Annotated in this window: 38 protein-coding genes (1 of these 38 cut by a window edge); 16 read left to right on the plus strand and 22 right to left on the minus strand. The window is 44.9% G+C overall.

From position 1 onward, the window contains the following. Both AC23P2_RS08740 and AC23P2_RS08745 read left to right on the plus strand, forming a co-directional pair. Positions 1-651 (plus strand): fibronectin type III domain-containing protein (locus tag AC23P2_RS08740; protein WP_487772837.1); only part of this gene is annotated, 651 nt, incomplete at its 5' end. Between the two features lie 12 nt (positions 652-663). Further along, on the plus strand, positions 664-1,104 hold the full coding sequence (locus tag AC23P2_RS08745) for a hypothetical protein (RefSeq protein WP_487772838.1): 441 nt from the start codon (positions 664-666) through the stop codon (positions 1,102-1,104). Here AC23P2_RS08745 and rdgB read toward each other — a convergent pair. From rdgB to AC23P2_RS08765, 4 genes are all read right to left on the minus strand, one after another. Continuing rightward, positions 1,083-1,670, minus strand: a complete 588-nt coding sequence (gene rdgB, locus AC23P2_RS08750) for an RdgB/HAM1 family non-canonical purine NTP pyrophosphatase (protein WP_487772839.1) — start codon at positions 1,668-1,670, stop codon at positions 1,083-1,085. The genes AC23P2_RS08745 and rdgB overlap by 22 nt on opposite strands. 66 nt (positions 1,671-1,736) lie before the next feature. After that, positions 1,737-2,672 (minus strand): FKBP-type peptidyl-prolyl cis-trans isomerase, encoded by a 936-nt coding sequence (locus AC23P2_RS08755; RefSeq protein ID WP_487772840.1) that lies wholly within the window; start codon positions 2,670-2,672, stop codon positions 1,737-1,739. 58 nt (positions 2,673-2,730) lie between these two features. Then, complete coding sequence (locus AC23P2_RS08760; RefSeq protein WP_487772841.1) at positions 2,731-3,642, minus strand: FKBP-type peptidyl-prolyl cis-trans isomerase; 912 nt, start codon at positions 3,640-3,642, stop codon at positions 2,731-2,733. 55 nt (positions 3,643-3,697) lie between these two features. Next, positions 3,698-4,726 (minus strand): DHH family phosphoesterase, encoded by a 1,029-nt coding sequence (locus AC23P2_RS08765; protein WP_487772842.1) that lies wholly within the window; start codon positions 4,724-4,726, stop codon positions 3,698-3,700. 121 nt (positions 4,727-4,847) lie between these two features. Here AC23P2_RS08765 and AC23P2_RS08770 point away from each other — a divergent pair, with 121 nt between their 5' ends. Together AC23P2_RS08770 and AC23P2_RS08775 are read left to right on the plus strand one after the other, a co-directional pair. Next, the gene (locus tag AC23P2_RS08770; RefSeq protein ID WP_028525028.1) at positions 4,848-5,267 is read left to right on the plus strand and encodes a nucleoside-diphosphate kinase; all 420 of its coding nucleotides are present in this window, start codon (positions 4,848-4,850) and stop codon (positions 5,265-5,267) included. Between the two features lie 199 nt (positions 5,268-5,466). Continuing rightward, a complete protein-coding gene (locus AC23P2_RS08775) occupies positions 5,467-6,147 on the plus strand; it encodes a response regulator transcription factor (RefSeq protein ID WP_037301114.1) in 681 nt (226 codons plus the stop codon). Here AC23P2_RS08775 and AC23P2_RS08780 read toward each other — a convergent pair. Continuing rightward, positions 6,142-6,876 (minus strand): LytTR family DNA-binding domain-containing protein, encoded by a 735-nt coding sequence (locus tag AC23P2_RS08780; protein ID WP_487772843.1) that lies wholly within the window; start codon positions 6,874-6,876, stop codon positions 6,142-6,144. The genes AC23P2_RS08775 and AC23P2_RS08780 overlap by 6 nt on opposite strands. A gap of 604 nt (positions 6,877-7,480) precedes the next feature. On the opposite strand from AC23P2_RS08780, the gene AC23P2_RS08785 reads away from it, so the two are divergent. Both AC23P2_RS08785 and AC23P2_RS08790 read left to right on the plus strand, forming a co-directional pair. Next, the gene (locus AC23P2_RS08785; protein WP_487772844.1) at positions 7,481-7,660 is read left to right on the plus strand and encodes a hypothetical protein; all 180 of its coding nucleotides are present in this window, start codon (positions 7,481-7,483) and stop codon (positions 7,658-7,660) included. A gap of 15 nt (positions 7,661-7,675) precedes the next feature. Beyond that, positions 7,676-8,785: an LpxL/LpxP family acyltransferase gene (locus AC23P2_RS08790; protein WP_487772845.1), complete on the plus strand. Its 1,110-nt coding sequence runs from the start codon at positions 7,676-7,678 to the stop codon at positions 8,783-8,785. On the opposite strand, the gene AC23P2_RS08795 is transcribed toward AC23P2_RS08790, so the two are convergent. Next, the gene (locus tag AC23P2_RS08795; RefSeq protein ID WP_487772846.1) at positions 8,775-8,990 is read right to left on the minus strand and encodes a hypothetical protein; all 216 of its coding nucleotides are present in this window, start codon (positions 8,988-8,990) and stop codon (positions 8,775-8,777) included. The two genes, AC23P2_RS08790 and AC23P2_RS08795, sit on opposite strands and share 11 nt — an antisense overlap. A 438-nt stretch (positions 8,991-9,428) precedes the next feature. Here AC23P2_RS08795 and AC23P2_RS08800 point away from each other — a divergent pair, with 438 nt between their 5' ends. The 5 genes from AC23P2_RS08800 (at position 9,429) to AC23P2_RS08820 (ending at position 33,972) form a co-directional block, all read left to right on the plus strand. Continuing rightward, positions 9,429-15,929 (plus strand): SdrD B-like domain-containing protein, encoded by a 6,501-nt coding sequence (locus AC23P2_RS08800; RefSeq protein WP_487772847.1) that lies wholly within the window; start codon positions 9,429-9,431, stop codon positions 15,927-15,929. A gap of 328 nt (positions 15,930-16,257) precedes the next feature. Continuing rightward, positions 16,258-19,035: an Ig-like domain-containing protein gene (locus AC23P2_RS08805; protein ID WP_487772848.1), complete on the plus strand. Its 2,778-nt coding sequence runs from the start codon at positions 16,258-16,260 to the stop codon at positions 19,033-19,035. Positions 19,036-19,264: 229 nt separating this feature from the next. After that, on the plus strand, positions 19,265-25,948 hold the full coding sequence (locus tag AC23P2_RS08810) for an SdrD B-like domain-containing protein (RefSeq protein ID WP_487772849.1): 6,684 nt from the start codon (positions 19,265-19,267) through the stop codon (positions 25,946-25,948). 299 nt (positions 25,949-26,247) lie between these two features. After that, complete coding sequence (locus AC23P2_RS08815; protein WP_487772850.1) at positions 26,248-33,207, plus strand: SdrD B-like domain-containing protein; 6,960 nt, start codon at positions 26,248-26,250, stop codon at positions 33,205-33,207. 336 nt (positions 33,208-33,543) lie between these two features. Further along, the gene (locus AC23P2_RS08820; protein ID WP_487772851.1) at positions 33,544-33,972 is read left to right on the plus strand and encodes a hypothetical protein; all 429 of its coding nucleotides are present in this window, start codon (positions 33,544-33,546) and stop codon (positions 33,970-33,972) included. A gap of 96 nt (positions 33,973-34,068) precedes the next feature. Here the strand turns inward: AC23P2_RS08820 and AC23P2_RS08825 are convergent, their stop codons facing one another. From AC23P2_RS08825 to AC23P2_RS08895, 15 genes are all read right to left on the minus strand, one after another. Further along, positions 34,069-34,638, minus strand: coding sequence for a DUF4833 domain-containing protein (locus tag AC23P2_RS08825; RefSeq protein WP_487772852.1), 570 nt, complete (start codon positions 34,636-34,638; stop codon positions 34,069-34,071). A gap of 10 nt (positions 34,639-34,648) precedes the next feature. Continuing rightward, positions 34,649-35,569: a PfkB family carbohydrate kinase gene (locus AC23P2_RS08830; protein ID WP_487772853.1), complete on the minus strand. Its 921-nt coding sequence runs from the start codon at positions 35,567-35,569 to the stop codon at positions 34,649-34,651. A gap of 68 nt (positions 35,570-35,637) precedes the next feature. Next, positions 35,638-36,336: an HAD family hydrolase gene (locus AC23P2_RS08835; RefSeq protein ID WP_487772854.1), complete on the minus strand. Its 699-nt coding sequence runs from the start codon at positions 36,334-36,336 to the stop codon at positions 35,638-35,640. A 105-nt stretch (positions 36,337-36,441) separates the two neighbouring features. Beyond that, positions 36,442-37,476, minus strand: coding sequence for a lysylphosphatidylglycerol synthase transmembrane domain-containing protein (locus tag AC23P2_RS08840; protein WP_487772855.1), 1,035 nt, complete (start codon positions 37,474-37,476; stop codon positions 36,442-36,444). 1 nt (position 37,477) lies between these two features. Then, a complete protein-coding gene (locus AC23P2_RS08845) occupies positions 37,478-38,410 on the minus strand; it encodes a CDP-alcohol phosphatidyltransferase family protein (protein ID WP_487772856.1) in 933 nt (310 codons plus the stop codon). 56 nt (positions 38,411-38,466) lie between these two features. Continuing rightward, entirely contained in the window at positions 38,467-39,348 is an 882-nt protein-coding gene (locus AC23P2_RS08850) for an ATP-grasp domain-containing protein (protein ID WP_487772857.1), read from the minus strand. A gap of 321 nt (positions 39,349-39,669) precedes the next feature. Further along, a complete protein-coding gene (locus AC23P2_RS08855) occupies positions 39,670-40,374 on the minus strand; it encodes a nucleotidyltransferase family protein (RefSeq protein WP_487772858.1) in 705 nt (234 codons plus the stop codon). 25 nt (positions 40,375-40,399) lie between these two features. Next, on the minus strand, positions 40,400-42,955 hold the full coding sequence (locus AC23P2_RS08860; protein WP_487772859.1) for a DUF5686 and carboxypeptidase-like regulatory domain-containing protein: 2,556 nt from the start codon (positions 42,953-42,955) through the stop codon (positions 40,400-40,402). A 65-nt stretch (positions 42,956-43,020) separates the two neighbouring features. Continuing rightward, the gene (locus AC23P2_RS08865) at positions 43,021-44,016 is read right to left on the minus strand and encodes an NAD-dependent epimerase/dehydratase family protein (protein WP_487772860.1); all 996 of its coding nucleotides are present in this window, start codon (positions 44,014-44,016) and stop codon (positions 43,021-43,023) included. Beyond that, the gene (locus tag AC23P2_RS08870) at positions 44,013-45,134 is read right to left on the minus strand and encodes a hypothetical protein (RefSeq protein ID WP_487772861.1); all 1,122 of its coding nucleotides are present in this window, start codon (positions 45,132-45,134) and stop codon (positions 44,013-44,015) included. Before AC23P2_RS08870 ends, AC23P2_RS08865 begins: the two co-directional genes overlap by 4 nt. After that, complete coding sequence (gene spt / locus AC23P2_RS08875) at positions 45,131-46,336, minus strand: serine palmitoyltransferase (RefSeq protein ID WP_487772862.1); 1,206 nt, start codon at positions 46,334-46,336, stop codon at positions 45,131-45,133. The genes AC23P2_RS08870 and spt overlap by 4 nt, the downstream gene beginning before the upstream one ends. A gap of 152 nt (positions 46,337-46,488) precedes the next feature. Continuing rightward, a complete protein-coding gene (locus AC23P2_RS08880) occupies positions 46,489-47,124 on the minus strand; it encodes a TetR/AcrR family transcriptional regulator (RefSeq protein ID WP_487772863.1) in 636 nt (211 codons plus the stop codon). 165 nt (positions 47,125-47,289) lie between these two features. Then, complete coding sequence (locus AC23P2_RS08885) at positions 47,290-48,198, minus strand: helix-turn-helix domain-containing protein (protein WP_487772864.1); 909 nt, start codon at positions 48,196-48,198, stop codon at positions 47,290-47,292. Positions 48,199-48,202: 4 nt separating this feature from the next. Further along, positions 48,203-48,547 carry a hypothetical protein gene (locus tag AC23P2_RS08890; protein ID WP_472493666.1) on the minus strand — a complete coding sequence of 115 codons (345 nt, stop codon included), beginning with the start codon at positions 48,545-48,547 and terminating at the stop codon, positions 48,203-48,205. Between the two features lie 181 nt (positions 48,548-48,728). After that, on the minus strand, positions 48,729-49,178 hold the full coding sequence (locus AC23P2_RS08895) for a hypothetical protein (RefSeq protein ID WP_487772865.1): 450 nt from the start codon (positions 49,176-49,178) through the stop codon (positions 48,729-48,731). Between the two features lie 183 nt (positions 49,179-49,361). Here AC23P2_RS08895 and AC23P2_RS08900 point away from each other — a divergent pair, with 183 nt between their 5' ends. Next, complete coding sequence (locus AC23P2_RS08900; protein WP_487772866.1) at positions 49,362-51,335, plus strand: ATP-binding protein; 1,974 nt, start codon at positions 49,362-49,364, stop codon at positions 51,333-51,335. 19 nt (positions 51,336-51,354) lie between these two features. Further along, entirely contained in the window at positions 51,355-51,969 is a 615-nt protein-coding gene (locus tag AC23P2_RS08905; protein WP_487772867.1) for a response regulator, read from the plus strand. Positions 51,970-52,065: 96 nt separating this feature from the next. On the opposite strand, the gene AC23P2_RS08910 is transcribed toward AC23P2_RS08905, so the two are convergent. Next, positions 52,066-52,791: an EcsC family protein gene (locus tag AC23P2_RS08910; protein ID WP_487772868.1), complete on the minus strand. Its 726-nt coding sequence runs from the start codon at positions 52,789-52,791 to the stop codon at positions 52,066-52,068. Positions 52,792-53,175: 384 nt separating this feature from the next. Here AC23P2_RS08910 and AC23P2_RS08915 point away from each other — a divergent pair, with 384 nt between their 5' ends. From AC23P2_RS08915 to AC23P2_RS08925, 3 genes are all read left to right on the plus strand, one after another. Further along, complete coding sequence (locus tag AC23P2_RS08915) at positions 53,176-53,760, plus strand: RNA polymerase sigma factor (protein ID WP_487772869.1); 585 nt, start codon at positions 53,176-53,178, stop codon at positions 53,758-53,760. A 51-nt stretch (positions 53,761-53,811) separates the two neighbouring features. Further along, positions 53,812-54,891 (plus strand): FecR family protein, encoded by a 1,080-nt coding sequence (locus AC23P2_RS08920; RefSeq protein WP_487772870.1) that lies wholly within the window; start codon positions 53,812-53,814, stop codon positions 54,889-54,891. Between the two features lie 276 nt (positions 54,892-55,167). Continuing rightward, positions 55,168-57,671, plus strand: the 5' portion of a protein-coding gene (locus AC23P2_RS08925; RefSeq protein WP_487772871.1) for a TonB-dependent receptor. Its footprint extends 883 nt past the window's final position; only the first 2,504 of its 3,387 coding nucleotides appear in the window; the start codon lies at positions 55,168-55,170; the stop codon falls past the right edge of the window.

Raw genomic sequence — 57,671 nt, forward strand, 5'->3', positions numbered from 1 at the left:
GGCTTGAACGCTTCGACGCGTTATTGGTACCGCGTTCGGGCCAATAATTCGGCAGGAGCAAGTAGTTATACCAACGTCGCAGACGCTACTACCTCATTGGCCGTTCCTGCGACTCCGACAAACCTTACGGCCGAACTTGCAGATTATGACCAAATTCGGTTGACGTGGGGAACGCTCTCGAACGCCACCAACGTCCTCGTTGAGCGTTCAACCAGTCCTAATACTGGGTTTATGCAAATTACGCAACAACCCGCCACAAGTACCTCGTACGTGGATCTTGGGCTCAACGAACAAACTACCTATTATTACCGCATTCGCCTTTCTAACGCCGCTGGGAACTCAGGATACAGCAACGTAGTGAGTGTCACTACGCCCGAAGTCGTGATTTCGGTGCGGCCGCAGTTGTCGGAAGTGGGTTTAACCATTATCGCGTACGGCCAGACGTTACGCATCCAAAACGAGCGTTTTCAGCCGTTAGAAATGGGCTGGAAACTCATGAGTCTAAACGGCCAACCGCTTAAAACCGATGCAGGCATCGTGGCAGGCAAGCAAGCATGGATACACGACCTAAGTGCGCTGAGAGGAGGCGTGTATGTGGTTATTGTCAATGCCGAAAATCGGGTTTTTTCAACCAAAATTGTGCTCAATTAATTCTCAAAGGATATGAAGACGTTAGCGATAGTTAGTTGTTGTTTGCTGCTGTTGGCAGGATGTACCCCCGAAAAAGTAGTTCCTATTACCGATTTGATTGGTAAAAAATGGAAAGCAAAATTGGTGAAAGAAGGAACTCAGGTAGTATTTAGCTTGGGAGGAGCCAGCAACGTGAAGCCAAGTTATGCCAATTTTCGGCTGGATTTGAGCGACCCTAAGCAAGTCACTTTCAAAGACATTGATGGTAGAACGCTGGTAGGAACGTGGACGGTTTCGACCGACAACCAGCGCCTTATTTTAGAAAACCTAGTTCCAAAGCCGACGGGCACCATTGGGACGGTGGAGTTTTTTATTACCGAAACCCCGACCGCCGATGTACTGAAATTAGAACGCACCGCCGAAAGCCGCAAAACGGGAAATAGTATCAATAGTTACGAATTGATACCCGAGTAATCCTGCAAAAAAGCAACCAGCTTGGCAAATGCGCGTGAACGGTGGCTGATTTTACTTTTTTCGGCCAGCGTCATTTCGGCAAACGTGAGCTGGCTACCCTCCGGAACAAAGATAGGGTCGTAGCCAAAGCCGTCGGTGCCGCGTGGGCTGTCGATGATAGTTCCCTCTACAATTCCTTCAAAAGAATAGCTTTTTCCCTCTAACGTAAGCGTAATAACGGTTTTGAAACGTGCTCGGCGGTTACTTTCATTGGCCAATTCGTTGAGAACACGCTCGATATTACGGGCGTGGTTGCGTTCACCGCTGTAGTACGCCGAATGAACGCCAGGAGCGCCGTTGAGTGCTTCTATTTCAAGGCCAGAGTCATCGGCGAAGCAGTTGACGTGGTAGTGCTCCCAGACGTATTCCGCTTTTTGCGCTGAATTGCCTTCAATGGTATCGGTGGTTTCGGGAAGCTCTTCGTTACAGCCGATTTCTTGGAGGGTTTTTAATTCAAAATTATCGCCCAAGAGTGCTTTGATTTCCTTGAGTTTGTGGGCGTTGTTAGTGGCAAAACAAAGTTGCATGATGTTAGAAAGATAAAAGAACAAAAAGCGGCCATTCGGCCGCTTTTTGTGGTATAAAAAATAAAGTTACTTGCGTTTCGCTTCGACCTCAAAGAGCAGCGGAGAGTAAGCGGGGATTTTCCCACCACTACCAGTAGCGCCGTACCCTAGGGTAGAAGGGAAGATGATGATGGCTTTTTCGCCGTAACGCATTTTGGCGATACCGTCATTAAATCCTTTCACCACGCCTCCCGATGCCGTACCTTTAGGGTCAACCACGTTTACGTCAGTCGTGCCGCTGTCAAACTCCTTCCCATTACGGATGAGCTTTCCAGTATAGACCACACTTACTGTTGTGCCAATTTCGATTTGGGCAGAATCAGGACGAGCCAAGGTCTTTACAAACCGAAGTCCATTTTCGTTGTTTCTCTCTAAGCCTAAAATCTTATTAGCAGCTACGTAATCGTTAATTTGTTCTTCCTGCGTACGTACTTTTAAGATATTTATATCGTAGCGAATGGGAATGTAGAGTGGCGCTAGCAATGAAACATCACCAGATCCACGCAACGACCATGGTACGAAGAGCGTTACTTTGTCAGTCTCTCTTATTTTTTCATAAGGAGCGTTCATTAGTACCTCAAACGATGGCACAGGGTTAAAACGGTAGGCCATTGCATAGCCAGTAGTAGTGATGTCGTTAGTATTAAAAGAACGAATAAACACGTCTCCGTATCCTACTTGACTGCTGTCAATAATGGTTCCATCAAGCCGCCTAGCGATGTAGCTAAACGTTACTTCATCTCCAATTTGAGGTTTCTGGAGGCTTGTGTCGGCGTTGCTAACGACATAGAACAAGCCCGAATTGAGACTATCGGCCACAAGTCGGTTGGCACTCAGATAGTTCTTGATTTCGGTCTTATTTTCGAGTGTTTTACGATCTTGGTACACATCTTCCGTCTGCTTGCAAGCAAACATCGTTGCCACAATACTTGCCGCTGTACCTAAAATTAACTTTCCCCTCATTCTTGTTCGATTGAGTGTGTTTGATTGAGTTTGTTTGCGATTAGCAATGGTTGGCTGCTTACTGTTGCCCACCTACTGCGCCAGGCCCTGCGGGAGCTGCTGGTGCTTTTTTCACGTCCACCAATTCAACGTCAAATACCAACACAGAGTTTGGTGGAATCACGCCTGGAGAACCTGCCGTTCCATAAGCTAACGACGACGGAATGATAAACGTACATTTTCCACCTTTTTTCATGGTCATAATTCCTTCTTCCCAGCCTGGAATCACCATTCCTTGGCCGATAGGGAAGTCGATGGGCTTACCACCACTTTGTGGGTTTTTCACTGAGCTATCAAAAACTTTTCCGTCAAGGAGTTTGCCAGTGTAGTGTACCGTTACGACGTTTCCAGCAACGGGCTTCACTCCTGTTCCTTCCTGAGTTACTACATAGTTCAAGCCCGACGCTGTTTCGGTTGCGTTAAGTTTGTTTTTAGCTACGTAGTCGTCGATGGTTTTGGCATCCAATTTTACTTGTTTTTCACGGGCAGATGCCTGTGATTTCTGGAATTCTTGCTCATTCTGAACATCCACGAGTTTTACCGTAAACTGAATGTCCGAACCTTTAGGAATGCCTGGAGGAAGTGGTTGCATCATGCGTGTAAAGAGGGAGTCGGCACTTACGAAAAACGACGCACTGTCTTTTTTAGAAATCATGGCAAGACCTTCTTCAAAGCTACCTTTGAAAGGAGGTACTTGAAGCATCATTTGCATTGGTTGTCCCTCCTTATAGGTATCACGCAAGACAGAGTCTTTGCTGTTTTTTAATACCAAATGAAACGTAAGAATATCGCCAACTTTTGGTTTGCGGCTATCAGAATGTTCATCGTGAATTTGATATTTAAGACCGGTTTCGCTGACACTAACACGGTTGTTGCAAGCAGCCATGAGGGCAGCTACCGAGAAAAAAGCAATGGTTGATTTAAATTTCATGAAATGAGTGCAAAGCACAGTTTAATTGTATTTGAATTGGGATGCGATTACAAGATTATTTTTTAACGCTTAAAAGCTCATTTTGGTATTCGGGCAATACTGATAATAAAAGCTCAGTGGTTTCTTTTAATGAGGTACTGGTACGCCCACCAGAGGCGTTTTTATGGCCTCCTCCTGCAAAGTACTTATGGGCCAAGTCGCGCACCGAAAAATCAGACACTGAACGGAATGATAGCTTGATTTCGTCGCGACGTTCGATGATGAGTACCGACATGACGATGTTTTCGAGCGAAAGTCCATAATTAACAATGCCTTCAGTGTCACCCATCTCCGATTGAAAGCGTTTTAACTCTTCGAGCGATAAGGTCATATAGACTGTACGGTATTCGGGCAAAACGGTAAGTTTTTCCGATAAAACATATCCTAAAAGCCGCGTACGACTGACGGTGTTGTTGTCAAAAATAGCCCGATGGACGTCGTTTACTTGCAAACCCGTTTTCATGAGTTCAGCCACGGCAAGGTGTACTTCGGGCGTGGTACTTCCGTGTCGGAATGAACCTGTATCGGTCATAATTCCCGCGTATAAGCACTGGGCCATGGGCAAGTCCACCAGCGAGGCATCCCCTAGTTGCTGAATGAGTTCAAGTACATACTGCGCCGTAGCGGCTTTGGTCGTATCCGAAAACACAAAATCGGCAAAGGATTCTGGCTCTAAATGGTGGTCAATGAGCACTTTGGTGGCCGTTGAAGCCAGTGCCAGTTCGCCCAAGCCTTTGATACGATGTAGGGCATTGAAGTCTAAGCAACAAATCACCTCGGCTTCTTGTATCACCTGCTTGGCGTGTGCTTGAGACTGAACGTTTTGGTCGTACGTAATTACTTCAGCAAAGTCGGGCATCCAGCGCAAATTGGCCGAACATTCGTTAGGAATGATGACCGTTGCACTGTGTCCTTTTTTTTGAAGGTATAATTTCCATCCCAAAGAAGAACCTATCGCGTCAGCGTCAGGATTTTGGTGGGTCAAGATGACAACACGTTTTTGGGGCGAATTGATGAGTTCGTAAAATGCGTTCCACTGTTGCATAGCTTGCAAAATTAGCAATTTTCTTAAAAAAGACCTGCTAGGTTTTCAAAACCTGTGTAGTCTGCGTAGTTTTGCCCCACTTTTTTATCGAAAATTGTTCATTTTAAATCACAACATACTAATGGCAACCAACAGAACATTCACCATGGTGAAACCCGACGCTGTAGAAGCAGGGAATGCAGGCGCAATTTTGAAGATGATTGAAGAAGCGGGATTCCGTATTGTGGCGTTGAAAAAAACATTGTTGACCCAAGAGCGCGCAGGACAATTTTATGCCGTACACGCCGAACGTCCATTTTATGCTAGTCTTTGTGCTTACATGTCATCGGGGCCGATTTACGCGGCGATTTTAGAAAAAGAAAATGCGGTTGCTGATTTTCGTACGTTGATTGGAGCGACCAATCCAGCCCAAGCAGCCGAAGGAACCATCCGCAAATTGTTCGCAACGTCGTTGGAGGCAAACGCGGTTCATGGTTCTGACTCAGACGAAAATGCGGCGATTGAAGGCGGCTTCTTTTTCTCATTGACGGAGCAATTTTAGTAAAAAAATAGCCCAAAAAAAGTTTAGGCTCCGAGGTATATCGGAGCCTTTTTTTTGTGCCATTTTCCGTGAAACATCAATTTCGTGTAGATTTCACGGGCAAAAATGTAGGTTTCACGGAAATGTCTTGCTTAGGGGGCACTACAAGGTGTATCTTCAATACAGTCATAACCTGTAAAATCCCCCCATAAGTAGAGAAATGAAAAATCCCGAAATGAGATTGCGGAAGATGGATTCGTCCGTATTGATTGCCAAAGAAGAACCGTTTTCGTGCGAAGTATTGAGCAAACTTTTAGAGAGCGAAGGCTTCGATGTTGTAGGAAGAGCTAACGAGTTGGATGAGCTTATTCAGAAGATTCACACCAAGAAACCAAAGTGCGTGATTGTTGAAGCCAACTTGATTGGAAAAGAAACAAGCCACCTACTGAAGCAAATTGCGGAGGCATCGAGCCGACCTAAAATGGTATTGTTTTTTAATGCCTCTAATTCCAGGGAACTCTCCAAAGCACTGGACGCCAATTTTAACGGCTACCTTTACTCGGAAGATAAATTGGAAGAGCTGTACAAATGTTTGTTGTATATCCAGACGCAAACAAAATACTACAGCGATGGCTTCAAAGACCTCATGAAGAAGATGGGAGTCAATGAGGTGGATAGTGAAACGCACCGAAAGCTGAAGTCACTCACCAAGCGAGAGCGTCAGATTCTGTACCTAGTAACCGAGGGGCTGACAGGCTACGAAATAGCCGACTCGTTGTCGATTAGTTATCGAACACTGGCGAATCACAAACAAAATTTAATTCAAAAACTAGGCATTGAAAGCAACCGACATTTACTCAAATTTGGGCTACAGATAAAATCGTACCTCAATACATTATAGTGGTTTGCTAGGAAGGCTACGGTTTTCACTAAGCGATTTTTTGAAGGCATCCAGCCGAGTACGGGGCATCACTAGCTCTCGTGCTTGGTTGGTACCTTTGACATACACAAGGTATTTTCCTTTTTCCCAGTACGTATAGCTATTAAGGTGATTCATGTTGATGATGCAACTTCGGTGAATTCGGAAGAAGTGAATTGGGTCAAGCTCTAATTCTAGCACAGCGAGCGGTTTTGAGATTTGGAAACGACCTTTGGGGTGTTCCACAAAATATTTCTCTTCTACTGTTTCAAAAAAGTAGCAATCGTCAATTCTCAAGAATGCCTCACCCGTTGTTGCTTTGCCGTCGATGAACTTGATGTATTTGTCGGTAGGCGCGGGGCTATTGGTGGTTATGGGGGTATTTATTGAAAATGTAGTAAATGATTCTGATTCAGCAACAGGGACGGCTTCGGCAACACTTTTTGGCGGAGCAGGAGGTGCTACTGTCTCTTTAACAACAGCTGCTGCTGGCGAAGAATGCCGACGAAGCGCAATAGCTTGTTTTTGAGAATGTGTTGGAGTGAACGCATTTATTTGTAAAAAATCGCGAACCAGCGACACATTCAATAAAATATAGCCTAGAATGATGATAAATGGTAGGTACAAAAAATAGGTGGCACTCGTGAAACCATGTAAAATGTATAAATCGAGGTAGCGGTTAAACGAATAGTGGGGGAATTCGCGAAGCAAAAAGCGAATATGTAACGTAACAGGGAAAAAAAGGAAAAATGCCGTAAAGAAAAGAGGTAAGAATTTTAGTTCGTACCAAAGAATAGATAGCGCGTTAAAGTTGATTTTGCGGATTCCCCAAAAACGGTGGTATATGTCAATTAGGAAAGATAGTATATATAATGTAAAAAGTTCTGGTATCAATAATCCAACCATGAAATTTTTAAGGTAGCTGAAAAATGTGAAGTAGGTTACATAGATGTCATGTTTCGTTTGAGGCGCAATTGCCCACGAAATAATTTCAAAAAAGAGAAAAATGGCAAATATAAACCCAACCCCAACCTTGGGGTTTGTATAGAAAGACCGATTAAGTGTTAGAGACCTCATGGCTTCTCTTTAAGTATCAACTGCCTTTGGCAGTGTAGGGTATTGTGACTCACAAAGATACAAAATAGTCAATAGTTACTATAACATTTCATAAATATAGGCATTACTGCGGATTTCCCAGCACGCTTCCCTGACCTACCTTTGTATCATCCAAAGCGGAAAATAACAGTGGGTTAAAAATAACAAATAATGCACTGGTTATCAATAGTTTAAAATCAAAAATTTAACTACTACAACAATGAAAAAGTCATTTGAAATCAAAGCAAAAAAAGAATTGAACTCTTTTATCCGGGCTGGCAAATTTTATGCCAAAAATGAAACTGCAAAGGTACTCAACCTTGGAGATGCTGACCCCTTGGCGTCTTGCTACAAAATTGTAGTAAACAACGACGTTGAAAATAAGCTAGTTCTTCAATAAATCTCTCTGTCAGCAATGAGCTTTTCAGGTTTTATAAACTATCAGCGTGCGCTTCTCGACTGCGAAAGTGCATTTAACAAAGTGAATTTACAAGATGAAGAAGGGTATATGGTAAGGTTTGCGATATTTTCAGCGAACCTTACCAACTTCCTGCCTGAAATCCCTGTTTCGGAACATGCTGAGATGTTTAGAAAGCTACTGACGAGCTTGGCATTTGAGACCTTTGATCGTAATGTATTGCATATTAGTGAGGTATGCTCTCTCAATGGTGACCTGAAGGCGTTAGAAACCCCAGGTACTCCGAGTATATTTTGTACGTTTCATTTAGGTTCGTACCGAATCATTGCCAATTTGTTGATTAAAAATGGGCATCATTTTACAACCATTGTAAAAAAAGATGTCTATAAACAGCAGATTGATTCGATGATGGACTATACAAGTAGGATGAAACAAACGTACAAAACGGATAGTGAAGTCCACGTAGTGAGTGCAGAAGACCCTAATATTGTACTAAAACTGCTTAGAGAGTTAAAAGCAGGGAGGTCGTTGTTAGTATATTTGGATGGAAACGTAGGTACAAGCGATGAAAAGCTTGAGAAAATCACGTTTTTAAGCCGAACAATCACTGCCCGAAAAGGAATGGCCTACCTTAGTTATGTAGCTGGGGTGCCGCTAGTGCCAGTGATTTCGTATCGAAAATCGGATATGAGTAATGTCCTGTACATGGGCGAAGGTATATTTCCTAATAAGTCTGTGCCCAAAGAGGCATATTCACAGCGAGTTTTACAACAACTTTTTGATTTTTTTGCCAAATACGTTGCCAATTTCCCCGAACAATGGGAGGGTTGGAATTATATACACCATTCTTTACAAACAGATGAAACGTCGTTATCGCCACCACCCCCTTCGGCTTATCGAAGGTTGAGTTATCAATTCAACGAGCATCGCTACAGTATTTTTGACCTGAAAGAGTCGCCCGTTTTGTTTGATAAACGCTATTATTCTACGTACGAAATATCGGATAGTTTGCGAGATTACCTGCTTGAATCTCCTTTTAGTAACCCTAAAAGGGTGTTGGGAAAACCAATTTTTCAAGAGTTAGTTCGCCAAGAAATTATAATTTGAGTGTAGAAAGTCTCCAAATTTGGAGACTTTTTGTTTTTACCCCCATCCTAAACAGCCGTTTTTGGTCATTTTTTGAAAATGCTTCACGGGCTAAAATGTAGATTTCACGGGCTAAAATGTAGATTTCACGGGCAAAAATGTAGGTTTCACGGTTTTGGACTTGAAACGGCGTCGTCTGTGTTTGTTTTCGTAGTAATTTCGTCACAGAGAATTTAAGCTCAAAAGCAATAAATCGTTTAGCTGTACAGAGACAGCTTGCTCAACGTTATGTAAGGTAATAGGACAACGTTATGAGGTGTCTCCAATTAACGATGACATAATTTTTCAAAGTAGGGTAAAGTGTGCAGCATTGGCCTCATCTCTCTGAGATGGGGCCATGTCTTTTTAGGGCATTTACGATTGTTCCTTTCAGTGCTTTTAATGAGATTTGGTTTTATGATTCAGCCATTTCATTTGAAAGATGAAAATTTTATCCCAGATTATTTATGGATTTAAAATAAGAGTTTTGGCATAGTATTTGACAGGTGAAGGTATATCCTTTGCAGTGCTCAGTCGCAAAGTATTGTATATCTTACAATAAAGCATGCTGGTCTTGTAAACGGAGTTTTAAAATTAGAGAGGATTACCAACGCAACTGTTTCAAATGTTTATGTATCCAAACAATTACCAACATCTCTCAGCCTTGTTCAAGGATAAGGGCTTGAATCCACCAAAGATAAGGAGGTTACTCAAATGGGGGCTATTCTGTATAGGTTTGTTGCTGAATCAGCAGTTAATGGCCCAAGTAAGTGGAACGGTATTCCGTGATTTTAACATCAACGGTACACAACAAACCACTAATCCTATTGAGCCTGGTCTTGAGGGCGTTACTGTCAAAGCTTTTAATGCCTCCAATGTACAAGTAGGCGCTACTGCCACTACGAACGCTTCTGGGGCATACACCATTGCAGGTATTACGGGAGATGTACGCTTAGAGTTTACGCTTCCCAATACGTTTTATGCCTCCAATGGTAAAACTGGAAACACAACAGTGCGTTTTGCAACAGCACCCGCAACAGGAATCAACTTGGCGGCAAACAACCCAAGTGATTATTGCCCAGGGACTCCCGATGTGATTGTGACCTGTTTTGTGAACGGAAACCCACTAGGAGGTGGTACGGCAGGAACGGGCAAGGCTTTGGTGAAGTTTCCTTACAGCATAGCCAATGCCTCAACGACTGCTCCTACGGGATTGGCAAATGCCGTTGACGTAGGGTCTGTGTGGGGAGCCGCTTACCAAAGAGAAACGGACAAAGTCTTTACTGCGGCTTTTTTGAAACGCCATACTGGCTTACTTGCTGCAGGCTTAGGGGGGATTTTTACTACCCAATTAGGTGCAACGCCTTCTACGGCCTTGTTGGTCGATTTGGAAACTTTCAGTGGTGCCCCGCACAACATTGATCTTGGCCAATCTGTGATTGGAACTCGTACCTTGCCTGCGGCAGCGAATGGAAGTAGTGAGGATGCTTCGGCTTTTGGAGCAGTGGCGAAAGTGGGGTTGGGTGGAATGACCATTTCTGAGGATGGACGCACGCTTTATGTCATTAACTTATACCAGAAAAAACTCATTTCTATCAATATCGGTGTACCTGCCAAAACAACCATTACAGCGGCGGATATAAATACCTATACCATTCCTGATCCAGGCTGTACCAATGGGGTTTCTCGCCCTTTTGCAGTGCGTTATTATCAAGGGAAAGTATATGTAGGCACCATCTGTAGTGCAGAAAGTGCTGGAGGAACTCAAAATAATCTTAATGCGTATGTATATACGTTTGACCCTGTAGCAGCAACTTTTAATACGACTGCTGTAGCCAACTTTTCGTTAAACTATCCCAAAGGAAAAGTCCATGTTTCTGAAGATCCTGACAAATGGCTTCCATGGACCGATAACTTTAGCGTACTTTATAAGGGAGCGGCTGTTGGTACACCAGGTGCTCCAAGAACAATGCGCCCGCAACCGTTGTTGTCAGACATTGACTTTGTAGAGAACGGAGACATGGTGTTGGGCTTTACCGACCGCTCTGGTCACCAATTAGGGTATCGGAATACGGGGGTTGGTGCTTCCAATGATAGTATATTTAGCGGTTATATTGGCGGAGACATCCTTCGTTTGGCGAAAGGTTCGAGTACTTGGACGCTGGAGTCAGGTGGTAACGTTAGTGGATTGACAGGCTCGGCTAACAGCCAAGGCCCAGGTGGTGGAGAGTTTTATTCGCAGGAACAATTTTCTGGTCAATTAGTAGTTGGAGGGTCAATTGTTGAAATTCACCAAGAAACCTATGTAGGGAGTAGCTTTACTGTGCCAGGAAGTGGGGTATTGTTAGCAACGGTTATGGATCCACTCAATGTTTGGTCAGGTGGAACGTCTTGGTTTAGTAATACTAATGGAACTGTGTCTAAACGTTATCAGATATTCCAAACAACAAGTGATGGAGGTGTTACCTTTGGTAAAGCGGCTGGTTTGGGAGCGTTGGAACTTACTTGTGATGCTTCTCCCATTGAAATAGGTAACCGAATTTGGTTAGATACCAATAAAAACGGTATCCAAGACCCAGGAGAAAATGGAGTGGGTGGGGTCGTTGTAACGCTCTGTGATTCAACAGGGACAACCATTACGACTGTTACTACAGATAATAACGGTAATTACTACTTTACGTCACTAACAGGAACGGATGCGGCAGGTATCAAATATGGCGTAGCCTTAAAACCGTTTACGAAGTACAGATTGAAAATACCATCAACTAGCGGCAGTAACGTATTAACAGGCACAGATGCTTTGGGCAATGATTTGGCAGATAATGATTTTGCCCTTAACGGAGCCAACGGAGAAGTGACTTTGATTACGGGAGGCTCTGGGGCCAATATGCACACCTTTGACGGAGGTTATCAGCCTGCTGTGGGTTCATTGGGTAATTTCATCTGGAAAGATGTAAACGACAACGGCAAGCAAGACAGTGGAGAACTAGGAGTCGCAGGCGTTATTGTTCAGCTCGTGCAAGGAGCAACCGTCGTAGCTACCGATACAACCGATGCCAATGGTATCTATGGATTTAACAACCTAAGTGCGGGAAATTATCAAGTGAAAATCTTGGTTACATCGTTGCCAGCAGGCTGTGTTATTTCTTCAAAGAAAGATGCCGCTGGAGTGGCTGATACGTTAGACTCTGATTTTGACCCAACAACGGGACTGAGTCAATCGGTAACGATTACTCCTACTGGCTCGGGTATTGCCAAAGATAACCCAACGATTGACGGTGCGCTTTATTCACCGCTAGGCTCTATCGGTAACTACGTTTGGAAAGATACCAATAATGATGGTAAACAAGACCCAACTGAAGCAGGACAAGCTGGAATAATTGTGCAACTTCTCCAAGGCTCAAGTGTGGTCGATGAAGATACGACCGATGTAAATGGTTTCTACAGTTTCAATAACCTCACATCAGATACTTACCAGGTCAAATTACTCCTGACTTCTCTTCCTGCGGGCTGTGTTATTTCTTCCAAACCTAATGCCGCAGGAGTAGCTGATACGCTAGATTCTGATTTTAACGCGGCAGGTTTGAGTCACTTGATTACAATTGATACTTCAAAGCCAGCGAGCGATACGCTACGTAATAATCCTCACGTTGATGCGGCACTTTATTCGCCCAAAGGTTCAATCGGAGATTATGTGTGGAAAGATTTGAATAACAATGGTATTCAGGATGATGGGTCAACGGGTGTGAAAGACGTCGTTGTGGAGTTGTACAAAGGAAGTACGACAGGTAGTCCAGTTGCTAAAGATACTACGGATGCAAGTGGGGCTTATGGGTTTACCAATTTGGATGCGGGAGATTATTACGTCAAAGTAGTCGTTACAAGCCTGCCAGTAGGTTGTGTGATTAGTACTAAACAAGATTTGGGGGGCGACGATACCAAAGATTCGGACGTGAATCCAGTCACTGGTTTTAGTGCAAAAGTAACGTTAGATCCCACAGGTACTGGTTTGTCGAAAGACAACCCAACCATTGACGCAGCTTTGTACTCACCTAAAGGCTCAATTGGTGATTATGTATGGAAAGACCAAAACAACAACGGCGTTCAAGACTCGGGAGAACCAGCAGTGGCAGGCGTGATAGTTCAATTGTTGAACTCTACGACCAGTGCTGTCTTAGCTACCGATACGACAGACGCGGGTGGTTTGTACTTGTTCTCTGATTTATCAAGCGGTACGTACCAAGTGAAAATCGTGACGACGAGCCTGCCAGCAGGTTGTGTCATCAGCAGCCAACAAAATTTGGGCGGTGACGATACCAAAGACTCTGACTTTAACCCAGCAACTGGCTTGAGTCAAGTGGTGACAATTGACGCTTTGGGAACAGGCATTGCCAAAGACAACCCAACGGTTGATGCAGCCTTGTACTCACCTAAGGGTTCGATTGGCGATTATGTATGGAAAGACCAAAACGATAATGGTATTCAGGATGCAACTGAAGTAGGAGTAGCGGGTGTGATTGTGCAATTGTTGAACTCGACAACCAGCGCGGTATTGGCAACTGACACAACGAATGCCCAAGGTTTGTACTTGTTCTCAAATTTGAACTCAGGGACCTACCAAGTAAAAATCGTGACAACGAGCCTACCCGCAGACTGTGCACTTAGCAGCCAACAAGACTTGGGTGGCGATGATGAGAAAGACAGCGACTTTAACTCAACCACAGGTTTAAGTCAAGTAGTAACCATCGATGCTTTGGGTACAGGTACAGCTAAAGATAATTTAACTGTGGATGCTGCTTTGTATTCACTCAGAGGTTCAATTGGAGACTTTGTTTGGAAAGACCAAAATGATAATGGTATTCAAGACCCTAATGAATCACCGGTGGCAGACGTAATCGTGCAGTTGTTGCAAGGAACGACGGTTATAGCGACGGATACGACTAATTTTAACGGTTTATATTTGTTCCCTAACTTACCAAATGGGACATACCAAGTAAAAATCGTAACAACAAGTTTGCCTGATAGCTGCGTTATTAGCAGCAAGCAAGATTTGGGTGGTGACGATACCAAAGACTCTGACTTTAATCCAACAACAGGCTTGAGTCCATTGATAACCATTAATGTTGCGGGGACAGGTATCGCCAAAGACAATCCAACGATAGATGCGGCACTGTCAACACCGAAAGGTTCGATTGGGGATTATGTTTGGAAAGACCAAAACAACAACGGCGTTCAAGATTCGGGTGAGCCAGCGGTAGCGGGTGTAATCGTTCAATTGTTGAACTCGACAACCAGTGCCGTTTTGGCCACTGATACGACTGATGCGAATGGGTTGTACTTATTTACGAACTTGAAGTCAGGCACTTACCAAGTAAAAATCGTAACGACAAGTTTACCAGCGGGTTGTGTTATCAGCAGCCAACAAGACTTGGGCGGTGACGATACCAAAGATTCTGACTTTAATCCAACAACGGGCTTGAGCCAAGTCGTGACGATTAATGCTTTGGGAACAGGTATCGCCAAAGATAACCCAACGGTTGACGCGGGCTTGTATTCTCCGAAAGGTTCGATTGGGGATTACGTATGGAAAGATCAAAACAACAACGGTGTTCAGGATTCGGGCGAGCCAGCGGTAGCGGGTGTAATTGTTCAATTGTTAAACTCGACAACGAGTGCGGTTTTGGCGACTGACACGACGAACGCCCAAGGTTTGTACTTGTTCTCGAATTTGGAGAGTGGTACTTACCAAGTAAAAATTGTAACGACGAGTTTGCCAGCAGGTTGTGTCATCAGTAGCCAACAAGATTTGGGTGGTGACGATGCGAAAGATTCTGACTTTAACCCAACCACGGGTTTGAGCCAAGTCGTGACGATTAATGCTTTGGGAACGGGTATTGCCAAAGACAACATGACGGTTGACGGGGCGTTAGTTGTTCCTTGTGTAGAATCGAGCGTTACTTTATCGAATGCGCCAATCTGTTCGGCAGATGTACAAACGTACAGCATAACCTTCACGGTGACCAATAAATTGGGCATTGTAAAAGTGAACAAAGGAACGTTGAGCGGAAACAATCCTTACACGGTGACGGGTATCCCATCGGGAGCGAGTGTGATAATTACGGACAGTTTGAGCGCTATTTGTAAATCAGATACGACCATCGTAGGGCCTAACTGTAACTGTAATCCACCAGTACCTGTATTGTTGACGCCAAGTGTAGCCGCTTGTATTGGTGATACCTTCCCGACCTTGAAAGCGACGGTGGTGGGTCTTGCAACGGTAGAATGGTTTAGCCAACAAACAGGCGGAACGGTATTGTTTACAGGCTTAAACTACAAACCAAGTGGCACAGTGACGGGTACAACAACGTATTACGCCCAAGCGCGCAGTACCGACCAAACCTGTCCAACCGCAGTGAGTACGAGCCGCGTCCCAGCGACGGTTAATGCCCAAACTTGTATTGACACGGTGGACTTAGCATTGAAGAAATCGATTAACACGAAAATAGCGCAGGTAGGTGATGTACTTACTTATACGCTAAAAGTCTGGAACGAATCGAACAAAAATGCAACGGGTGTAGAAGTCGCGGACAGTATTGCGACGACGGTACAGTTCATATCGGGTAGTTTCCAACCAAGTCGTGGTACTGCTACGATTAGTGGTAATGCCATCAAATGGACGATTGGCAACATTTCGGCGAACGGAGATACGGTGACTTTGACCTACCAAGTACGAGCGACGCAAGAAGGCTTACACTTCAACACGGCAGAAATCTCGAAAGTAGATCAAAAAGATGTGGATTCGACGCCAGGTAATGGCAATCCAGCTGAAGACGACATCGACCGTCAGTGTTTTAGCGTGCCGTTCAAGGTGTGTCCAACCAACCAAGTGGAAGCATCGGTACCTGCACTTTACACAAATGTTCAATGGTTTAAAGATGGAGGAACGACGCCAGTAGCGACGGGCAATGTGGTTCTGTTTAGTGAAGTAGGTATCTACACTTTCACCGCAACGAACCAAACTTGTCCAGCCGAAGGGTGTTGCCCAATCATCATTGAGCCAGGAGTAAACTGCTGCCCAGAGGATTTGTGCGTGCCATTCACGATTCAAAAAAGAAAGAAAAAGTAAAATAAGGTTGTAGCCAACCGCGCCCCCCTTTTTCATCAGAAGAAGGGGGGCTTTTTGTTGGTATTTATTTTGAAGAATTAAAGTTTAACCAAAAATCAGTGAAGTGCTTAAATTTGGTACATTTATTGCTGGTATATTTAATAGTGAATTTTGGATAATATTTTTACGACAGTTGCTTCTCAAGGCATCCTAAACTGTGGTTTAGGGATGCCTATATCTGCATTTTAGCCATTTCGGCACTATTTTTGCACTTGTTCTTACCGTACGTTTATAAATGCGCTGACTAGCATTTGGTATATTCTTTTCCTACTCTATTATACATACATTTATGATTATCCTCCCAAAGGTGTGTTTACGCGTTTGCGTAGGCATAGTGGTATCATTAGCAGCATTGTTAATGGTTGGAAATGCGTTTGCACATGTTGCAAATAAAACAGAACATACTTTTTCGCAGGTTCTCACCTGCGTTTCCCCTAAATTTAATTCCGTAACAGTTACATCGGCCACTTGTAAAACGGGTGGAGGGGGCAATAACGATGCTATGATTGCCTTGGTAGCGACGGGCGCCGACAAATACGGTATTTCCCAAGGCGCAACTTATGCGGGGCCTGACTATGCCGCCGCCAAAAATCTTTCATCGGGAGCGGCTGATAGTCTTAATATCACCAATGCCTCGTCTTTATGGACCATCCGAGTATTCAACGGGGACAATACTTGCTTTAAGGATACAACCGTTGTGCTAAACTGCAATCGTTGTGTGGAACCCTGCACGAACATGACGATTTTGGTGGGAGAAATTACGAATGCAGGCGAAAAAGTGATTATTCAGCCTTTAGACCCCAACAGCGGCACCATTCCTTGTTCGATTCCTAACACAGGGGGAGATGGTATTGCAATTGACCAAGTGAACAAAATTGCCTACATCGGTAGCCCTTTCAGTAGCCCCATCAAAGTGTATAGCTTTGCCCAAGCTACCTTTTTTCCCAATGTACAACCGTCGTCGGGGACTAATTCGTTTGATATTACGCTTTCGGAAGATAAAAAGTACTTATTACGAGGTGGAACCAATGGCCGTGTTGAAAAAATTCGGATTCAAAACGGGCAAGTTGTGGTTTCGCGAGCAACGTCTTTTTTCTCGGATGGCCAAAATAAAATTTGGGGAGTGGCAGCCTACGGCGGGAAGGTGTATGTCACCACGGGCTACAACGACTTAAATACCGCAGGCAGAAGCACCGTACAGGTAATGGATAGCACTTTTTCTAACCCCGTACGCTTACGAACCCGTAATGATGGCAAAATTTATGTGGGTATCACGGTGGACAAAGACGGCACGCTTTGGACAACGGTGGACGGTTACGGAAACGGGGATGCTGTAGAGCACCTAACGGCAGAAGGTACATTGATAAAAAGTTACCCCATTACGTCGTCCAACCAACAATCACGCCGCCGCCCGTTTGACATCGACTTTGGCCCCGACGGTAACCTTTACGTGGCTACTTTCTACGGTGATTGCGTTTCCAAACTCACCCTCGATTCGCCTTCTAATCCTGATTTTGGGAAGTTTAGTACCTATCTTGGTTTTGAACAAGGCGTGCTTAGTAAAAACTTGGCCTTTGTGTGTGGCGATGTGATTTGCCCATGCGACCAGCCGACTATCGCAGTGAAAGTGACTGATCCAACCTGCGAAAGTGCAGGAAAACTCGAATTGACAGCTGTCACGAAAGGAAACAAATTTGGAATTAGTAAAGGCGCTACCTACACAGGTCCTTCGTATGCGAATGCAACTACTTTACCCAATACTTTTCCATTAACGCTTGTCTCGAATATCAATACAACGGCTGATTCTACTTGGACAGTGCGGGTGTTTAACCAAGAAAGTGGCTGTTACAAAGATACCACTGTCACCATAAAAGGCGTTCGGGCCAAATCCCTCATTTCGATGCTAGGCACACCGACTTGTTCTGACGATGCCCTAACGTACAGTTTTACCTTCAGCGTAACCAACAAACTAGGTACGGTGAAAGTAAATAAAGGAACTTTAACGGGTAACAATCCCTACACCGTCACGGGGATTCCTTCGGGCGAAGACGTAATTATTACAGACAGCTCAAGTACGATTTGTAAATCAGACACCACCGTGACAGGGCTCAACTGTAACTGTAATCCATCCTTGCCCAAAGTGATAACGTCGAGTTTTACGATTTGTATTGGTGATTCTTTGCCAACACTTCAGGCCGCGATTGTGGGCTTGGCTACCGTCGAGTGGTTTAGCCAGTCAGTGGGCGGAGACATCCTGGCGACGGGCTTGACTTATAAACCAACGGGCATCGTGACGGGTACTACAACCTATTATGCGCAAGCAAGGAGTACCGACCCCGCTTGCCCTGTAGCGATTAGTACGAGCCGCACGCCCGCTACTATCAACGCAGATACCTGTACCATTGATTTAGCCCTAAAGAAATTTATTGACAAAAAAATAGCCCAAATTGGCGATACCTTGACTTATACTATAAAGGTATGGAATGAATCGAACAAAGGTGCTACGGGGGTATCTGTCACTGATTCTTTGGCAACGACGGTCGCTTATTTACCAGGTAGTTTCGTCGCAAGTCGAGGCAGTGCGGCCATCAATGGAAATGTGATTCAATGGACAATTGGTGAGATCGCCGCCAATGGAGATACGGTTACTTTGACCTACAAAATCAAGGCCATCCAAGAAGGTATTCATTTTAATACCGCCCAAATTTGTACGGCAAACGAACAGGATGTGGATTCTACTCCTTGTAATAACACGGAAGGGGAAGACGACATCGACCGTGAATGTTTTACTGTGCCTTTTAAACTTTGCCCTACCGAGAAAATCGAGGCGAGCGTGCCGTCCAAATATACCAGTGTACAATGGTATAAAGATGGCGGCACAACGCCCATCGCGACTGGAAATGTTATCCTTTTGAGTGATGTAGGGGTATATACTTTCACTGCAACAAATCAGACCTGTCCAGCTGAAGGTTGCTGCCCAATTATCATTGAAGAGGGTCTTAATTGTTGTCCTGTCGAATTGTGTATCCCTTTTACCATAAAACAATCCAAAAAAGCAAAGAAATAAATATTCTAATGCTGAAAATGTTCAGTTTGGCGTAATTGTTGGCAGGGATAATACTATCTTTTTGGGTTAATATTTTGAGGAGTGGAATATGATAATTTGACTAATGTATTCTATTATTCAAAGTTTGTTATCCCTTTTTTGATTAGTTTGGTAATTATGGTATGTGTTTTGTTAGGAATGGATACATAATCATAAATGTATCCATTTACCCTATTCTTGGCAAAGCTTCATGGCAATTTTACACCGTATCCATCGACGGGAGTATGCGGCGTGGTTTGTGCAGTATAGCATAAAAACCTTCGCTCTTCTTGGTATTCTTCTTGGGTCTTTTCAACTCGTTCAGGCGCAACAGTGCTCAATTACCATCAACAAAGTAACCGTTTCGGGCTGCTACTTGTTAAGTGGTCAGAGCAAGGCTACCGTAAGTATTGAAGTCGGCTGGTCGAACGCACCATCCAATGACAGTATCGAGGTGACACTCGGTACCGACAAACGGTATATTCGTCCAGGGACGTTTGCCGTAAGTTATCCAGCAACAACCATAAAGGGAAACCAGACTATTGTGACACCTCAAGTGATTGCTTTTGAGGTAAATGCGACTGGAAGTATTTTGCCAATTACGGCCCAATTCACCACTCAAACTTCATGTAGTGCAACCTCAACGGCTCCAATACCAGCCGCTTGTCCACCCTTGGTTTGTAGTGGAAATCAAGCAGGAGGAACGGTGTTTAACGACTATGATGCGGATGGAATAAAAGATGCGGGTGAAATCAATGGTGTGGCAGGAGTGACCGTTATTGCCTACAATTGTGCAGGCGGAATCGCTGCTCAAACCACCACCGATGCTTCAGGGAAATATGTGCTAAGTGTCTCTACATCAGACTATCCGATTCGGGTAGAGTTTGCCAGCCTACCAAGTTATGCAGGCCAAGGAACAATGCACGGGGCAGATAGCCGTACGACTGTGCAGTTTGTGACTGCCCCCGATTGTACGATTGATTTGGGGGTGCTTGATAACAATGATTATTGCCAAACAACTCCCCAAGTAGTGGTACCTTGCTATGTTTATGGAAAGCCAGATGTGGGTAGCTTGAGTGGACAATTGGATGCTTTGGTAGCATTTGACTACGGTACTACTGGTCCCAAAGACATGTCGAAAATAGCGCTTTTGGCCAAGGCCGAAGAAGTGGGTACATTGTGGGGCGTAGCTTATGATAGACACAAACATAAGGTCTATACCTCGGCTACATTGAAACGGCACGCGGGCTTAGGACCACTCGGTTTGGGAGGTATTTATGTGACGGACATGGTGACAAATACGGCGTCTGCCTACGTAGATGTATCACAACCCCCACTAAATATCAATGTGGGTGCTTCCAACGCAGGCGATCCTTGGTTTGGGGTGACCAATGCCACACGAGGACTAAATCCTGACCCTGCCCAACCAAGTGCCGACTCGCTGGCTTTTGAGCTGATTGGCAAAGTGGGAATGGGGGATTTAGAGATGTCAGAAGATGGTAAATCGCTGTATTTCATTAACTTATTTGATAAAAAATTATACCAAATAGATATTAGCGGTGCTTCGCCGAGTTTGCTAGGTTCTTGGGCTATTCCTGACCCTGGATGTACAGGCGGGACATTACGCCCATTTGCCACAAAAGTATATAAAGGCAAAGTATATGTAGGTTCAGTGTGTGATGCCTCTACTTCCACAAAATCAAACCTACGGGGTTTTGTCAATGCCTTTGATGGAACCAATTTTACCCAAGTATTTGATTTTCCATTGACTTATCCTAAGGGCGCGGTTTTGGTAAATAGCACGCCTGCGGTGGTTAATCGAGTAGGTTGGTATCCTTGGACGGACAGTTTTAATACCGTCAACAGCAATACTACCAACGGAGCTTTTATTCGGGTATTATATCCTCAGCCAATGCTTACCGACATTGAATTCGACATTGATGGGTCGATGGTGTTGGCCTTGGGTGATCGTACAGGTTTGCAGTCGGGATATAATAACTACCGTCCTTCTGGAACAGGTGTATATACTGGTTTAGCAGGAGGCGATGTACTAAGAGCTGCATTTACGAATGGTACGTTTATTCTTGAAAATGATGGAAAAGTACCAGGGCTTTCGGGCTCGGGTGTGAACAACAACCAAGGTCCTGGTTTTGGAGAATTTTATAATGACGACTTTTTGGGAGGCAATGGAGCATTAACGCACGCCGAGATTGCATTTGGGGCGTTGGCGCTAAAACCAGGGTCTGGTCAAGTTATTACCACGGCAATGGATCCTATTGACCAAAACCAAACAGGGACAAACTTTTCGGGCGGGATTCGTTATTGGAGTAATACCACTGGGCTCGCCCCAAGCGGTGCTGCCATGGGTTTTGTGTTGTACAATACAAACAATGAGGTGGGTACTTTCGGAAAGTCAACGGGCTTGGGAGACATGGAGATTTTGTGTGAGCTTCCCATGTACCTCGAAATCGGCAACTACGTATGGAATGATGTCAATAAAAACGGGATACAAGACCCTTGTGAAAAAGCCCTGAAAGACATCAACGTGACACTCTACAAAGGCACGACCAAAATAGCCACGACCACAACAGGTACAAACGGGGAGTATTATTTTTCGACAGCCTCTAAATTGGTGAATGGAACGTGGACAGGTACTGGGGCAGATACAACGCTTCTGGCTACGACAGCTTATAAGTTGGTATTTGGCGAAGGCCAACTTGTGGGTGGCAAACTAACGGTATCAGGTTTAGGTCAATTTGACATAACACAAAAAGATGCTACCGCCAGTAATGGTAACGACCAAAACGACAACGATGCGGAAGTAATCAGTGGGGCTTTTTGTATTAACTTCACAACGGGAGCGGCGGGTAGTGTAAACCACACCCTTGATGCTGGCTTTTATTGTACTAACACTTCTTTTGGTTCGAGTTCAATCACAGTGACGGCGCCTAAATGTGCGGTGACAGTTCCTCAAAACGATGGTAAAATCAGCTTGAGTGCAGCTATCTCGCCTTATGATAAATATAGAACCAAAACGGGTACGGGGGCTTGGAGTGGCGATACCACTTACGCCACTGCTACGACGATTGGCAGCACTTTCCCCAAAGATTTGGTGACAGGCATTCCAAACGCGGGTGCAACCTACACCATTCGTTTTTATAATGGCGAATGTTGCTATAAAGACACAACCATCACAGTAGCTCCAGTAGCCTGCTGTATTTTACCCGTTGCCTCAGTGACGCCCAAAATCCAAACCATCTGCGTAGGTGGCACAGCCTCGGCCTTTACAGCTACGCCAAGCACGGGAGTTGATTATAAATGGTACGGCCCACTAGCAAGTACGTCGGAAAGTTTGGGTACTGCCATCAGCGGCGCGACCAACGCTACTTTTACGCCAACGGGCACGGCATTAACAACAGCAGGTACAAAATATTACGCGGTAGTAGTCAATACGACGGGGGACGTGACGTGTGCTGATACTGCGTTTGTTCAATTGGATGTGAGTAAAATAACCGTTCCCGCAGTGACGGCTCTCTGCCACGCCAACGGTACGCCCGAAGATGGCACGGACGATTACATGGCGTTCAGTATTCATGTGTCAGCGACACCGATGAGTGTCAATACATTTACGGTGACGGCCACACAAGCAGGGAATCCATTGGTGGTAACATTATCAAACGGTAGTGCAGCGACTTCGGTGAATTGTGGTTTGAACACGCCACTGCGCACGCCAGCAGGCAGCGCAGGTAAAGGCAATGTGACCTTGACGATTACAGATAATGTGACTGGTTGTACCACAACGGTGGTGGTGACTGACCCAGGTACTTGTGCCGTGACCTGTGTGCAAGGAACTCCAAGCACGGTGACCTACGAGTACGCCACGCAAATGGATATAACAGAGTTGAACGCATTGCCGATTGTGATTCCTAAATTTGATGAACAGGGAGGCACACGGGTGCTACAATCGGTAAAATTGGAATATTTGGTAGGAGGTAAGACGGCATTTGTATTTGAGAACCGCGCGGCGCAGTCACAGTCGTTCAATGCGAAGGCGACATCAGAAGCGACGATTAATTTGAATGGTTCCGACATTGCGACGAACACGTTGGAGATGTTGATACCTCAAACGACCTTGCTAGGTGGTGTTTTAGTGCCCGCGACGGGCAGTTGGGCAGGAGATAGCATTCCAGCAACAATACCAACGCCAACGACATTGGGTCGAATGGAGTCATGGGTAGATGATTATTTGTCGGTATTCAAAGATCCTCGCACAGATGCTCGTTGGGTAACGAATGCGACGGGAGATGCAACAGACGACGATGACATGTACCTTAACCCGATGATAGCAGATTCGGTGAGTGGCACGTTTACCTATAATACAGCACCAGATTTGGCTCCCTTTATCGGCACAGGAAATGTGGCTTTGAGTGCGAGTACGTTATCAGGTCTTAGTTTGACCGGTGGAGGTGGGAACCTACGCTATATCCAGCGAACGCGGGCGTATGCCAGTGCAAAGGTGACTTATACTTATGAATGTATTTTGTGTACCAAACCAGTAGCAGTTGCAACTCCGCAAGCCCAAACGATATGTGTGGGTAGTACAGCAAGTGCTTACTCAGTAACGCCAAGCACGGGGGTTGAGTACAAATGGTACGGTCCATTGGCCGACACGACGAGCAGTTTGGGTACGGCAGTGAGTGGTGCAACGAGCGCGACTTTTACGCCGAGCGGTAGTGTGTTGACAACAGCAGGTACAAAATATTACGCGGTAGTAGTAAATACGACGGTGGATGTGACTTGTGCAGATACAGCTTATGTTCGTTTGGTAGTAAATGCGAAGCCAGTAATCGCCGACAGTAGTGCTACAATATGTGCAGGTGAAAGTATAGATTTGACCTCAAAAATTACGAATTACGCTAGTTATTCAAGTCCAGCCTGGACGGTGGGCACGGCAAGCGGCGCAGCTGTGACGATGCCAACCGCAGTAAGACCTGCAGGCACGACGACGTACGTGTTGGTAACACAAAACGCCGCAGGCTGTAAAGATACGGCAAATGTAGTGGTGACAGTCAATGCCAAACCAAGTGCTGGAAAAGATACGACGTTGGTATGCTCAAACGGCAGCGTACCATCGAGCGTTCAACTAGCGGCGACGCCAGCGGGGGGAACTTGGTCGGCGTTGACAGGAAATCCAGTTTGGGCGACGATTAACAGTTCTGGTTTAGTGAGCATTTCTAATGCAACAGCGCAAGGCCAATCGTATGACTTTATTTATACTTTGAACAATTGCCAGGATACAGTGAAGGTAATAGTTCCAGTATGTGTTCAGCCGAAAGGCTCGATTGGAGACTACGTATGGAAAGACCAAAACAACAACGGCGTTCAAGATTCAGGCGAACCAGCGGTTTCAGGCGTGATAGTTCAATTGTTGAACTCAACGACGAGTACCGTCTTGGCGACTGACACAACAGACGCAAGTGGATTGTACTTGTTCTCGAATTTGAACTCAGGCACTTACCAAGTGAAGATTGTAACTACGAGCTTACCAGCGGGTTGTGTGATTAGCAGCCAGCAAAATTTGGGTGGAGACGATACGAAAGACAGCGATTTCAACCCGACTACAGGTTTGAGTCAGGTCGTGACAATAGATGCTTTGGGTACGGGCATTGCCAAAGACAATCCAACGGTGGATGCAGGATTGGTCGTACCTTGTGTAGAATCAAGCGTGACTTTATCAAACGCACCAGTATGTTCAGCAGATGTACAAACGTACAGCATTAGCTTTACCGTGAACAATAAACTTGGTATTGTGAAAGTGAATAAGGGTGTCATAAGTGGAAATAACCCCTATACCGTAACAGGTATTCCGTCAGGGGCAAATGTAACAATCACTGATAGCTTGAGCACCATCTGTAAATCAGATACGATTATTGTTGGCCCTAACTGTAACTGTAATCCACCAGTGCCAGTATTGTTAGCTCCAAGCATGACCGCTTGTATCGGAGATACCTTCCCGACATTGAAAGCGACGGTGGTAGGTTTGGCGACGGTAGAATGGTTTAGTCAACAAACGGGCGGAACAGTGCTAGCAACGGGTTTAAACTACAAACCAAGTGGCACGGTAACGGCGAACACGATTTTCTACGCCCAAGCGCGTAGTACCGATCCAACCTGTCCAACGGCAGTGAGTACAAGCCGCGTCCCAGCGACGATTAACGCACAAACTTGTATCGACACCATTGATTTAGCGTTAAAGAAGTCGATTGACAAGAAAATTGCGCGAGTAGGGGATATTTTAACCTATACGATTAAAGTTTGGAACGAATCGAACAAAAACGCAACGGGCGTGGAAGTGGTGGACAGTTTAGCAACGACGGTACAGTTTGTGAGCGGCAGCTTTTCACCAAGCCGAGGCAGTGCGACCATTAGTGGTAACGTCATAAAATGGAACATTGGAAACATTGCTGCCAATGGCGATACCGTGACGTTGAGCTACCAAGTGAAAGCGACGCAGGCGGGCGTACATTTGAACACGGCGGAAATCAGCAAGACCAACGAAAAAGACCGCGATAGCACGCCAGGCAACGGCAAAGGCGGTGAAGACGACATTGATCAACAATGCTTCACAGTACCGTTTGACTTATGTCCAAACCAAAAACTTGAAGTGAGCCTGCCAGCTTATTTGACGAACGTGCAGTGGTTCAAAAACGGAGGCACAGCGGCAGTTGCGACGGGGAATGTGGTGTTGTTCTCTGAAATAGGAACCTACACATTCACGGCCACCAACCAGACCTGTCCAGCCAATGGCTGTTGCCCAGTCATCATCGAAGCGGGGGTAAATTGTTGCCCTGTGGATATTTGTGTACCGTTTACCATAAAGAAGAAAAGAAAGTGAATGGGATATTAAGTTGCTCTTAGTATTCTTGAAGGGATAATAAAAGGGGGTGAGGCGTAGCTTTTATCCCCTTTTTTAATGTACTTATTTGAGATTTGGCGCGATTGTTGCAGAATGTTGGCTGCCTTTTATAGATGTAATCCTGCAAAGATGGGATATTAATATTCTAAGATTGTATTAATTCGCTTTGTTAGTATATACTTATTTTTTAATAAAAATCCGTATTGGTATGTGTTTTGCTGAAATAAAAATAGATAACGGAATGATTTTTCACCTACCCTATTTTGTCGCAAATACGCATGAAATTTTTACTTCGCATTCATGGAGGAGACTATGCTAATCGGCTGTTTAGTTTTTGGCTACAGTCGCTGGCTATCATAGGTATATTCCTATGGAGCTCCCAAAAAGCAAACGCCCAAACTTGTTCAGTAGCCATTCGTAAAGTAACGGTATCAGGCTGTTACTTGGTGAACGGCCAAAGCAAAGCCACCGTCAGCGTAGAGGTGGAATGGTCCAATGCCCCCAGTGGTGGTGTGATTACCGTCACAACAGGTTCTCAGTCGAGAACAATTACACCAGGGAGTATTACTGTGGATTACCCTCAAGTCACAGGAGTTATTAGTAGTACTCAAGTGATTGTATCTCCTCAGGTCGTAGCTTTTGAGGTAGATGCCAACGGAGCTACAAATCAAGCGGTAACGGCTAGGTTTAATGCCACTTGTACAGATTCAGATTCATACAATGTACCAGCTTCCTGTGCCATTACTGCTTGTAATGGCAGTAATCTAGGGGGAATTGTCTTCAAAGATTTTAACGATAATGGAATTAAAGAAGCAGGAGAAACAGCAGGAGTTAGTTCAGTGTTAGTGAAGGGAATTGCATGCGATGGAACAGTTTACACAGGAACTACAGATGGGTATGGATATTACTCTCTCCCAGTTCCTGCCAATAAGTACCCAGTCCGAGTTGAGTTTACAAGTGTACCTTCTGTCTATAAACTAGGAATAAATGGTGCAAATTCTCGAACCTCCGTTCAATTTGTCGGAGCCCCTTCTTGTAATGTAAACTTGGGTGTCATCAATCCAATAGATTATTGTTCAGATAACAACCTACGATTATTTGTACCTTGTTTTGTATATGGAGATCCGCTGCCAACTACAGGAGCGACGAGCGCGGACCTGTCGGGAAATGCCGATGCTTTTGTAAGTATTCCTTATGGAGTAACTGCGGGTATTGGAACGACGAATCCTCTTTATTTTGACGAAAGAGTCGTTGCCAAAGCGAAAGATGTTGGAACGGTTTGGGGCCTAGCTTACAACAAATACACCAAACGTATGTTCATGTCAGCCGTGCTAAAACGTCACGCAGGACTTGGGCCACAGGGCTTAGGGGGAATTTATGTTACTAATTATTCGAATCCCGCTTCGCCTGTTGTTACTCCTTTTTTAAACGTTACCACCGATTTGGGGATTAATATAGGGAGTGTGGCATCAAACAGTACAAGGGGGTTAGTTGCTGATAAAACACAACCAAGTCGCGATACTGATGCTTTTAGCAAAATAGGCAAAGTAGGAATGGGAGACTTAGATATCTCAGACGACGGTAATAAGCTTTGGTTTGTCAATTTGTTTAACAAAAAATTATATTCGATTGATATAACACAGTACAACCAAAACGGTACAACAAAACCAACCGCTAGTAACGTTGACTCAGTTGCCATTCCTGCTACTTGTACTGGAGGTGAGTATCGCCCTTGGGCTTTGAAAGTGTATAACGGCAAAGTATATGTAGGAGGGGTTTGTGATGCTCAATCATCTAATAATAAATCAAATTTAAGGGCGAGTGTGTATGAATTCGATGGAACTACGTTCACCCCAATCTTTGATTTCCCACTTACTTATCCCAAAGGATACCCAGCAGCTGCGTCACCCACAATTACAGGGTGGTTTCCATGGACAGATACCTTCGCTACGTTGTTGGATGGCACTCTTTTACGCCATCCAGTACCAATGTTTGTTGATATTGAATTTGATATTGATGGTTCAATGGTGCTTGGTTTTGGAGATCGTACAGGTTGGCAAGGTGGAGACGCTAACTATCGACCAGACAACAGTAGCACAACCCTTTACGAAACCAATTCTCAAGCTGGGGATATTCTCAGGGCGTTTTATGCTAATGGTACATTCGTTCTCGAAAACAATGCAAAAGCAGGGCCTAGCAGCGGATATGGAGTAAATAATAAGCAGGGGCCTGGTTTTGGTGAGTTTTATAACGATGACTGGGTTCAAGAAAATGGAACTACCATTTACCATGCTGAAGAAGCTATTGGTAGTTTAGCTCTCAAACCTGGGTCAGGACAAGTGGTGGTAACGGCGATTGACCCGCAAGATAAACACCCGTATGCTGGTGGTGTTCGTTACATGGCAAATGACTCAGGGAAAGTGATGGGCTTTTATACAGTCTATATCACGCGGGGTCCTGATGTAGGTGGTACAGGGGAACCTGCTCCAATTGCAGGGTCATTTGCCAAAGCAACGGGTTTGGGTGATATAGAATTGAGCTGTGATAACTTAGAAATTCTTGAAATAGGAAACCGAACTTGGCTTGATACCAACAAAGATGGTATTCAGGATGCTTGCGAAAAAGGGTTGAAAGATGTGAGTGTAACGCTTTATAAAGGCAACACCAAAATCGCTACTACGAAAACCGACGCCAACGGCGAGTACTATTTTAGTCGTAAATCGAAACTTACTACAGGAACATGGTCAGCTACTGGAGCCGATACCACTTTATTGCCTAACACTGCCTATCGCCTCGTGTTTGGTACGTCGGGACAAATCACCAATAGCAATGATACATTGAAGCTGGCTGGCCTTGGGAAGTTTTTACTTACGGTCAAAGATGCCACAACGGGTACTGGAAATGACCATAATGATAGCGACGCTGCCAAAGCAAGTGTAACAGGCGAAGGAGGCAGTTTTCCAGTGATTACATTCACAACGGGAACGATAGCTACTACAGATCACACGCTAGATGCAGGCTTTTACTGCGTAGAACCTTACAATTACAAAGCGACCGTTACGCAAGCAACGTGTACGGGCATCACGGCCAATAGCGATGCGAAGATTGAATTGACTGATGTAAAATGTGCGGATAAATACGCTTTCTCGAAAAATTCAGGTGGTAAGTTTACGGGAGTAGCTTATGCTTCGGCAACAGCCTTGACGGGTACAACCATTACGTTGAACAACCTAGCTAACCCTGCCACTGCTGCAGGCGACACGTTCTACGTACGCTTGTATAACGGCTTGTGTTGCTACAAAGACACGACGATTATTTTGCCGTTCAAAGATTGTAGCTGTATCAAACCTGTAGTGACTGCCACGCCAAAAAATCAGGTAATTTGCCAAGGAGGAACAATCGCTTCTTATACTGCGGTCACCCTTCCAAGTGCAGGAATTACTTACCGTTGGTATGGGCCATTGACTGATACGACGGGAACGTTAGGAACAGCAATTAGTGGTCAAACCAACGCAACTTTCACTCCAGCAGGCGGCTTTACGGGAAGAAGATATTATGCCGTAATAGCGACGGGAGTAGCTGCGATATGTTCGGATACTGCCTTTGTTTCATTGACAATCAACGCTCGCCCCGTGGCCAATGCGACGGCCAAGCAGCAAACAATTTGTGTGGGTGATTTACCAGCGGCTTTCGTAGCAACTCCAAGTACGGGTGTGAGTTACCGTTGGTACGGAGCATTGAGCGATACAACAGGTAGCTTAGGAACAGCCATTGGTGGTGCAACAAGTGCAAGCTTTACGCCATCAGGTAGCGCCATTACAACCGTAGGAACAAAGTACTACGCAGTGATTGTGACCAACAACCAAACGTCATGTACCGATACGGCTTTTGTTCGCTTAGTGGTGAACAAAAAACCAACCGCAGGAGCTGACAGCACAGGTACCAACGCGATATGTAACACCGTAGGTACGATCAATTTGCCAGATGCCGCCGCAGGCGAGAGTTGGATTCAATTAGGAACGACCCCAAGTGTAGCGACGATTGGTGCACAAACAGGAGCAGTAACAGGACTGACAAGCATAGGTGTATATCAATTTATCCTTAGAAATCCACAAACGGGTTGCGCTGATACCGTAGCCGTAGAGGTGAAAAATTGCCAGAAAGGTTCGATTGGCGATTATGTATGGAAAGATTTGAACGACAACGGTGTCCAAGATTCGGGCGAACCAGGAGTGAGAGGTGTGATTGTTCAATTGCTAAACTCAACGACCAACGCTGTCTTAGCAACCGATACAACAGACGTGAGTGGTTTGTATGGTTTCAATGGTTTGGAGTCGGGTAGTTACAAAGTAAAAATTGTGTTGAGTAGTTTACCAGATAGCTGTGTCATTAGCAGCAAACAAAACCAAGGCGGAGACGATGCCAAAGATTCGGATTTTAGCCCAACAACGGGAGAAAGCCAAGTGGTAGTAATCAATACTTTGGGAACAGGTTTACAAAAAGACAACCCGACCATCGACGCTGGTTTGTTTACGCCCAAAGGTTCAATTGGGGATTATGTGTGGAAAGATTTGAATGACAACGGCGTTCAAGATTCGGGCGAGCCAGGCGTCAAAGGCGTAATTGTGCAGTTGTTGAATGCAACCACAAGCGCTGTTTTGTCAACCGATACAACAGACGCGGGCGGTTTGTATTCTTTCCCGAACTTGTTGAGCGGAAGCTATCAAGTGAAAATCGTGGTAACAAGCTTGCCAGATAGCTGTTTGATTAGTAGTAAGCAAAATCTAGGTGGCGATGACACGAAAGATTCTGATTTTAGCCCGACGACAGGTTTAAGCCAAGTGGTGACGATTGATGCCAAAGGCACGGGAATCGTCAAAGATAACCCAACCATCGACGCAGGTTTGTTTACGCCCAAAGGTTCAATTGGGGATTATGTGTGGAAAGATTTGAATGACAATGGAATCCAAGACTCGGGTGAGCCAGGCGTCAAAGGCGTAATTGTGCAGTTGTTGAATGCAACCACAAGCGCTGTTTTGTCAACCGATACAACAGACGCGAGCGGTTTGTATTCTTTCCCGAACTTGTTGAGTGGAAGTTACCAAGTGAAAATCGTGGTAACAAGCTTGCCAGATAGCTGCACCATCAGTAGCAAACAAAATCTCGGTGGTGATGATACCAAAGATTCTGATTTTAGCCCGACGACAGGTTTAAGCCAAGTGGTAACAATCACTGCGACAGGTACAGGTTTGGCGAAAGACAATCCAACCATCGATGCTGGTTTGTTTACGCCAAAAGGATCGATTGGTGACTATGTTTGGAAAGACCAAAACGATAACGGTGTTCAAGATGCTGCCGAGCCACCAGTGGCAGGGGTAATCGTTCAATTGTTGCAAGGGACAACAGTTTTGGCAACAGATACCACCGATGCCAATGGCTTGTATTTGTTCCCGAACTTGCTTAGTGGTACGTACCAAGTGAAAATACTAACAGGTAGCTTACCAGCAGGTTGTGTAATTAGTAGCAAAAAAGACCAGGGGGGAGACGATACCAAAGACAGTGATTTTGACCCGACAACAGGTTTGAGTCAATTAGTAACAATCAATGCTTTTGGAACAGGTATTAGCAAAGACAATCCAACAGTGGACGGAGCGTTGTTCTCACCCAAAGGCTCAATTGGCGACTATGTTTGGAAAGATTTGAATGACAATGGCGTACAAGACTCGGGCGAACCAGGGGTAGCAGGAGTGATTGTGCAACTATTGAATTCTACAACGAGTGCTGTGTTGGCAACTGATACAACAAACGCGCAGGGCTTGTACTTGTTCTCTGACCTATCGAGTGGAAGCTACCAAGTGAAAATCGTGGTAACAAGTTTGCCAGATAGCTGCACCATCAGTACAAAGCAAAATCTAGGTGGCGATGACACGAAAGATTCTGACTTTAGTCCAACGACAGGCTTGAGCCAAGTGGTGGTCATTGACGCTTTGGGAACAGGAACGGCCAAGGACAACATGACTATCGACGCTGCCCTTGTTGTGCCATGTATCACTACTTCGTTTACGCTCACAGGGGCACCAGTCTGTTCGGCAGACGTACAAACCTATAGCCTAACCTTTACGGTGACGGGTAAAAATGGCGCAATCAAAGTTGATAAGGGCGTATTGAGTGGAAATAACCCATACACCGTCACGGGTATTCCTTCGGGAGCTAGTGTACGAATTGTAGATACGTTGAGTGCCATTTGCGTCCAAGACACGATTATCACAGGGCCTAACTGTAACTGTAATCCTCCTGTGCCAATTTTGTTGGCACCAAGCTTGACGGTGTGTAAAGGTGATACTTTCCCAACGTTGAAAGCAACTGTTGTAGGACTAGCAACGGTAGAGTGGTTTAGCCAACAAACAGGCGGAACTGTGTTAGCAACGGGCTTAAACTACAAACCAAGTGGCGTAGTAACGGCTAATGCCATATTCTATGCACAGGCCCGTAGTACCGACCCAACGTGTCCAACGGCGGTGAGTACAAGCCGCGTTCCAGCGACAATCAACGCCCAAGACTGTGAAATTGACTTGGCATTGAAGAAATTGATTGACAAAAAGGTGGTACAAATTGGTGATACGCTGACATATACCATTAAAGTATGGAACGAGTCGGTCAACAACGCCTCGGGTGTGTCAGTAACTGACTCGATAGCGAGTACGGTTCAATTTATTGCTGGAAGCTTTATGCCAAGTCGTGGAACTGCAAGCATTTCTGGAAGCGTGATTACATGGAATATCGGAAACATTGCTGCTAACGGCGATACAGTTACGTTGACGTACCGCATCAAGGCAATTCAGGAAGGTATTCACTACAACACCGCTCAGATTTGTGCTGCCAACGAAGGAGACGTTGACTCAACACCTTGTAATAACAACGAGGAAGAAGATGACATCGACCGTCAGTGTTTTACGGTTCCGATTAAGCTTTGTCCAACTGAGCAAATTGAGGTAAGTATTCCAGCCAAATACACGAACGTACAATGGTTTAAAGATGGAGGTACAACGCCAGTGGCCACGGGCAATGCGGTATTGTTAAAAGACGTAGGTAGCTATACCTTCACTGCCACCAACAATACGTGTCCAGCCGAGGGTTGCTGCCCAGTTATCATCGTACCAGGTGAAAACTGCTGCCCAGTTGATTTGTGTATTCCGTTCACGATCAAGCAGACCAAGAAGGCAGGTAAGAAGCTGTAAAAAAAGCAAAGTATAAGTAAAAAAGCCGTTTCAGTCGAAACGGCTTTTTTATTGCACTGGTTAAATAAAATTGCACTATTTTAATATGTTATTGTAAAATAAAATTTGGTTTTAATCCCGTTTTTAGGCCAATTTAACCCTGTTTTAACCCTTTTATGAGCGTTTTTAGAATTTTAAACAGAATATAATTCCGTTTGTATTTATTTTAGGTCGTTCGTCATTGAAAAATACCCTTCGTCATTAACTACTTTCAGGAATGGCAGAAACAGGCAACCTTTGTATCAACAAAAAGCAAAACACAAACAGAATTACAGCCACATACAAATAAATAAAACCATGAAATCGCTTATCACAACCATCGCATTAAGTCTTGTAGGTTTAACCACAGTAGCAGAAGCTCAACCTACCAAAAAATTCACTCAAGCTGAATCTCAGTTATTGGCCACCTTGCCTACTGAAGATACAAACGTTGCCACTTTCGTATCAGCTTCTTCAATGACTCCGCAAATCTTGATTGCATCATTGCCAGTAACTGATGAAAATATCGAAACCCCTGCTCCGCGTATCAGTGGTGCAAAATTGTTGGCCTCTTTACCAACTGTTGATGAAAATCCAGGCTTGCCAATGGTAAAAATCAACTTCGCAAAATTGTTAGCCGCGTTGCCTACCGCAGATGAGTTTACTCAAACAGCGGTATTGATTGACAATCCGTTGAACGTTGAAACAAAAAGTCAAGCAGCGGCAGTTCGTTTGTCGGAAGAATAAGCCAAGCCGCTACACGATTCCAAAAATCAAGATTATAAAAAAAAGCCCTCCTCTGAGCGATTCAGGGAGGGCTTTTTCTTTGGTAAAAACTCCGAATTAGGACGGTTTTATGCGTTGAACCATTGTTTTTCCAGAAATAGCATCGGTACCTTTAAGCTCGATATAAAGCACATTGGGCGACCAAAACGTACCTCCGTCAATGCGGATAAAAACACGACTTAGAACACATTCTCTTTTGTTGATGTCGGTATAAACGTGGTATTTGTTAGCGGCATCTCTGCGCAAATGCAGTGGTAGTTTGGAGTACGCGACCGAGCGAAGCTCATAATGACCGTTACCGCTCGATTTGACATTGATACCGTACGCAAACTTTCGCTGAATAAAGTTGAGTTCTTTGCGCACTCCTCCCTCTGGATAGCGAATCCAGAAAACGTGTACTGGGTCTTCTTCCTCAAACTTTCCGTTCTTGTCCACGTTCAATTCATAACAAATCGTGTTGGTATTGGGGTCGCGTTGAATGTAAAACAACAACCCTGGAATGCCGTTGGGCACGGGAAACGTTTCGGGGTCGGGCAGGGGAGATTCGCCTACCGTACTTTTGGGCGCAACGGCAGAAATTAAAAAAGGAATGGCTGCTAACAAAAAGACAAAAAGGGTTTTTTTCATAATCAAAGTGCTATTGAAGTAAGGCTTCTTCCCACGAAAAAACCTTTCGGTAGCCATTGTGCGCCCCGAACTTCAGTACGTTTTCTACTTTGTCAAAATCACTAGAGAATGGCCCCGAGGCTTCGATTTTAATGGTGGCCATAGCGGCGCCAAATTCTCCTGCTTCTTGTACACTGGTGCCTTTTACCCGTTGGAAAAGATACCCTGCCATGTACGTGTCGCCGCAACCTGTAGCATCGGTTACTTGGGATGGGGTAAACGCAGGAATTTTGTGAAACTTACCCTCAGTATAAATCACCGAGCCATGACTACCCAACGTAATGATGACTTCTTTTACCCCCAAATCAGCCAAGTATTCAGCCCCATCTTTGACACGGTGGTGGCCTGTCAATACTTCCATTTCAAATTCATTGGCTTTTAAAACGCTGATGTACGGCAAAAGTTCTTTCTTATCGGCCCAATCACGATAGCGAACTTTTTTGTTGTCCACATAACGCAAAAACCCCTGAATGTCTAGAGAAACTTGTCCCCGACGTGCCAGTTCTTTCACCAATTCTGCCGAAATGTCGTCAGAAAGAAGCGGTCCTAAATGGAAAATCTGTGCTTCGAGATCGGGGAGGGCAGGTACATCAAAAGGCGTCGCTTTTTGCAAAACGTTTTGCTCGCGGTGGTTTTGGTCAAAGCTGTAGATGTTTTCAAAATAAACGGTGTGCTCGCTCGGTAAAGCAAACACCTCAATACCCGATTTACGAAGCTCGGCTACCACTTTCAATTCTTCCGTAGCCACGGCCGTCACCAGCGCATAGTTGATGTCGGCGTTTTGGAGGGCTTTTGAAAAATAAAATGACGTGCCGCCTGGCATATAGTTGGTTGAGTGGGGAGTTACTACCTTGTCGAGGGTAATGTGCCCGATAGTGCAAATTTCGTACATGGTTGTTAACGATTTCGGTGTCTATGTGTTAAGGGTTGCTTACAACCCGTCTGTGTGCCAAGGGTTGCTTACAACCCGCCAATTACCTCAGGAATCCGCGTAAAGTCATCAATTTCAACGTCAGCTTCAGAACTTATTTCGTTCGTTTCCCAACCTTTGACGTTGAGCCAAATGGTTTGGCAACCAATGGTTTTGGCGGGTAAAATATCTTTACTGTACGAATCACCAATGACGACGCATTCGTGAGCGGTAAAACCCAACTCTTTGACGCCCAAGGCATAAATAGCCGCATCGGGTTTCCGAACTCCCACAACGGCCGACTCAACGATGGCTTGAAAATACCCCGCAATCCCGAAGTCTTGTAAGACCGTGGATAAGTTTCCGTAAAAATTAGAAACCATTACCAAAGGATAGCGGTCGGCCAATTGAGCCAAAACGGGCGCTGCTTGTTGAACAGAGCTTTTGGCAAACTGATAACAATCGTGGGCAATGGCCTTGCCAAGTGAGGCGGGTAGGTCAATGCCTTCGTTGCGTAAAAACAAAAACTGCTGTTCTATCTTCAGTTGTAACGTATCTAAAAAAGTGTGCCGAGGTTCAATAATTGGGTTAATGGCCAAGGCCCTTTCTCCGTAAGAATAGGCTTTCAGAAACACGCCTTCAGGTACACCTGCTTGGTGTTTTTCGTAGCTGTCCCAAAGCACCCTTCCCCAGTGGAGGCCGTTGGTGTCGATGGTGCCTCCGTAATCAAATAGCAATCCTTTTATCATAAGTAAGATTCTGTTAACAGTTATTTGTTAACAGTTAATTGTATTAAATATCAGTGAGTTAGCTAAGTTTTGGGTTTAGCTACTTGTTATTTTATTGCAGACGACTTACTCGACGGGAGCGAGATCTTCTTCTTCCACCACAATCGGGTGTGCTTTTTTAGTTTTAATCATCAATAGTCCAATCCCAATCCAAACCACCTCACGGATGCGCGTTACCAATCCGATGAATACCCCTGCCGTGGCAGGCATACCCACGGCCGTCAGAGCTAGCGCCAAGCCACCTTCGCGGGTGCCGAGTTGCATGGGTAAAAAGAAAATAAGGTTGGCAAACAACGACGACCCAGAACTGATAATCAGCGAATCGACGATGGACATATTGAGCCCAATGGCTTGGCCTGTAAAGTAAATTTCGGCACAACCCACCACGCGAGCTGCAAATTCGAGCCAAAGCGAGGCATGAAACCGAGGACGTCGCTCGGCGTAAAGAATCCGAATTTGGTCGTCGATTTCGTGCAACGTGTCGGCTTTGTTGGCCAACATGCCTTGCACTTTATTACCCACCCAAGGCAAACGTGCCAGTAGGCGAAAAGTACTCACGGTAAAGCCGCGCTTGTAAGCTCGCATAAACCAAAAGCCTAGTATCAGCCCCACCACTAGCATAATTAAACAACCCGTGAGCATCAAAGGGGCAAGCGGGACAAAAGCAAAAATGAGCAAGATAGACGCCAACCAGAAAATCACGTGTGAAAACATGTGCATCAGGCTGTAGAGCAGCACCGACGAACTTGCTTTTTGGAGTCCTAACGTAGGCTTCAATTCCATAATGCGGTAAGGTTCACCGCCCAACGCCACAAAAGGCGTGATGTAATTAATCACATAGCCCGTAATGGTGAGCCGCAAAACTGACCCAAATGGTAGATTGCTTTGGGGCAAATTGGGCTCTTGAATGATGGCTTTGAACGCCAACGCATTGAGGATATAAATCACCAACCAACTGCCAATGACGGGTACAAACCACCAGCCTGTTTTTTGGATATTTTCCCAAATAACCGCAATACCCAAGCCATGCACCATATACATCAGCGTACCGATGCCAATGGCCATGAACAGGATTTTGTAGGTAGCAGCGTTGATTTTCACGTTAGGCGGTTAGTTTTTGGTAAAAATGGCGGCTCACTTTTTCCTGACTTACGCACATGTAAATCAAAATGGGGTTAAGCACGAAAATGTCGAAGAGAAAGTAAATCCACGCTTGGTCGATGAAGAGCCACAAAAACAAGAACAGCACGCGGGTGTTGAACTGGATGATGTTGGTATATTTCATCAACGGTTTGTTCATCGCCCGAAAATCGGTGATAAGCCATTCGGGAAGGCCGTTTTGGAAACGCTCGCGCACCACACCCAATAATTTTTGAAGGTTAGGTGAAAATCCTTCTTGTAATTTGGTGTAATTGAGGTAGCTACGTGCAATGAGTTTTAAGAAAAAATGATTGCCCCACGAAAGTTTTTCATAGTCTTTCTGCAAATCGCGGCTGTTGTCTAGCTCACTTCCTGATGTGCCTTTGATAAAAAACAAATGCACGTTTCGGTAATAATCAGCCATAGCAGACTGTACCACGTGCGATAAACCAGCCACCACACCAGGCACCCAAATCAACGCACTCCAGCCTTCGTTTTGGCTGCGCAAACAGATAGCGACGTGAATGGCAATAAACCAAAAGTCACCCGCAAGTCCGTCCAAAATACGTCCCAAACGGCTTTTATTGTTGGTCAATCGGGCCAATTGCCCGTCGGCACTGTCGAGGGAGTTGGCAAATACCAACGATAACATTCCAATGACGTTGATCCACAATTCTTGGTAATAAAAGAGAATCCCCGCCGCTACGCCAAAGAAAATACTGATAATGGTGACTGCGTTGGGCGTAATGCCGATTTTGGCACAAAAAAGGGCAATTTGGTAACCTATGGGGCGGTAAAACCAAATATCAATTCGTTCTTCGGTGTCGCTGGATTTGAGCGAACTTTGAAACGCACTTGCCTGAGGGGCTTGGGTATCTTTTGTCAATGTCTCCATTCGTTATCGTTAGTATGGGTAATGGTTAAAATATATCAACGAGCAACTGGTAAGAGTTAACTCACTGCTATGGGCTGTAGCTCAAATTGTTCGGCAATGGCTTGAGCTATATAAGCGGATGCTTCCTGGCGACAAGGGGCAAAACTTGGCCAGTCGTTGACGTCGATGAGGTGAAAATTACCGTGTTTGTCAATGATGGCATCGCCTCCGTAAATATGAATGTTGAGCACTTCGGCCGAGGCATTGGCGGCTTTTTGCAATGCTTTCTCATCAAACGGATAATAGACCGATTGGCCGTTGATGTGTTCGTATTCGGCGTACTTGTGGTGGTTGTTGGCGTACGGATAAAACCAGAAGAAAAAATCGGTGTTGCGTACGGCATAAAACTTCACCAAATCGCCACGAAGGTGTTCCGAAATAACGGCATCTGGAATTTCTCGCAGGGCGTATTCCTGAAGCATTTCTTTGGCTTCTTCGGCCGTGGCCGCAAACGACACGTCTTCTTTGTGGATGGCGTGAAAATCGCCTCTTTTTACCCAAAAACCCTTGCCTGGAAGGTTTTCAAACACATCGTTTCCGTCGTAATCCGTCGGAACAATGTAGCTTTTTGGGTACGGAATCCCGTTTTCCAACAAGTTTTTGGTCATATTGGTACGAAAGCAGTTTTCGATTCCAAAGCCCGAATTGACGACTGTCTTTCCTTCGTTTTCAAGCTGTTGTAATTTTTTTACCACCCTCTTTTGACGGGCCATGGTGAAAATGTACTGATGGGGAACCTCAGTAGCTGCCAAGAAGGTATCTTCGTCCCAAAGTTGGACAGCGTAACCCATTTTTTCAAGCTCTTGGGTAACCAGAGAAAAAATTGCACCGTCGTTTCCTACGTGGTTGGGCGAGAACTTTTTGTTCCTTGTTACTCCAAGTAATGTTATGGTCTTCATAATACGAATAGTTGCTTAGACTTTCCAATTGGATTGGTGTCAGACTTGGAAAGTCTTTTTTGTTCTTTTGTACTAGACTTTCCAAGTTTTGAACTTGTCGATTTTCAGCCTTGGAAAGTCTCTCTTGTTGTTTTGTGCTAGACTTTCCAAGTTTTGAACTTGTCGATTTTCAGCCTTGGAAAGTCTCTCTTGTTGTTTTGTGCTAGACTTTCCAAGTTTTGAATTTGTTGGTTTTCAGCCTTGGAAAGTTTCTTTTATTCCGTTGTATTAGACTTTCCAAGTCTTAAATTCGTCGATTTTCAGACTTGGAAAGTCTCTCTTTTATGCTTCACTCAAAAACAGTTCCGCCGTTTCTATGTCCCTTACATGGTCGATGTCAACAATTTTCTGAAAGGGAAAAGCTTTTAATTGTAATCCTTCGGTGACCAAGCGACGTTGAAAGTTTCGCATTCGGTTGGTGCCGCTTTCGACGGCTTGGGTGACTTGTGCCAAAGCGCGTGTGCGTAAACAGTAAATCCCGCCCGAAACGTAAGGAATTGGTTCGTCGTTGGTGTCGCAAAAATCAGTAACCCAAAGTTGCTCATTGGTTTTTACAAACAAAGGACTCTCGTCATCTACAAAAGATGTAACGGCCATCAGCCCATCCAGCGAAGTTTCTGCTTCGAAAGCATTGATATAGGCTTCAAATTCCTCTTCGATAAACACGGTGTCGGTCGTTGTCAAACAAAAAGCGCTTGGTTGTTCGGTGCTTTTTAATAACTCGTAAAAACTATGAAGCGAACTCGGCGTTGTTTTTTTTACGATGAAAACTGGTACGGGGTACTTAGCTTGCAACAAGTGATTTTCGAGGACTTCTGATGCTTCGTTGATGATAATATGCACAGATTTGGCACGGTTGCGGGCAAATACCCCAATCAAGCGATCAATTAGCATCTCGCCGTGCAACTGCACCATGGGTTTGGGAAGGGTAAATCCCTCCTTCGCCAATCGTGATCCCTCACCTGCTGCTATGATTCCGTATCTCATTTTGGTGTCTGTTATCTGTTAACAGTTAAAAATCAAGCCTAAAACGTGTTCTTACTCCCCACTGAACCGTGTTGGGGTTGTTGAGGTAACTAAAACGTCGTACCAAATCGACCCGAACTAATTTGAAAATATTGGCCACGCCAACGCTTCCTTCAATGTACGGTTGGCTACCTAAGTTGTAGCTAATGCTACGTCCTTCCGAATCGACAGGGAAACGAAAAACTGACGCGCCTTTGTTGGGATTGTTTTCATCGCGAAGGCCACCTACTAAGGCTTTTACGCTCAACACTTCGCGCAATTTGAGTCGTTTTAACAACGGTATCTTGTTGAATAAGAAGCCGTTGAAGTAGTACTGGACGTCGAGGCTCGCGTAGCGGTCGCTTACAAACTCAAGGAAATTCATCAAATTGTAAGAGTTCAATTGGTAGGCATAGGTCTGGTTGGCGCGGTGAATCATCAACAGCGGAAACGGAATGTTTTTGCCAAAAATGTAACCACCTTCGACTGTTACGTCGGCAAAACCGTACTGTGATAAATAAACGCGCTTGGCCACATTTCCCGTAACCGTATGGTAATCAGTTTGACCCGATAAGAATCCCTTTATCCCAGCGTTGTAGCGCAACGTAAAAATAGGGGAGCGATTGATGAGCGGCGTCCGATAGAGTTTTCCTTGGTAAAATTGCTCGTTGGGGGCATAGCGAAGCTCCAAGCTCAATTCGGTATTATTGAGTTGGGCTACATTTTGAGCAGCGCCGTCGGTAGTTCGTTCGTACTTGAGAATCCCTGCGGGTGTTTGTGCCCACTGCGTAAACCCAAGCTTATACGAAAAGTGATTGGTAAACTCGCGGATGTATTCCAATTTCAACACATCGTTGTACAGCCAACGGTTATTATCGCCGCGTTTGAACGAGAGCAGGAAGTTATCTTCTTGGACAAACTGCAATTCTTGTCCAGGAATTTTGGTGTCGCGCTGGTAGCTCGCCCGAATGTAGTGCAGCGGAAAATGATAGACCGATTTGTTGTTCAGCGAAAATGTACTGCTCGCAAAATATTTCCATTTTTGGTCTTTGAACCCGTACGCTCCATACCCTTCAAAATAAAGCCGATTGCTGAGTTCGGTAGTGGTGCGCCCGCCAAAGCGTAGGCGAAAACCTTCCACAGGATTGAAACTATAAAATGTGTTTGCAGGCCCAATCTCTACTTTTCCAAAAGATTTGTATCCCGCAAAAAACAAGGTGGTAATGTCCATGATTCGACGGAACGACGGGATGGTTTGCAAGGTATCGACGTTGCGGTAGATGTTGCTCTCCATGCGGTCGAGTGGAAGGTGGCGTAAATTGCTCCAATAGGCTTCATTATTGGTATTGAGCTTTGCAAACGTCGGCGCGTTTTCTTGGGCAGGGCCTTTGTAAAGACTATCAGGACGGGGCTGATTGGTCAAGAAATTTTTGAAATTTACGATGCGCTGACCATACAGACCTGCGGCCTTTTCACCCAACGAAAACTCCATACCCAACGACGTTTTGCTGGGGCGGTAGCGTCCATCTTCCTCTTTTACAAATTCAATCTTGGCCTCAAGGTCACGCATGAAGTTGAGGTTAATGTCTTTGTTTACAGTTAAATACGCATTTTGGACGCTGTAATTTCCGTCGAGGGTAATAAATAGTTTACCCTCAAAAAGCATATCGGCTTTATTGCGAGGTACAAACCCAAGCTCAATCAACCAAGGCGTTTGGGTTTTGACGGTATCACGAATAAAAAACTTATAAAACGTAGGAGCTGTGTTGGCAATGGGGCTCAAAAGCAAATTAGTCGCAATTGAGATGTCATTTTTATAAATATCAATGTCTTCGTACAAGCGTCGGAAATAGGCATTTAGCCCTTCGTTGTCGATGAATTTTTGGTCAAATTCTGCCTTACGGTCGGCCTGTACCCATTGTTTTTTAGTATAGGGGTTTTTACGAAAATATACTTGTGATAGTTTCTCCTGCATGTAAGCGGGTAGCATATTTTTCCCGCCCATCCCGACCGAATCTTGGGTTACAAACAAAAATTGATAGTTACGAAAAATACGTTTGTCCTTAAACTCATCAGAAAGGTTGCTTAGCGCAAGCGATATTTTTTCGTATTGCTCGTACTCCACATAGTCGTTTTGGGTCATGCGGTTCTGCTCTTTGTGGTCAATCACCTGACGAATGAGCTGAACCGCAGGGTTATCCTTGTTGCGATAGCGCGTCGTTTTTCCCTTAATGACAACCTCCTTGAGCAAAAGCGCATCCACTGCCATTTTGACGTTGATGGTTTGCGTATTACCTGGCGTAACGGCTTTCTCAATGCTTTGGTAACCGATGTACGTAAACTTAATTTTAGGCTGTTTGTTGGGTACGCTGAGGGTGTATTGTCCATCTGCATCCGAGGTGGTTCCGATGGTCGTGCCTACTACCTGTACGTTGACAAAAGGCAGTGTTTCGCCTGTTTTTGCGTCCGAAATTACGCCTTTAACAACCGTTGAGCTCTGTCCGTAAATGACCGAAACAGACGAGAGTAGAATGACTATAATGTGGGTGGCTATCCTTTTCATTGTGATACTACATAAGGAATTTGTTTTCACTTCTGATGCTGCTGTATTTGGTATGTTGAAGGCTGCTAGAGCCATTTGTTTTGGCGGTACCAATCTAAGGTTTCAAATACGCCTTTTTTTAGATCATATTTGGGTCGGTAGTCGAGCTGCGACTGGGCGGCGTCGATGCTACAAAACCAATTTTGGGCCGTCAGTTCTTTTAATTTTTCTCGGTTGACCACAGGCACATTTTTTGAAAATGTATATCCTGCTTCTAAAGTTGTTGCGACCACGCTCATTAGTCCGACGGGAATGTGAATCCGAACGGGTTTCTTGCCGCTCCATTCGCTGAAAATCTCAGCCAATTCATAACGATTGTATGCTCCTCCGTCCGACACATTGAAGGTATGATTGGCGGTACTTTTTTGAAGCACTGCTTTTACCGTCGCATCTGCTAAATCTTTTACGTAAACAAAACTGAACCGTTGCGCACCACGGCCAATGTAGGCGTCGATGCCGCTGTTGAGGGTTTTAAAAAGGATAAATAAATCTTTCTCACGAGGCCCATAAACGGCTGTTGGCCGAATGATGGAGGTTCGCAACCCTTTTATTTCAGCTAAATATTGTTCGGCCAACAACTTGCTTTTACCATAATCGGTGACAGGCATGGGTGGCGTATTTTCAGTAATCGGTTGTTTTTCAGCGTACGATAACGGCCCAAGTGCTGCCAAACTGCTCACAAACACAAAGCGCTCCAACGGCTGATTGGTTTGGGAGGCTGCCTCGGCCAACCGACGGGTATATTCGGCGTTTATGAGGTTGTAGGCATTGCTGTCTTTTGCACGCGTTGCTCCTGCTGAATGGATAATATATTGGTACTGACCTGCTTCTAAAAAAGACGTAAGTGCTTCGGTCGAACGATAGTCGGGGTAAACAAACACAGGGCGTAAAGGGGCAAGGTGAGAGACGTCGCTCGATGGCCGCACGGCCGCATGGACTTCCAAACCTGCTTTTTCGGCTTCCTCAATCAAGTGATACCCAATGAACCCGCTTGCTCCCGTTATCAATACTCGCCCTCTCATAGTTCTTTTTCGTACAAGCGATATCGTTTATATAATTTAGCATTGATTTGCTCAATGGCGTGGTTCATGAGGTAGTTGTCTTCAAGCATCCACGAACATTCGCCTCCCGTGATTTTAGTCCCGTACGTATTTTTGATAATAGAACCATACAAACAGGCTTCAATACCCATCTTACGGTAGTTTTCCAGAACCCCTAACGCTAGTACACGTATGCGAGTGATGTTCTTACGTTGGGTCAATAATTTAAAAATTCCTGTCGGGAATAAGCGACCCCGTTTTATCTTGATTAAGATTTGATTAAGGTCAGGGACTCCCAAGGCAAACGCAATAAACTCGCCATCTTTCTCGGCAACGAGGCAGAATCTAGGATCGAGTAATAACTTCAAGTCGTTGGCCAAAAAATCAAACTCTTTGTCGGTCATCGGTACAAAGCCGAGGTTTTTATCCCATGCTTTGTTATAAACCTCTCTAATTTTAACGGCTTCTTCTTTGAAATTTTTAAGGTCAACTTGACGAATCGTGATTCCTTTGTTTTTGAGACGGCTCTGCAACACATCCAACAGCTTGATAGAGCGGTCGTTAGACTCGCTTACTTCTAACTCATAGGCCAATAAATCGGTCATTTTGCGTAACCCTAGATTTGACAGCAACGTGTCGTAGTAGGGGGCATTGTAAGTCATCATCACGATGGGTGGGCGTTCAAAACCCTCAACTAACACCCCAGAGGGGTCGTTGGTAGAAAAGTTAACGGGGCCAATGAGGCGGGTTAAGCCTTTCTCTTTCAAGTGACTTACTGCGGTATCAATCAGTGCTTTGGCGACTTCTGGGTCGTTGATACAATCGAAAAAACCAAAAAATCCGTCTTGTTTTCCCGTAAATGCGATGTGATTGCCATTGACAATGGCCGCAATGCGCCCAACAATGTGGCTATCTTTATAAGCCAAGAACAGTTTTACTTGCCCGTGTTCGTGAAAAGGGTGCTTTTTTGGGGAAAGCATATCACGCTGTGCAATAAACAGTTCGGGTACATAATTGGGGTCGTGCTGGTACAAATCGTGGGGAAAATCAATGAACTTACCCACTTCTTTGTTCGACGATACGGGGACTATCTGGATCATACGTTTTGCTTTATCGCTTCAGGACATACTTTTTGGGCAATGCGGGTCAACTTATCGACCGCTTCTTCGATTTGACTGAAGGTATGCGTTGCCATCAGCGAAAAGCGAATGAGGGAATCTTCGGGGCGTACGGCTGGCGATACAACAGGATTGACAAATACGCCCTCGTCTTGTAAAAACTTGGTGATGAGGAATGTACGCTCGTTGTTACGGATATAAATAGGGAGAATCGGGCTTTCGGTCGGGCCTAAATCGAACCCACTCAAAAGCAACAATTCTTTGGCATAGCGCGTGTTGGCCCACAGGCGCTCGATATGGAACGGCTCTGACTCAATAACGTCGAGTGCTGCAATTGTACTCGCCGCCGTAGCAGGGGTCATACTAGCGCTAAATATAAGGGAGCGAGCGCGGTGTTTTAGGTACTCGATGGTCTCGTTGTCGCTGGCAATGAAACCTCCCAACGAAGCCAATGACTTACTGAACGTTCCCATGAACAAATCGGTATTGTCGGTCTGTCCAAAATGAGAGGCTGTTCCTGCGCCACGTTCCCCAATAACGCCTAAGCTGTGGGCATCATCAACCAGTACAGAGGCATCGAATTCGGCAGCAACTTTGTTGAGTCCAGGCAAGTCCACAATGTCACCTTCCATGCTAAAAATCCCGTCGGTAGCAATCAGCTTCACTGCTTCGTCAGGCAGAAGGCTGAGCTTTTTGCGAAGGTCTTCCATGTCGTTGTGGGCATATTTAATGACCTTCGAGAACGACAAACGACTTCCGTCGATGATGGAGGCATGGTTCATTTCGTCCAACAAAATGTAATCATGACGACCTGTCAAACTGGAAAGAGCTCCTAGATTGGCTTGATAACCTGTGCTAAATAAGATAGCGGCTTCTTTACCTACGTAGGCTGCAAGTCGGCGCTCAAGTTCAATGTGGATGTCTAGCGTACCGTTCAAAAACCGCGATCCAGCACAGCCTGTACCATACTTTTCAGCGGCTTTTTGAGACGCTTCAATGATGTAGGGGTGGTTGGTGAGTCCTAAATACGAGTTAGAACCAAACATTAAAACGGGTTTACCGTTGATGAGCACTTCAGTGTCTTGACCCGATTCGATGGGTCTAAAGTAAGGATAGATACCTTTTTCCTTAGCAATTGCAGCGTCCTTAAACTCTGCAAGCTTGTTGCGTAATTTGTTTCCCATACTGTCAATAGCGTGTCAGACTTTGAAAATACAATCGAACCGATGAGGCATCGGAACTTTGGTAATTTGATGTTTAAAATGGATAGGTAATGGCCTATCTTTGAGATACAAACAATTCTTTTTTAAGAATTGTTTGTATGCTTAATAAAAAACTAAGAGACTGTTGCTGGGGCAAACAGATACTCGGTAATCATGCTGATAATAAGGTTTTTATGGCACTCAGCGAAGTTATTAAATTCCTCCTCGTTGGTGTTGTGAAGTTTCATATTCATTTTTTTTCCTACAAAAATGAACTGAAGACTACCCATAATAAGTGGCATTAAGTGGTCGGGGTTAATGTCGCGCATTCGACCATTTTTTACCTCTTCTTCAATTTGGCTCGCTAATGAGCCATGCATCAATTCCTTAAATTTCGACAGCTCTGGCAAAAGATGTTCGGGATCGCGCTGAATTTCATTCATCAGAAACAGGACCAAGTTAGGCTCTGATTTCATGACGCGAAAGTCTTCTTCAATCAGCTCGATTAGCTTTTCACGGATTCCGACAGGCTTCTGAAAAATTCGTAATGTGTTCTGACAATAGTAACTGAACAAATCCCTGAAAATTTCAATAAACAACTTCTCTTTGCTTCGGAAATAGTAATTCGTCAAAGCAATATTCATGTTGGCCGCTTCAGCTATATCTCTTGCCGTTGTTCCCGCGTACCCCTTCTTCAAAAAAATCGCTTTTGCTGCTTCTTTGATTCTCTCTTCACTGGACTGAGTAATACATGTCACGATAACCTCCATTTTCAAATTTCTGCTACAAAAGTGAAAACAAATTTTTGATTGAACAATTATTTTAAATGTTATTTTTAAACAAATGTTTAAACCATTTGATTAGTGCAAGAAAAACTTTTTTTTGACCAATTTTACGAGGCTAAAACAGATAATATTGAGTAGTTACTGATGACCTTAATTAAACGAATGCCTAAATTCGAGGGGGCTTTGGTTGGTTTTGGCTTTGAACAGCTTATTGAACGATTGGGAATGTTCAAACCCTAATTCATAGGCAATTTCGCTCACAGTCAGCTCGGTGGTGGATAGCTTTTCTTTGGCCTTTTCAATCAGTTTTTCGTGGATAAGCTGCTGTGTAGTAAGTCCGATAAGCTGTTTCAACATACTGCTCAGGTATTTGGTAGAGAGGTTAAGCGAGTCGGCAACGTGCTGAACTGTCGGTAGCCCTTTTGAGACCAAATCTTCACTGTTGAAATAAGCGTTCAGGATTTCTTCTAGGCGATTGAGTACTTGGCTGTTGGTGATTTTTCGGGTAATAAACTGCCGTTCGTAAAACCGTTGGGCGTAGGTAAATAGCACGTCCAGCTGGGCAATGATTACGTCTTGGCTGAATTTGTCAATGTTGGCGTGGTATTCTTCTCGTATGTTATTGACAATACCATTGATGGTAGTTTCCTCTTTGTCGGATAAAAACAAAGCTTCGTTGGTCGAGTACCCAAAGAACTCGTATTGTTTGATTTTTTTGGCAAGTGGGGTATTCCACAAAAAATCAGGGTGCACAAACAGCATCCAACCGTCCAAGTTATCAGGAACGCCGTTGGCTTCTCCGCGCAAAATTTGCCCTGGCGCAATGAAAGCTAGCAAGCCTTCGTCGAAGTCGTATTTTTGCTGGCCATAAAATAATTTGTCGCAGCCTCTCTTGAGTGACACCACGTAAAAATCTGAAAGTACAGCCTGAATGTTGGGAGCGGATTTTAAGATTTTGAGGTCAATCATGCCGATAAGTGGGTGCTGAGGCTTCGGCAGGTTCATCAACCGATGAATTTCGGCAATGGATTTGATTCGGTACGGTTTTTCTTGGGGCATACTGCTAAAATTTAAAGGGGTATTTTAACCAAATCAATAGCAATGGCAACGCAAGAAATGGAATTTCGATGAAGGCCATTTTGACGTTTCCTGCCCGCAACGAAAACGCCATGATCAACAGAATTACAATGGCATTGAGTAGGTTGCCCACAAAAAAAGTTTGAGGAAAGAGGAGCATCAAGCCGATAATAATAGAGAGTGCGCCCACAAAAGGCATAAAGGATTTGGTAATGCCCAAGTCGGCCATCATTTTGGCTTGCTCGGCAGTAGCAGGCTGGAAGGCATCCCAGCCGTGTTTGAGGCTCAAAAACGACGAAATGAGCAAGAGTGCGATGGTTACAATTTTCATTTTCTTTGCTGTTTTTTTCTAAAATTACACCAATTCTTGGAATTATTTGATGGTGCAAAGTTCCGTAACAATCAGATAAATGATGTAGCCAAAAGTCGCAATGTTGTAGCTAAAAAGGAAAAAAAGTGGTACCGAACTGCGCCAGTACCACTTGAGGTTGGTGAGATAAAAGAAATAGAACTCAGTTTTTCTTTCCGTAAAATACAACTGTCTTTGAAGGAACTGGGTCAGGGGCAATGACCCCAAGTTCACCATTTAAGAAGGTGACGTGTTTGGTGGTGCCTACGTATCCTTCTATCTCACCCGTGGTCGTTTTTTTGAGGGTTACGCCATCGTAGGTTTGAAAAGAATCCGCCGCTTTTCCAGCTTTGTCGGTAAGGGTAAAAGTTACTTTGAAATTGGCCGATTCGTCACCTACTTTTATCACCGATATTTTACTGGTGGCTACTACCCCTGCGGCGTTGGCAGCAGGTAAATTGAGGCGCGTAGTACCTACTGTATAAGAAGTGCCTGTGTATTCGCCCGAAAGTTGGTCGGCAAGCGATGGCTCAACTTCTTTTTGACATGAAAAAAATAGTGCCGTAAAGGCTAAGAGAAAAAGCGAATGGCGAATGCTGCTGGAAGGTTTCATGATGGGCAGGGGCTTAAAATTGACGTTTTTTTTCTACAAAACTACATCTGCTCCCCTCCCAAAATCAATCGGCCAAAAATCCGATTTTTTTAAAATCCGCCTTTTGGAGGATTTTATTAAATGGTTTTGTTACAGAACTTTACCGTCGTAAATTAGAAGGGAAAACCTTGCCCTTTTACCTCAATGAAACGAACACTCACGCTTGTGCTTTTAGTGGTAGTACCGTATTTGGTATGGAGCCAGCAAGAACTCATCAATAGCTATCGACAAGAGCTTAAAAAAGAAAAAATTGATACGTCGCGTATCCATATCATTGGGGACTTGTCGCGAATGCTCGTCATGAATTCGGATACGACCGAAGCCTTAGCGCTGTTGAAAGAAGGGCTGGAACTCTGTAAAAAGCAAAATTATGACTACGGATTTGGGCATATTTACAACGGCTATGGAATCTATTATTTAGAGACTTCCCAATTTGAAGAAGCAGAGGCGTATTTTCAGAAAAGCTACGACTATTTCAAAAAAAGTAAAAAAGACACTGCGCCATTGGGGGCTGCTACGGCGTTGAGCAATTTGGGAGTGATTGCTGAAACCAAACGAGATATTGAAAAAGCGGTTAGTTTGAAATTGCAAGCACTGGATGTCTGGAATGCGACGTCATTTCCTGAAAGGTTTAATGCCGTTGGAAATATTTATGTTAGCATTGGGGGGCTTTATAGCAAAGAGGGGCAATTTGATAAGGCGATTTTTTATACCAAAAAAGGCATCGAAACGCGTCTCAATGCCAAGATGAAAGACGTCGATTTAGGAATTTCGTATATTTTTTTGTTAAACGATTTTATAAGAAATAAACAACTTGATAGCGCTGCCAACTACATTGAAACGGTAGAATCATTGGTAAGCGAACTGAAAAGCCCGCTGCTATACATGAGGTACTACGGGAGTTTGGGTGAACTTGAATACGAGCGAAAAAACTTTGAAAAAGCCCTTCAATACAACAAACAATTACTTAGCTATGCGCAACAAACGCAGAAAATAGGCTACGAAATAAGTGGGTTTTTAGCCATGGCTAAGTGTTACCAGCAACTCAATCAGGCTACTAATGCCATCACTTTTTTTAGGCACGCACTCAGTTTGTCGCAAAAAGTAAATCGGATAGAGGGGCGAAAAAATGCGCTACAAGGTTTAGCAGACGCCTATCATCAGCTTAACAACGACAAACTAGCCTTTGCTTATTTAACCGAGTTTAACGCTTTGAAAGACAGTTTACAAACGGAAGACACCAAGCTCAAACTCAACGACATCGACACCAAGTATCAAACTGTCCAGAAAGAAAACCAGATTCTCCAGCTAGAAAAAGAGAAAAGTCGTCAGAACACCCTCATTTATGGGTTGTTGGCGGGGCTAGTAGCTGTAGCAGGGATTGGCGGGCTTATGTATCGTAACGTGGCTAACCAACGAAAAATAGCCAGACAAGAAAGTCTTTTGAAGGAAAATGAAATTCAACAATTGCAACAAGAACGACAGCTCGTTGCTACCAATTCTATTTTAAAAGGCCAAGAAGAAGAGCGAACGCGTGTAGCTCGCGATTTGCACGACGGCTTGGGCGGAATTTTAACAAGCGTAAAACTAACTTTGGGGAAAGTGAGAGGAAACTTTATTTTGCCCGAAGCAAGTACAGTGGTATTTGCTCGGGCGTTGGAACAACTGGATCTTGCCATTAATGAAATGCGCCGCGTTGCTCATAGTATGATGCCCGAAGCACTGGTTCGCTATGGCTTACCCGACTCGCTGAAGGATTTTTGCGAAGACCTCAATGAAACGGGCCAAATCAAAGTTCACTTACAAGTTCTGGGCATGGAACAGCGCCTTGATTCGTCGGTGGAAGTTGTGGTGTATCGCATTGTACAAGAACTGTTGAACAACATCCTCAAACACGCTCAAGCCACTGATGCCTATGTACAATTGGTTCGGCGGGACGAAATAGTACACCTCACCGTAGAGGACAATGGCAAAGGTTTTGACCTCAAACAGGCTGAACATCACAAAGGTGCAGGAATGCGTAACATCGAAAATCGGGTGGCGTATTTGGGCGGAACGTTGGATATTCAAAGCACCCTAGGAGAGGGGACATCGGTGGAAATTGAAATAAAGTTGTAGCCATAAAACCTGATTTAACATGATTCAAGTATTTATTGTGGACGACCATCCGCTGATTACCGAAGGGCTAAAATCGCTCCTCAACGATTGTGATGATATTCGGGTGGTGGGCACAGCTTCTAACGCCATTGATGCCCTTGATGCTTTAAAAAAACAACCCGTTGACATTGCTTTTTTGGATATAAATTTGCCAGATATAAGTGGAGTAGAATTGTGCAAGAAGATTCGCGACAAATTGCCACATATCAAATGTATTGCCCTCACAACCTCCAACGAACGAAGTCACGTCAGTAGAATGATGCAAAACGGCGCCATGGGTTACTTGATTAAGAGCTCTCCTAAAGACGAATTGGTAAAAGCCATTCGGCAGGTGTATTTGGGAGGGTATTATATGAATGTCAATGTGCAAGAAACAACACCTAGCTCGGTGAAAACGACGTTTTTAACCCGTCGTGAAAAAGAGGTGTTGGGATTAATTTCCGAAGGTATGACCAACAATGAAATTGCGGAAAAACTTTTTGTGAGTCCTGCTACCGTAAAGACCCACCGCGAGAATTTGCTGATGAAATTTGAAGTAGCCAATACCGCCGCCCTTATCAAACTGGCTGCCCAGCAGGGGTTACTTTCGAGCTAACGCGTTGAAAAAAGTTAGTTGTTGATTTTTTGTTGGATTCGGGTTGTGAGCAACCCTCAGCACATAAAACGTTTATCACTCCTCTCTTATCTCTCCTCACTCAAACTTCCCCTTCTTCCGCATTCGGTACGCATTCATGGCGGTTGTTCCTAGTTTGTCAATGAGTCGGTAATTGACGACAACCCCCACGGCGGCACCAATGCCAGGGATGAGTTGTGCCATTTTGGCCAAATCTATGTAGTCGCGGTATTCCTGTTGAAACGTGCGCCAGTCGAAGGCGTGGATGTCTTCGGGTAAAAGTTTACTTTTTTCATCCCAGTCCACGATTTGTAGATAGACCTCTCGACGGCGTTCTTGGCTCGAAAATGCCAGTTGAAAAATGTGCAACAAAAAAATCCGTTCGCGGTAATCGTTTATAGGATAGCCATAACAAGCCGTAATATCGAAAAGGAGTTTCATTTTGAGACTGAGCAAGATTGGAAAGTCGGCCAAAGCCAGCCAGAAGCCCCCAGCTCCTGCCACGCCACCTTCGGCTGCCCCCGCGGTTTTGTAAAAACTAATGCGCCGTCGTACTTCGTCTTCTTGGGCTTCGAAACTAATCTCAGGAGCGGGTAGTGGAGTGATAAATTCGGCGCCAAAGAGTACACCACGCGTCATTTGTTTGATGGTGGTGGTAATGATTTCGTGAATTTTTTCAGGAATCAGGTCATTGAGCCACTTTTGGGTGGCTTTGGCAAGGCGGTTAGCTGCGGAGGGTTTGCGCTGCATTTGGCGTTGCCAAAGGCGGAGTTCTTTTGCGACGTTTTCTTCGTATGAGGGCATAACGAGATGGGTGAAGTGGACAAGTTACTGAAATTTTAAAAAAATACGAATAAATAAGTAAGACGGCATATTGACGGTAATCAACGTAGCCTCTGCGAGGCGCAACATTTGTAGCATGTAATAAATGAATTTTCAACACAGCCTCGGCGAGGCGCAACATTTGTAGCATGTAATAAACGAATTTTCAACACAGCCTCTGCGAGGCGCAACATTTGTAGCCTATTGTAAATCAAATTGTTATGAGAGTTTTGTCTATTGGAAAATGTAGGTAGTAAAAAAAATAAAAAAATAATGAGAAAAAATAGGATTAAAAAACGGCATTCTTGGCATTAGTAATTGAAGCTATCGAAAGTTATTCGACTGTATTACTTAATCCGACGTTCTGTGATTCCACACCATTCACATACTGCACTCTGGGATGCTTTTCGTCAAGGAGAACGAGGGGCCTTCAAGCGGATTTATGAGCTATATGCCCAAGAATTGATTCGTTATGGGCACAAAATTACTCCAGATGAGCGCCTAATAGAGGATTCTATCCACGATTTGTTTATCGAATTGTGGCAAAGCAGAACGCGCCTGAGCGACACCGATTCCATTAAATTTTACTTGTTTAGGTCATTGCGAAACAAAATTACACGGGCGCAGCAGCGCGATGAGTTTTATGCTGCCACCAACGTTGATAATTTTGACAACGCTGACGAAGCAGGTACCATCGAGCATCAATGGATTTCGGACGAGCGCCAAGAACAGTTATTACGACGCTTGCGGGATGGCTATCAGGCACTTAGCCCGCGCCAGCAACAAGCCATTGATTTACGATTTACACATCAGTTTAGTAACGAAGAAGTCGCCCAATTGATGGGCGTGAATTACCAATCAGCTTGCCGATTTATTTACACCGCCCTGAAAACATTACGCGAAACCGTCCGAATTTTTTCGATGGTGCTCATGATGTTTTTTTTCTACTAACAAAACTTCGTTATCCACACCCTATTTTTTAAAATCGAACATCTTTAACCTATGGACTATTACCAATTTACAGCCGAAGAACTTGCCGCCGATGAGTATTTTCGGGCTTGGGTTTGTGTGCCCACGCCCGAGAGTGATGCTTTTTGGCAACGATTTTTACGAGACTTTCCCGAACGTTATTACCAACTAGAGGAAGCACGCCGACTTATTTTGGGGCTTCAAGAACTACACGATTCAAACGCGGAAAGCGTAACCGCCGCCGTGATTTGGGAGCGAATAGAGCATACCATTGAGACGCTAGAAACAACGCCGAGCGTGCAAACACCTTCGTGGTTTTGGCGGGTAGGAGGTTGGGCAGCGGCGGCAGTGGTTGTGTTGGCACTAGGCTATGCTTGGCAAAATGGCAGAATAACACCAACAGAAAAAACCGAAGTGGCCACCAAAGTGTTACCAGCATGGGTGGAAGCCGTTAATTCATCAGATAAAATGATGCTGATTCAGCTCTCCGATGGTAGTCGGGTCGAGTTAGAAACCAACAGCCGTTTGAAGTACCCGCGTCGTTTTCAGGACGATACGCGTGAAGTACATTTAGAAGGAGGAGCTTTTTTTGACGTAGAAAAAAATCCAAAACGCCCCTTTTTAGTTTTTGCTAATGGATTGGTGACAAGGGTCTTGGGGACGAGTTTTCATATTGCAGCTTACCAAAAAGACCCTGATGTGACTGTGGCGGTAAAGTCGGGGAGGGTGTCGGTATATGCCGACCGACGCGACCCTCGGCAAGACCCCGAAAGTAAAGGCATTGTGCTTACTCCTAACCAGAAAGCAGTGTTTGTTCGTAGTGCTGCAACCATCCGAAAGTTGCTGGTAGAAGCTCCTACGCTGCTGTTGCCTCCTGCCGAAATGGCCCGCTTTGTCTTTGATGCTGCGCCTGCTCCTCAGGTGTTTGCGGCCTTAGAAAAAGCCTACGGTATCGAGGTGGTTTATGACGAAGAGGTGCTGAAAAATTGCTTACTTACCATCAACCTCACTGATGAAAATCTTTTTGAAAAGCTGGAAGTGATTTGTAAAGTCTTAGATGCTGATTATAAATTGATTGATGGTCAGGTGATTATTTATGGCAAAGGGTGTTGATACCCAACTTGCCAAAGAGATATATTATTAAACCTTTCTACTTAACCCCTTAACCCCAATTTATACTATGAAACAGTTCTGTTGTTCGTCCTGATGTAAAAAAACACCAGCAGTGGTTGCAACACCGCTGGTGCCGTTAGCCTCCCCTTGTGATTTTGGTCGATCGGCAAGCGTCTCGTAAAAGACGTGAGGGAGGTGTTTTTGCCTAATTCCTAACAAAAACATTCAAATCTAATGAAAACAAAGGTACGTTTCAAACCCCTCTTTTACCACCTTATGAAATTATCACTGATACAATGCCTGCTGGCGGTGATTTTTACGGGTGTGTCGTTGGCCAATGAAGTCAATGCCCAAGAAATTCTCAAGCAAAAAGTGTCTGTACACGTTGAAAATCAAGGAGTAAGGCAAGCGCTGACGGTCATTGAAAAGCAGATTAAAATCCGCTTTGCTTACCGTCCAACGGCGCTGCCTGCCGACCGCAAAATCACGCTGATTGCTTCCAATGAGCCTCTTTCGGAGGTATTGGGAAAACTCACCCGCTCGCTTAGGCTACGTTATGAAATTATCGGGCAGCAAATTATCCTAACGCCCGAAAAAGAAGCGGCTCCAGTCCGTACTTCGTCAGGTGCGCTGCCTCAAGAAGTAACTATTCCCTTGGCGCGAAAAGTTGGCGGTGTCGTCAACGACGAATCGGGTACAGGATTGCCAGGCGTAAGTGTGGTCGTGAAAGGTACGACCCGTGGCACGACGACCAATGCCGACGGTCGTTTTGACTTGGAAGTTCCAAACGACAATGCTACGCTGGTATTTAGCTACTTGGGTTATGTTACCCAAGAAATAATGGTAGGAAACCAAGTCCAACTAACCATCGCGCTCAAAGTAGATGCCAAGTCGCTCGAAGAGGTGATTGTGGTTGGGTACGGGGTGCAGCGTAAATCAGACTTGACGGGTTCGGTCGGAACGGTCAAAGGCGAAGCCTTGCAAGAACGCCCCTCGGCGTCGTTGAACCAAGCCCTTTCGGGACGCATTACAGGGGTGAACGTGTCGGTTAACTCAGGTCGTCCTGGAGGCCGTGCCAATATCCGTATTCGTGGAAATACCTCCGTGAGCGTGGCCAACAACCCGCTTTATGTGATTGACGGCGTGATTTTGAACGCCACTGACCTTGCCAACGGCAGCACGCCCATGGACTACATCAACGCCAATGACATTGCGTCGATTGAAGTGTTGAAAGATGCCTCAGCTACCGCGATTTACGGAGCGCGGGGTGCCAACGGGGTAATTTTGGTATCGACCAAACGAGGCAGCAAAGATGGTGGTCGAGTCAGCTATGATACCGATTTCAGCGTGGGTGTATTGCCCCGCAAAATTCCGTTGTTGAACTCAGAAGAGTTTTTGCGAATAGAAGATGTGGCCTACGAAAATGCCAAGAAATACGACCCCGTAGGCTGGGCGGGTGGCAAGTACGTTGACCCTAAAACGAAACGTACGAACCCATTGCTTTTTGATTCAAACGGCAAACCATTGTACAACACCGATTGGCAAGACGAGTCGTTTCGGAAAGCATTGACCCAAAACCACCAATTATCGTTTACGGGTGGGAACTCAAAAGATAACTTTGGGGTGTATTTGGGCTATCGCAACGAAGACGGATTGATGACGGGCTCGTGGTTGAAGCGTTTCTCAGGACGGTTTGTGGTGGACAGTCAAATCAAAAAATGGTTAAAAATTGGGGGATCGTTGAGCTACAACGACCAAAACGAAAGCCAAGTTGACCCGCTTGGAGCAGGAGGTATCATTGCCATGCGCCAAGTCTTGGAAGCGTTACCAATTATCCCCGTACGTTATCCTGACGGCCGTTGGGCTGGAAACGAAGATTACCCAGGGATGGAAGGTGGCGGTAACCCCGTTCACGTAGCTACGGAGCGGTTGTATTACCTCAAGACTCAGACCATGTTGGGCAATATTTACACCAATATTACCCTTGCGAAAGGTTTAGAATTGCGCACAACGCTTGGGACTAACGTCATCAATCAGCGCAACGATTACTACGGTGGTCGGACGTTGAACTACATTTCGCGCAACCAAGGGGGAGATGCTTACATCAACAACGAGCGTCATAATTCTTGGCAGTTTGAAAACTACTTGACCTACAATACCAAATTTAAGTCGATTCACTCAGTGAATGCCTTGTTGGGGTTGGCGTGGCAGCATGTTGATCGTTTCTCGTCGCAAGCAAGAGCCCAACGTTTCCAAGATGATTATTTTCAGTTCAACAACCTAGGTGCTGGAGCCGTAGCGGTGGCGCCTACGTCGAGCACAAGTGCTTATGGATTAAACTCTTACTTCGGCCGTATCAATTACAGTTTGAAAGAAAAATACCTATTGACCTTCACGGGACGTATTGATGGTTCGTCGAAGTTTGGTTCTTCTAATCGCTACGCTGTGTTCCCGTCGGCAGCGTTGGCGTGGCGGGTCATTGATGAAGATTTTATGAAAGGCATACCCGTTATTTCCAATCTAAAATTACGCACTAGCTACGGTTTGACGGGTAACTCCGAAATCACGGCCTATCAAGCCTTGGCGGGATTGGGCAACTACTCGGTGATTTTTAACAATACGCGTCAGATTGGTATCGGGGTCAACCGCTTGGCCAACCCTGATTTGCGTTGGGAAAAAACGGCGCAAGTGGATGCAGGTATCGAAGTCGGTTTATTCAACAACCGCTTGAACCTCGAATTTGACGTCTATCGCAAGCTAACTTCCGACATGTTGTTGAG

This window comes from Runella sp. R0.1_18, assembly GCF_057652155.1.

What these genes read in the sequence shown, in the direction of transcription:
- AC23P2_RS08815 (WP_487772850.1), top strand. Translation starts at nt 26,248, where the DNA reads ATGAAATTTTTACTTCGCATTCATGGAGGAGACTATGCTAATCGGCTG.
- AC23P2_RS08745 (WP_487772838.1), top strand. Translation starts at nt 664, where the DNA reads ATGAAGACGTTAGCGATAGTTAGTTGTTGTTTGCTGCTGTTGGCAGGA.
- AC23P2_RS08865 (WP_487772860.1), bottom strand. Translation starts at nt 44,016, where the DNA reads ATGAGAGGGCGAGTATTGATAACGGGAGCAAGCGGGTTCATTGGGTAT.
- AC23P2_RS08920 (WP_487772870.1), top strand. Translation starts at nt 53,812, where the DNA reads ATGGACTATTACCAATTTACAGCCGAAGAACTTGCCGCCGATGAGTAT.
- AC23P2_RS08885 (WP_487772864.1), bottom strand. Translation starts at nt 48,198, where the DNA reads ATGCCCCAAGAAAAACCGTACCGAATCAAATCCATTGCCGAAATTCAT.
- AC23P2_RS08830 (WP_487772853.1), bottom strand. Translation starts at nt 35,569, where the DNA reads ATGTACGAAATTTGCACTATCGGGCACATTACCCTCGACAAGGTAGTA.
- AC23P2_RS08760 (WP_487772841.1), bottom strand. Translation starts at nt 3,642, where the DNA reads ATGAAATTTAAATCAACCATTGCTTTTTTCTCGGTAGCTGCCCTCATG.
- AC23P2_RS08905 (WP_487772867.1), top strand. Translation starts at nt 51,355, where the DNA reads ATGATTCAAGTATTTATTGTGGACGACCATCCGCTGATTACCGAAGGG.
- AC23P2_RS08800 (WP_487772847.1), top strand. Translation starts at nt 9,429, where the DNA reads ATGTTTATGTATCCAAACAATTACCAACATCTCTCAGCCTTGTTCAAG.
- rdgB (WP_487772839.1), bottom strand. Translation starts at nt 1,670, where the DNA reads ATGCAACTTTGTTTTGCCACTAACAACGCCCACAAACTCAAGGAAATC.
- AC23P2_RS08825 (WP_487772852.1), bottom strand. Translation starts at nt 34,638, where the DNA reads ATGAAAAAAACCCTTTTTGTCTTTTTGTTAGCAGCCATTCCTTTTTTA.
- AC23P2_RS08835 (WP_487772854.1), bottom strand. Translation starts at nt 36,336, where the DNA reads ATGATAAAAGGATTGCTATTTGATTACGGAGGCACCATCGACACCAAC.
- AC23P2_RS08810 (WP_487772849.1), top strand. Translation starts at nt 19,265, where the DNA reads ATGGCAATTTTACACCGTATCCATCGACGGGAGTATGCGGCGTGGTTT.
- AC23P2_RS08785 (WP_487772844.1), top strand. Translation starts at nt 7,481, where the DNA reads ATGAAAAAGTCATTTGAAATCAAAGCAAAAAAAGAATTGAACTCTTTT.
- AC23P2_RS08855 (WP_487772858.1), bottom strand. Translation starts at nt 40,374, where the DNA reads ATGAGATACGGAATCATAGCAGCAGGTGAGGGATCACGATTGGCGAAG.
- AC23P2_RS08880 (WP_487772863.1), bottom strand. Translation starts at nt 47,124, where the DNA reads ATGGAGGTTATCGTGACATGTATTACTCAGTCCAGTGAAGAGAGAATC.
- AC23P2_RS08850 (WP_487772857.1), bottom strand. Translation starts at nt 39,348, where the DNA reads ATGAAGACCATAACATTACTTGGAGTAACAAGGAACAAAAAGTTCTCG.
- AC23P2_RS08805 (WP_487772848.1), top strand. Translation starts at nt 16,258, where the DNA reads ATGATTATCCTCCCAAAGGTGTGTTTACGCGTTTGCGTAGGCATAGTG.
- AC23P2_RS08845 (WP_487772856.1), bottom strand. Translation starts at nt 38,410, where the DNA reads ATGGAGACATTGACAAAAGATACCCAAGCCCCTCAGGCAAGTGCGTTT.
- AC23P2_RS08820 (WP_487772851.1), top strand. Translation starts at nt 33,544, where the DNA reads ATGAAATCGCTTATCACAACCATCGCATTAAGTCTTGTAGGTTTAACC.
- AC23P2_RS08770 (WP_028525028.1), top strand. Translation starts at nt 4,848, where the DNA reads ATGGCAACCAACAGAACATTCACCATGGTGAAACCCGACGCTGTAGAA.
- AC23P2_RS08790 (WP_487772845.1), top strand. Translation starts at nt 7,676, where the DNA reads ATGAGCTTTTCAGGTTTTATAAACTATCAGCGTGCGCTTCTCGACTGC.
- AC23P2_RS08775 (WP_037301114.1), top strand. Translation starts at nt 5,467, where the DNA reads ATGAAAAATCCCGAAATGAGATTGCGGAAGATGGATTCGTCCGTATTG.
- AC23P2_RS08890 (WP_472493666.1), bottom strand. Translation starts at nt 48,547, where the DNA reads ATGAAAATTGTAACCATCGCACTCTTGCTCATTTCGTCGTTTTTGAGC.
- AC23P2_RS08900 (WP_487772866.1), top strand. Translation starts at nt 49,362, where the DNA reads ATGAAACGAACACTCACGCTTGTGCTTTTAGTGGTAGTACCGTATTTG.
- spt (WP_487772862.1), bottom strand. Translation starts at nt 46,336, where the DNA reads ATGGGAAACAAATTACGCAACAAGCTTGCAGAGTTTAAGGACGCTGCA.
- AC23P2_RS08860 (WP_487772859.1), bottom strand. Translation starts at nt 42,955, where the DNA reads ATGAAAAGGATAGCCACCCACATTATAGTCATTCTACTCTCGTCTGTT.
- AC23P2_RS08870 (WP_487772861.1), bottom strand. Translation starts at nt 45,134, where the DNA reads ATGATCCAGATAGTCCCCGTATCGTCGAACAAAGAAGTGGGTAAGTTC.
- AC23P2_RS08895 (WP_487772865.1), bottom strand. Translation starts at nt 49,178, where the DNA reads ATGAAACCTTCCAGCAGCATTCGCCATTCGCTTTTTCTCTTAGCCTTT.
- AC23P2_RS08755 (WP_487772840.1), bottom strand. Translation starts at nt 2,672, where the DNA reads ATGAGGGGAAAGTTAATTTTAGGTACAGCGGCAAGTATTGTGGCAACG.
- AC23P2_RS08910 (WP_487772868.1), bottom strand. Translation starts at nt 52,791, where the DNA reads ATGCCCTCATACGAAGAAAACGTCGCAAAAGAACTCCGCCTTTGGCAA.
- AC23P2_RS08765 (WP_487772842.1), bottom strand. Translation starts at nt 4,726, where the DNA reads ATGCAACAGTGGAACGCATTTTACGAACTCATCAATTCGCCCCAAAAA.